The organism is Bowmanella dokdonensis, assembly GCF_017254865.1.
GTDB classification, from domain to species: domain Bacteria; phylum Pseudomonadota; class Gammaproteobacteria; order Enterobacterales; family Alteromonadaceae; genus Bowmanella; species Bowmanella dokdonensis.
Genome location: NZ_JAFKCV010000002.1, coordinates 511,897 through 561,831, shown reverse-complemented (window position 1 = coordinate 561,831; position 49,935 = coordinate 511,897). Strand labels below are relative to the sequence as shown.

Sequence of the window (49,935 nt, the reverse complement as noted above, 5' to 3'; positions counted from 1 at the left end):
AGCCAAGTGGTATATCGAAGAGTATTACAATACAGTAAGACGTCATGGGACACTCGGTGGAGTCAGCCCCATGGCATTTGAAAAACAATAGTTTGCAACCCGTGTCTACTTTATTGGGGGCAGATCAGTCACTCGTTACCTGTCACTTGTTACTTTAATGGCTACATCTGCGATTGCAGGTAATTCGGCAGGCCTACCATCTTAATCAGGCGTAGCTGCTGCTCCAGCCAGTAGGCATGGTCGTCCTCGGTGTCCTTGAGCAGGCTGGTGAGCATATCGCGGCTGACATAATCCTGTTCCTGCTCACAGAGTTTGATGGTCTCCTTAAGCAGCTTCTGTACCTTATATTCCACGTTTAAATCGTTCTGCAACATGTCCGGCACGTCCTTGCCCACTGCCAGTGCATCACGGGTGGTCATATCAGGGGTACCTTCCAGAAACAGGATGCGCTCGATGAGCGCGGCCGCATGACCCTTCTCATCGTCAAACTCATGGTCGATTCGTTCGTAGAGCTTGTTCAGCCCCCAGTCCTGATACATGCGGGAGTGAATAAAATATTGATCCATGGCGGCCAGCTCATTGGCGAGCAGCCGGTTCAGGCCGTCAATGACCTTTTTATTGCCTTTCATCTGTCAGACCTTGTTCACTGAAATTATCCAACAAGTGTAGAACAATTCGGCTCAATAATGAAATTATTCATTCAAATCAATATATTAGCTAATGATATCGATTCTTGTTGCCACTTCGTTTTGGCTATTCGAAACCTCTACAGCGTAAAAAGGGAGAAAACCTGCCCTCCTGCTGTCTACTATAATTGTAACAGGAGCAAATTAGCCGAAATCGCCGTTTGTTTAGGCGTTGTGCTGGTTAATTAGGCAACCAGACAAGGCTTTAATGAATATTTCATAGAATGGCTTGCGTGCTTACTTTGCCTATGTATAATACGCACCATCTTGAGGCGGCGCACTAGCGGAAACCTCCAAGAGAAGACTTCAGACGCGGGATGGAGCAGCCTGGTAGCTCGTTGGGCTCATAACCCAAAGGTCGTCGGTTCAAATCCGGCTCCCGCAACCAATTTCGCTGACATTGAAATGTCAGCAGGAAATTGCAGGATGAAAGTCCTGATAACAAAAAGCCCCGCTAGACCGGGGCTTTTTGTTGGGTTCGTTCAGGGATTTCCATGCCTCAACAGAGGCAGGTTGAAAATCAGTCTGGCTTGCCCATATCGTCCCGGCACTCGCAAATCGAGACAAGCATCTGGCATCTGTAATTAATGTTGGGTAAGCTTAGTCACGGTGCTGTTGCGGCTTACATAGATGTAAGGGGGTTATCCCCCACCGAGTGTCTGGGCTTTATGCCCTTTTTTTGTTTTTGGAGCCTGGTTTTGTCAAAACTGGAACAAACACTGACAGAAATGCTTACTCCGGCCGTCGAAGCTCTGGGCTTTGAGTTGCTGGGAATAGAATTTGTGCGGGCCGGCAAGCATTCGACCCTGCGCCTGTTTATCGATCATCCCGAGGGGATCACGGTGGACAATTGTGCCGATGTGAGTCACCAGGTCAGTGCGGTGCTGGATGTAGAAGATCCCATCAACAGCGAATACAACCTGGAAGTCTCGTCCCCAGGTATGGATCGTCCCCTGTTCAGGGAGGCGCATTACCAGGCTGTAGTCGGCGAAACCGTATCGGTGCGGCTTCGCATGCCGATGGACAACAGACGCAATTTCAAAGGCAAGGTGCTGAGCGTTGAAAATGGCACCCTGGATATAGAGGTGGACGGACAGAATTTTAAGCTGGCCATCGCAAATATAGAAAAAGGCAATCTGGTACCAAATTTTGATTAACCAGGTCTTAAGGACTAACACACTTCGGATAGGAAGTATGAGTGAGGCAAAGGGGCAATGAATAAAGAAATTCTATTAGTGGCTGAAGCCGTATCCAACGAAAAACAGGTTCCACGCGAAAAAATCTTCGAAGCGTTGGAATTTGCCATCGCCAGTGCGACCAAGAAAAAGAATGAAGGTGAGATTGAAGTCCGTGTCAGTATTAACCGCGAGACTGGTGATTTCGATACGTTCCGCCGCTGGAGGGTGATCCCCGATGATCAACCCCAGGAGAACCCCTTTGCAGAAATGACCCTGTCCGCCGCGCAAATCGACGAACCCGAAATAGAGGTGGATGATTATGTGGAAGAGCAGATCGAATCCATTGTTTTCGACCGCATCACCACCCAGACAGCCAAACAGGTCATAGTACAGAAAGTCCGCGAGGCGGAACGGGCCCAGGTGTTGGCCGAGTATGAAGACAGGGTGGGTGAGTTGGTTACCGGCACAGTCAAAAAGGTTAACCGCGACAATATTATCGTTGATTTGGGCAATAATGCCGAGGGCGTTATTTACCGTGAAGACATGCTGCCCCGCGAAACGTTTCGCCCGGGTGATCGGGTTCGCGGCCTGCTGTACGTGATTAAGCCGGAAGCACGTGGTGCCCAGTTGTTTATCAGCCGTACCCACCCCGATATGCTGGTGGAACTGTTCCGTATCGAAGTGCCGGAAATTGCCGAGGAAGTGCTGGAAATCAAGGCCGCAGCCCGAGATCCGGGTTCCCGCGCCAAGATTGCCGTCAAGACCAATGACAAACGTCTGGATCCTGTAGGTGCCTGCGTGGGTATGCGCGGCTCGCGGGTGCAGGCCGTATCCGGTGAACTGGGCGGTGAGCGGGTCGATATTATCCTGTGGGACGAGAACCCGGCGCAATTTGTTATCAACGCCATGGCTCCTGCAGAAGTGGCATCCATCGTGGTTGACGAAGACAACAAAACCATGGATGTGGCGGTAGAAGCGGACAATCTGGCCCAGGCCATCGGCCGTAGCGGTCAGAACGTACGTCTGGCCAGCCAGCTTTCCGGCTGGGAGCTGAATGTGATGACGGTGGAAGACCTCAATGCCAAGCACGAAGAAGAAAACGCCAAGGTATTGCAGCGTTTTGTTACTGGTCTGGATATTGATGAAGACTTCGCCATCGTGCTGGTGGAAGAAGGCTTTACCACCCTGGAAGAAATAGCCTATGTGCCGGCCTCCGAGCTGCTGGCCATTGAAGGGCTGGACGAAAACATGGTCGAAGAGCTGCGTGAGCGGGCCCGTGCTTTCCTGACGACGCAGGCTCTGGCTAACGAGGAGTCGCTGGAAAATGCCGAACCCAAGGAAGAACTGCTGAATCTGCCCGGCATGGAAAGGCATGTGGCCTTCCTGCTGGCCAGTCGTGGAGTTACCGACCTGGAAAGCCTGGCTGAACAGGGTGTCGACGATATCAGTGATATAGAGGAACTGGGTGAAGCGAAAGCGGGAGAGCTGATCATGGCCGCCCGCAACATCGTCTGGTTCAGTGAAGAATAAGGTCAACGGGAGGAACAAACACACATGGCAGATGTATCCATAGAAAAGCTTGCCGGTGATATTGGCACATCGGTTGACCGTCTGGTTCAGCAGTTTGCTGATGCGGGCATCAAGAAAAGTGCCGGCGATCAGGTGTCGGAAGACGAGAAACGCAACCTGCTCGACCATCTGAGCAAGCAACATGGCGGTGCCGGCTCCACTGAGCCCACCCGGATGACGCTGAAACGCCGTACCACCAGTACCCTGAGTATTAATGCCCAGGGCAAGTCCAAATCGGTCAAGGTGGAAGTGCGCAAGAAGCGCACCTATGTCAAGCGCAGCGAAGTCGAGGAAGCCCGCCTGGCCGAAGAAGAAGCCAAGCGTCGCGCTGAGGAAGAACAGGCCCGCGAGGAAGCAAGACGTCTGGCTGAAGAGCAAGCCAGAAAAGTTGAGGAAGAACGGCTGCGCAAAGAGGCGGAAGCCAAGGTCAGAGCCGAGGCGGAAAAAGCCGAGCGTGAGCGTCGCGAGGCCGAGGCCCGCGAGAAGGAAGCACACCTGACTGACGAAGAGAAGGCCGAGCGAGAACAGGCCCGTCAGGAAGCAGAGCGTATCCGCCTGCAACAGGAAGAAGAGAATCAGCGCCGGCTGGAAAAAGAAGCCAAGAAGGCGGCCGAAAAGGCCCGCAAGCTGGCTGAGGAAAATGAGCGTCGCTGGAAAGAAGAAGATGATCGCCGTCGTCGCCGGGAAGCGGAAGAAGTGCATCTGCACTCCAACCGTTATGCCCAGGAGGCAGAGGACGAGGAAGACATCCAGTTTGAACGTGGCGGCCGTCGTCGTAAATCCAAGAAGAAGAAAAATGCAGGTGCAGACTTAATGCATGGCTTTAACAAACCTGCGCAACCGGTGGAGAGAGTGGTTAAATTAGGTGAGACAATAACGGTTGGCGAATTGGCCAACAAGCTGGCCATCAAGGCTACCGAAGTGATCAAGACCATGATGAAAATGGGCGAAATGGTCACTATCAATCAGGTTCTGGATCGTGATACCGCTGTTTTGGTGGTGGAAGAGATGGGCCACAAATATGAACTGGTCAACGACAATGCCCTGGAAGAGGAACTGTTGGCCGAGGACGCCAGTGCCGCGAAGTCATCCCGTGCGCCGGTCGTGACTATCATGGGCCACGTTGACCATGGGAAGACATCGCTGCTCGACTATATCCGCCGCGCCAAGGTGGCAGCCGGTGAAGCAGGGGGTATTACCCAGCATATCGGCGCCTACAGCGTGGAAACGGATTTGGGCAAGATTACCTTCCTGGATACCCCGGGACACGCGGCCTTCACCGCTATGCGTGCTCGTGGTGCCACGGCCACCGATATTGTTATTCTGGTGGTGGCGGCCGATGACGGCGTGATGCCGCAGACCAAGGAAGCAGTGCAGCATGCCCGTGCTGCGGGCGTGCCGCTGATTGTGGCCATCAACAAGATGGACAAAGAGGCAGCCGACCCGGATCGGGTCAAGACCGAACTGTCTCAGTTGGAAGTGATTTCAGAAGAGTGGGGCGGTGAACACCAGTTTGTGCCCGTGTCAGCCAAGACAGGTATGGGCGTGGACAGTCTGCTGGAAGCTATCTCCCTGCAGGCCGAAGTACTGGAGCTGAAAGCCGTACCTAAAGGACCGGCCAAGGGCATAGTGATCGAGTCCCGCCTTGACAAGGGCCGTGGCCCGGTGGCCACTGTGCTGGTGCAACAGGGTGAACTGAAAACCGGTGATATCCTGCTGTGCGGATTTGAGTATGGCCGGGTTCGCGCCATGCGTGATGAGCTGGGTCAGGACGTCAAATCGGCCGGCCCCTCCACCCCCGTTGAGATCCTGGGCCTGTCCGGCGTACCGGCGGCCGGGGATGACGCCCGGGTGGTCCAGGACGAGCGTAAGGCCCGAGAGGTTGCCGCCACACGCCGTACCAAACAACGTGAACTGAAGCTGGCCAAGCAACAAAAGGCCAAGCTGGAGAACATGTTTGCCGATATGGAAGCCGGTGATGTGAGCGAACTGAATATCGTCCTGAAGGCTGACGTACAAGGCTCGGTGGAAGCCATCAGTGATTCCTTGCTGAAGTTGTCTACCGATGAAGTGAAGATCAATATCGTCGGCAGTGGAGTAGGCGGAATTACCGAAACGGACGCCAGCCTGGCGGCTGCATCGGGCGCCATTATTCTTGGCTTTAACGTGCGGGCCGATGCCTCTGCCCGTAAGGTCATTGAGGGCGAAGAGATCGACCTGCGTTATTACAGCGTGATCTACGATCTGATCGATGAAGTCAAAGCTGCCATGAGCGGCATGTTGGCACCGGAATTCAAGCAGCAGATCATCGGTCTGGCCGAGGTGCGGGATGTGTTCCGTTCACCCAAGCTGGGAGCCATCGCCGGTTGTATGGTTACCGAGGGTATCGTCAAGCGCAGCGCGCCTATCCGGGTGTTGCGTGACAACGTGGTCATCTACGAAGGAGAGCTGGAGTCCCTGCGTCGCTTCAAGGACGATGTCAGCGAAGTGCGTAACGGCATGGAGTGTGGTATCGGCGTGAAGAACTATAATGACGTCAAAGTGGGTGACCAGATCGAGGTCTTCGAAACCATTGAAGTGAAGCGGGAACTTTAACCGCTCGCAACCTGCACCTGAGTGCGGGAGAGAAAGATGAAATAGCGGAGGCGTTGATGCCTCCGTTATTGTCTTTGGGGTTCGTGCTCAAGCAAATCGAGAGTGTCAAATGGCAAGAGAATTTTCCCGGACCGACCGAGTCGGCCAACAAATCCATAAAGAAGTGGCCAGTATCCTGCAAAACGAATTCAAGAACCGTGATCCGCGCCTGGGGATGGTCACTGTCTCAGGTGCCGAGGTCTCCCGTGATTTGGCCCACGCCAAGGTGTTCGTCACCTTTTTCGAAAGCGACGAAGCCAAGATCAAGGAGCAGATGGCCATACTGGATGACAACAAGGGCTTTGTCCGATCATTGCTTTCCAAGCGCATGAGCATGCGGACGGTCCCGGCAATCCGGTTTGTACAGGACCTGTCCATTACTGAGGGCATGCGTCTGTCCAACCTGCTCAGCGAAACCATCAGCAAAGACAAGGAGCGGGCCAGACAAGCAGGTCGCGATCCTGAAGGTGAAGACAAGGAATAACGCCGGTGGCAAAACAGCGCAAGGGCCGTTCGGTCGATGGCATCTTTTTGCTCAACAAGGCCATCGGAGGGTCATCCAACCAGGTGATGCAGCAGGTCAGGCGGTTGTTTAATGCGGCTAAGGCCGGCCATACCGGTGCCCTGGATCCGCTTGCGTCCGGTATGCTGCCTGTCTGCCTGGGGGAAGCCACCAAGTTTTCCCAGTTTCTGCTTGATGCGGATAAGACCTACAGTGTTACTGCGAGGTTAGGTATCCGCACCACCACCTCGGATGCCGACGGGGAGGTGGTTGAAACCCGTTCAGTCAATGTATCTGAATCACAGCTGCTGGTGGCGGTGGACAGTTTCCGTGGCAGGAGCAAACAAATCCCTTCCATGTTCTCCGCCCTGAAGTATCAGGGCAAGCCTCTTTACCACTATGCCCGTAAGGGCATTGAGGTGCCCCGCGAAGCCCGGGATATTGAGATATTCGATATCAGAGTCAACCGCTTCGAAGGGGATGAGGTGGATATGCAGGTGCACTGTAGCAAGGGCACCTATATCCGCTCCCTGGTGGATGATCTGGGCCAACTGCTGGGGTGCGGTGCCTATGTGACCATGCTGGACAGAACAGCGGTGGCGGGCTACCCAACAGCGCAGATGATGAGCCTGGAACAGCTGGAACAACGGGCCGCCCAATGCACTGTGGACGGACAGGTGAATTACGACGAGCTGGATAAACTGTTGCTGCCTATGGATACTGCAGTGTTGAATCTGCCGGCGGTCACAGTCCCCACCGCTAAAATGCCCTATTTCAGTAATGGCAATCCCGTGCAAGCCGACACGGGCGATCTGACCGGTCAGGTCAGGACCTATGCCGAAGCAGACGGGCGTTTCCTTGGCGTGGCCGAAGTGGAACAGCCGGGGCGGGTGGCGCCGAAACGCTTGGTTGTCTGTTAAGTTCTCAGTGAGGGGTTATCAGGAAAACAGGCCATCCTGACTAAGGCCAGGACCCCAGTAGGTCAGCTGTGAACGGGCAATTTCAAACCTTGCTATTCTTAAAGGCGCCGCTATAATAGCGCCTCTTTTCGACCCGCTGAATTAGTGATCGGCCGGTCTAACTTAGGAGAAACATATGTCACTAACGAAAGAAGAAACCGCACAACTCATCGCCGACTACGGTGTGAAAGAGGGCGACACAGGATCACCTGAAGTTCAGGTAGCGCTGCTGACAGCCAATATCAACAAGCTGCAGGGCCACTTTGCTGATCACAAGAAAGATCACCACTCACGTCGTGGTCTGCTGCGTATGGTCAGCCAGCGTCGTAGCATGCTGGATTACCTGAAAAAGAAAAATCAGGACCGTTACCTGGAACTGATCAAGCGCCTGGGCCTGCGTCGCTAAGCGCAACCCACGCAAAGAAAAGGCACCCTAGGGTGCCTTTTTCGTTAGGGCAATCTGAGCGGTTAGTTAGGTTTACGGGTCATCTTGTCGAGAATGCCCATGGCAAAGGCCGACAGGACAAAGGTGATATGGATAATCACATACCACAGCAGCTTGTCACTGTCTGTCTTCTCCACATTCATAAAGATCTTCAGCAGATGTATGGATGAGATAGCCACGATGGACGCCGCCACCTTGTTCTTCAGCGAGCCCGAGTCCAGTTTACCCAGCCAGTCGAGTTTTTCGCTTTCTCCTCCTATATCCAGCCTGGATACGAAATTCTCATAGCCGGAAAACATCACCATCACTATCAGTCCGCCGACCAGCACCAGATCGATCAATGACAGTACCACCAGCACCAGATCCGCCTCTTTCATCTCCAGGATAATAGGCAGAATATGCAGCACTTCCTGAAAAAATTTGATGCCCAGCGCCAGCAGTGCCAGGCTCAGTCCAAGATAAATGGGCGCCATTATCCAGCGGGAAGAGTAAATCAGGGTTTCGACCAGTTTTTCCAACAGTAGCCTCGCAGAGTCAACTCGAATCAATTAAAACTGCGACTCATTATGGGCAAGCCGTTTTCCTTTGCAATGTCTGCCGATAAAATTCTTAAGGGCCGGATCGCGTGCCGACAGGGGAGGACAGTAGAAGTATCCCTGTCCTACCTGACAGCCGGCACTGAGCAAGTAATCATACTGAGCAGTGTTTTCAATGCCTTCGGCGACCACTTCAAGGTTGAGCGCTTTGGCCATGGCGATGACCGCCGAAGCGATCTGGCCGGCTTCCCTGTTGTCAGGCAATTCATCGATAAAACTCCGGTCAATCTTCAGGGTGTCGATAGGCAGACGCCGCAGATAGGACAGGGAGGAATAGCCGGTACCGAAATCGTCAATGGACAACTTAAAACCTACTTGGCGTAGACGGGTTAAAAGCACCAGTGTCTCTTCTGCGTGTTCCGGGATCAGGCAACTTTCGGTCAGTTCCAGTTCTATACGCTGTGCAGATACGCCATGCTGATTCAGGATGTGGCAGGTTCGGTGGAAGAAATCACTCTCACTGAGCTGCGAGGTGGAGATATTGACGGAAACCGGCACCTCGGCCAGCCCTCCCTGACGAATGTCCATACAGACCAGCTCGAGGACCTGAGCACCCAACTGGCTGATCAACCCTAGTTTTTCAGCCAGCGGGATAAAGTTTACCGGTGATATCTGACCGAGTTGCGGATCATGCCAGCGGACCAGCGCTTCGAACCCCACCAGTCTGTCCTCAGCCAATGCAACTTTGGGTTGGTAGGCCACCTGCAACTGTCGTTGCTGAAGGGCGGTGCGCAAGGCCTGCTCCAGTCGCAGCTCCTGGTCGCTTTGCTGCCCTGAGCTGGATTGATAGAAGCAGTACTGGTTACGTCCGGCGGATTTGGCCTGGTACATGGCCAGATCCGCATGTTTGATCAGCTGCTCGGCATTACAGCTGTCTTTGGGATACAGGCTGATGCCGATGCTGGTGGTGAGGAAAAAATCCTGCTCCTTGATGCGTATGGGCCGCGCGAATTGCGCCACCAGACGCTTGGCCAGGGCGCTCAGGGCATTTGTATCCCCCACCTCGGGCAGCAGAATAGTAAATTCATCTCCTCCCAACCTGGCCACGGATTCGCCGTCCCGGACGGTCCGTTGCAGGCGTCTGGCCACTTCCCGCAAGGCCTCATCGCCGGCCTGGTGCCCCAGACTGTCATTGATACGCTTAAACAGATCCAGGTCGAGGAACAGCACCGCCATCTCATGATGATGTCGATGGGCGTTGGCCAGGGCCAGATGCAGGCGATCCATAAACATGCGCCGATTGGCCAGCCCCGTCAGTTCATCAATGTAGGCCAGCTGATGAATTTTCTTTTCCTGCTGCTTCCGTTCACTGATATCTGAAAAAATGCCGGCAAACTGGCAGATGTTACCTTCTTCAGAGCGTATGGCAGTAATGGACAGCCATTGAGGATAGATTTGGCCGTTCTTGCGCTTATTCCATATTTCTCCCTGCCATTGACCCTGGTCCAGCAGGGTTTTCCAGAGATTCTGATAGAAGGTCTGGTTATGCAGACCGGAACTGAGCAGATCCGGTTTTCTGCCGATTGCCTCCCGGGCGCTGTATCCCGTCAACTGAGTAAAACTGGGATTGACTGATTCGATAACCCCGTCGATATTGGTGATCATGATGCCGTCCAGGGAGGCGTCAATCACTTTTTGTGCCAGTCGCAGATAGTCCGTTGAGGTGCGAAGGGCGACATCCCGGTCATGCAGGGCTTGCTTGAGTTGTTCCACATAGACCTGTTCGACATTGGCCAGGATATCGCTGAAAGACAACAACCCAACAATCTGCTCCAGTTCGTCACACACCGCCAGATGGCGGAAATTACGCTCCTTGAGCAGGTCCACTGCCTGTAGCAGGGTACAGCTTCGATTGACGGTAAGCAGGGGTTTGAGGGCCAGATCGCCGACGGCCAACTCTGATGCCCCTTCGCCCCGGGCAATAACGCGAACCAGGTCGCGTTCGGTAATAATGCCCGGGATTCTATCTTTATAGCTCACGATAGCCGCATCAACCTGATGGGCACGCATCACGCTGACGCCACTGGCAAGGGACTGATCTGCCTCCAGGATCAGCGGCTTTCTGCCGATACTGGAGCCCACATCCCGCAGTTTCAGATAGAACTCAATGCGTTGCTGACGCAGGATATCAGTCTGGGTCAGGATGCCTAAAGGGCGTTTTTCATCATCTACCACCAACAGCCGACGAATACGCTTTTGCAACATCATAGCCGCGGCGTCATTGAGCAGGGTATGGCCGGGGACCTCAATCACGGTCTGGGTCATGAACTCCTGCACCGGTCTCTGGTAACAGTGACCATCGTTAAAGCTCAGTTTCTTGGCGTCGCCTTCTGTCCATATACCCAGTATCCGTCCCTTTTCTACGACCAGAATACAACTGACCTGGTGCTGCTGCATCAGGACGGCCACCTGCTGCAAGGGGGTACTGGCAGCACAGGTGATCAGATCCCGGCTGGCCAGCTCCGCAACACTGGGCTCTTGAAAGTGAGTGCAACTTGACGCCAATGAAACAACAGACATCTCTCATCCTTTAAATTCCCGCGAGCCGGAAGTGTAGGTGAGTGGCAAAGATACCTTATTGATCTGTGACAACTATACCTGAATTACCTGCTCCCTGGCTGAAGGGACTCCCAGCCCCTTGAGCTGGGTTGGCAGAAACGGCATTATCAGAGATCAGATTCTCTGTCAGTGAAAACAATGACCTCCCAGTCTGGCCCGATAGGGGTATTTCTCATTTTCCTGCGCCTGGGACTGGTGAGCTTTGGGGGCCCTGTTGCCCATCTGGGTTACTTCAGAGAAGCCTTTGTCACCCGCCGCAAGTGGCTCAGTGATACGGCTTATGCGCAACTGGTTGCCCTGTGCCAGGTGCTGCCCGGCCCCGCGAGTAGTCAGGTGGGTTTTGCCCTGGGCCTGCACCGTGCCGGGATGGGAGGGGCATTAGCTGCCTGGCTCGGGTTTACCCTGCCGTCTGCATTGGTGATGATGCTGTTCGCCCTGTATTACCAGCAGTTGAATCACTGGTTGGGCAGCGACTGGCTGCATGGACTGAAAGTGGCAGCGGTGGCCGTGGTGGCCCAGGCGGTGTGGGGTATGGGGCGGGCTTTGTGTCCGGACAGACGCACCCGCACCCTGGCAGTGCTGGCGATGTGTGGTGTCTTGTTGCTTCCGGGACCAGGCTGGCAGGTGCTGATTATTCTCACGGCCGGGGGGCTGGGTAGCCGGTTATTGCCAGTTGAGCCGGCAGAGCTTGACGGACCCGAACTGAGATTGCCTTATTCGAGGCGCTGGGCCTGGGCTTTCCTCCTGGTATCACTTGCCCTGCTGATTGCCTTGCCGTTGTCGGTATTATTACTGCCTGGCTCAGATCTTAGACTCCTGGACAGCTTCTATCGGGCAGGGGCGCTGGTGTTTGGCGGTGGGCATGTGGTGCTGCCGTTGCTGCAGGCTGAGATGGTGCCGAGCGGTCTGGTGGGCCAGGATAGTTTTATGGCCGGATACGGGATGGCTCAGGCGGTGCCCGGCCCACTTTTCACTTTTGCGGCTTACCTGGGGATGCAGGCAACCGGAACGGGTGGAGCCCTGGTGGCTCTGTTGGGAATTTTTCTGCCAGGTTTTCTGTTGTTGCTTGGCGTACTGCCTTTCTATCATGGATTGTATGATAAGCCTTTGATGCAATCGGCATTAAGGGGAATCAATGCCGCCGTGGTGGGGATCCTGCTGGCAGCCCTGTATCAGCCGGTTTGGTTGACCGCTATCCTTAGTATCCGGGATTTTGTTCTGCTGGGATTGTCCATGCTGTTGCTGATGAGCTGGCAACGTCCTGTCTACCAGGTGGTCGGGTTTTGTGCCTTGGCCGCGGGTTTGGGCTGGCACTGAATTCGTCCAGTCTCCGATATTATTCGTTAGTTAGTCTGCCCCTGCCGGGGAAATATTGCATAATCATCGCCATAAGGTGTCAACTACCCGGTGACTCTGTGGCCCGCTGAGCCGAGGCAGGTGATATAGATTATCAGCCAGAACTGGCCCCTGACCGGGACAACAAGCAGAGAAACATCATGCCGGAAAAACCCTCATCGAGTCGGCCATTTGCCGATATTCTTGCCGCCCGACTGTCAAGGCGCCAGGCACTTAAAGGGTTGGGGGCCGGTAGCGCGTCACTGTTAATGGCTGGCTATGGGTTGACTCCACAAGCAGGGGCGGGTACCCAAAAGGGGGCCGGTGAATTTTCCCTGACTTTTAAAGAACTGCCACACGGCCTGGATGAACATCTGGCTGTGGCGGAGGGATATCAAAGCCAGATTCTGGTGCGCTGGGGGGATGCCTTGTTCGCCGATGCCGCCGCTTTTGATCCCCAGAAACCAAGTGAAGCCGCCCAGCTCAGGCAGTTCGGCTATAACAATGATTTCATCGGCTTTGTCTCCCTGCCTCTCGGTTCCGACAGCTCAGACCATGGCCTGCTGACAGTGAACCACGAGTACACCCGCCCTGCCATGATGTATCCCGGCGCACCGGACAGCGATAAGCTGAGTGAGGAATTGACCCGGGCCAATATTGTTGCCCATGGCCTGTCCGTGGTGGAAGTGAAAAAACAGAAGAACGGCCAGTGGAAACTGGTGTTGGACTCCCCATACAACCGCCGTATTACTCCCTGGACGCCCATGCAAATCACGGGGCCGGCGGCCGGCAGCAAACGCCTGCAAACGCCAGACTCGCCTGACGGTGTTCAGACACGGGGAACCTATGGGAACTGCGCCGGGGGGGTGACGCCCTGGGGCACTATTCTGACCGGTGAGGAAAATGTCGATTACTTCTTTGGCGGCGATTACAGCAACAGTGGCGAGACGGACAATTATCAGGAGTTTGGCATGCAGTCGCGCCACCGGGGCAGTTGGTCGAAACATTTTGCCCGCTGGGATATGAGTCAAACCCCGGCCGAGCCCCTGCATATGGGCTGGATTGTGGAGATTGACCCTTATGATCCCACCTCCGTGCCGAAGAAGCGTACGGTCCTGGGGCGCTACAAACATGAAGGCGCCAATGTGCATATCAACCCGGATGGGCGGGTAGTGGCCTACAGCGGCGATGACCAGCAATTTCAGTTTCTGTATAAATTTGTCAGCCTTAATCGCTACCAGCCGGATAACCGGGCTGCCAATCTACGCCTGTTGGATGAAGGACAACTGTTTTGCGCCCGGTTTAGCGACGATGGGACCCTGAATTGGCTTCCCCTGAAGGTTGGCCACGGCCCCCTGACTTCAGCCAACGGCTTTAATCATCAGGGCGATGTGATGCTGGATTGCCGTAAGGCGGCGAAACTGCTTGGTGCCACGCCTATGGACAGACCCGAGGATGTAGAGGTCAACCCGGTTAACGGCCAGGTCTATGTGATGCTGACCAATAACAGCCGGCGCAAACCTGACAACACGGATGCGGCCAATCCGCGCGGACCGAACCGGGCGGGTCAGATAGTGGAGTTGATTGCCCCAAAAGGAGATCATGCCAGCGAGACCTTCAACTGGGAGATGCTTATTGTTGCGGGACCCAAAGATGAGCCGGGCACAAAGTATCATCCTCAAATCAGTGCCAATGGTTGGCTGGCCTGTCCGGATAACTGCGCGTTCGATAAGCTGGGTAACCTATGGATCGCCACCGATGGAGCGGAGCAATACGATGTGGCTGATGGCATCTGGGCCTGTGAATTGAGCGGTGCTTATCGCGCCCTGACCAAACGTTTCCTTCGTACTCCCCTAGGTGCAGAACTGTGCGGCCCTTTCTTTACCCCGGACTCGGAGAATCTGTTCTGTGCGGTGCAGCATCCGGGGCAGGGCAGTACTTTCGACAAACCCAGTACCCGCTGGCCCGATTTTGACGACAGTCTGCCGCCCAGGCCCTCTGTGGTAGTGATCACCAAACAAGGTGGGGGGCGAATAGGCAGCTGATGAAAGGATGGCAAAAACCAGTCAGTACCAACATAATTACCGGCTTTTTGGGGGTGGGTAAATCCACCGCTATTCTGCATCTGCTTGGGCAAAAACCAGCGCAGGAAAGCTGGGCCATTCTGGTGAATGAATTCGGCGAGATAGGCGTAGACGGCGGCTTGCTTGCCCAATCCGGCCAACAGGATGTGGTAATCAAGGAAATTCCGGGTGGCTGCATGTGCTGTGCCTCCGGCCTGCCCATGCAGATCTCCCTCAATCTGCTTTTGGCCCGTAAACGCCCGGACCGTCTGTTGATTGAACCGACAGGACTGGGTCACCCCGCCGAGGTGCTGGCCACCTTAAGCGGTGAGCAATACCGCGGCGTACTGACCCTGGAGCAGACGTTGACGCTGGTGGATGCCAGAAAAGTCCACGACGAGCGTTATCGGAAGCATGAGATTTTCAATCAGCAACTTGAGGTGGCCGACCAGATTATTGCCAACAAGACAGATCTTTATGCATCTGGTGATGTACAGGCCCTGGATGATTTTTTAGCCCAGCAGCATATAACGGCGCCGCGCCATAGGGTCAGCCACGGACAAATACCTCTGGACTGGTTGAAGGGGAAGGCCGGTTACAGTCATCTGGCCCTGACCAACGCTGTGGGCGGGGTCGGGGAGGAACTGGCCGGCCTGGTGGCACCTGAGTCTGGCCTGATTCGCCGCCAGGGACAAGGGGAGGGTTTTGCCAGCTGTGGCTGGATCTTTGCCAGGCACAGCCGTTTCGAATTCAACGGCCTGATGTCGCTGCTGCTGGGACTGGACATGGAACGTCTGAAAGGAATTCTGCATACCGATCAGGGCTGGTTTGTCTTTAATCTGGCCGATGGAGTAATGAGCACAGGCAGTATCGAAGATGCCCCGGACAGCCGCCTCGAATGCATCAGTATTGCTCTCCCCCTTCCGGAATGGGACGTCCTGGAGCAGGCCCTGGTGCGGCTACTCGTAGACTAGCGGATCCACAACGCCGTTAGCGGCGAACGCCTCTAACCGCTCATTGCAGGCGCCGCATTTACCACAGGCTTTCTCGCGGCCGTTATAACAGGTCCAGGTTTTTCCGTAGTCCAGCCCCATGGCCAGGCCGTCTGCCAGGATCTCGATTTTACTCTCATGCAGATAGGGGCTGACGATTTCCACCGGCTCATAATTGGCAATGGCGCAGACATCATTCATGCGTTCGACGAATTCCGGCCGGCAATCCGGATAGATATTGTGATCGCCCGAGTGGGCGCCGTAATAGACCCTGCAGGCATTAAGGGAGACCGCGTAGCCCACGGCCAGGGACAACAGGATCATGTTGCGGTTGGGGACCACGGTGTTCTTCATGTTCTCGGCTGCGTAATGCCCTTCAGCCACGTCGATATCGCTGGTCAGCGATGAGCCGCCGACCAGGCTGTTAATGGCGCGGATATCCACCACCTTGTGTGAGACACCCAGTTCCTCACAGACCCGCGCTGCACAGATCAACTCCTTGCTGTGACGCTGTCCGTAATCGAAAGACAGAGCATAAATCTCCAGCCCCTGTTGGTGGGCCTTGTGCAGAACCGTAAAGGAGTCCATACCCCCGGAAAATATTACCACTACCTTTTGTGCCATCAGGCTGCCTTCTCTATAATCGCTGCTTTGGTGCGAATCATACCAGTTTTGTCCTGCCCGGCTCCACGTCTGGTAAAGGGGATTGACAGGACCATATTGCTTTTAGTGAGAACTCAGCTTGAATCAGCGGCTCAAGATTAACGAGATGTTTGAAACCATCCAGGGGGAGGGGGCCTTTACCGGCGTACCGGCCATTTTTATTCGTTTGCAGGGCTGCCCTGTGGGTTGTCCCTGGTGCGATACCAAACACACCTGGACGCTGGATCCCGAACAGCAGGTCAGTGCCAATCAGGTGCTGGCCAAGGAGGAGGCCAGTGAAGCCTGGTTCGACACTGACGTCCAGGAGATGGTTGAGTTGATCCAACGGCAGGGCTACCGGGCCCGGCACGTGGTGATCACCGGCGGTGAGCCGGCTATGTATGATCTGGTTGCTCTTACCCGGGAATTGCTGGACAAGGGGCTTACCGTGCAAATAGAAACCAGCGGTACCTTCGAAATAAAGGTGGATGCGAGAACCTGGGTAACCCTGTCGCCCAAGGTGGATATGAAAGGGGGCTACCAGATCCTGGATCAGGCCCTGGCCAGGGCGGATGAGATAAAACACCCCGTGGCCATGGACAAACATATAGAAGAACTGGACAGCCTGCTGGCTCGTTCTGCCACCAATCACAATGCCCTGGTCTACCTGCAACCCATCAGTCAGCAACAGCGCGCCACTGAGCTGGCCGTCAGGACCTGTATCGAACGAAACTGGCGATTGTCCTTGCAAACCCACAAGTATATCGGCATAGAATAGGTCCTGGGGAAACGCCAAGGGATCTTCACATGTTGGGAAAACTGAATCGAAAACTGCTGTTCCTGGCCCTGTTGCTGGGCAGTGCAAGTGTACAGGCCGCCACCTGGAATATCATCTACCCCCGTCCCATGTCTGAACTGGATGACAGGACCCGTTATCCCAGGCAGTTACTGGATCTGGCCCTGCAACATACCGGGGTCAATTATAAGCTGGTGCCCAGTGATCGCATCATGCTGCAAAGCAAGGCCCTGGCGCAGTTGGAATCCAATCGTGAAGTCAACGTGGTCTGGAGTATGACCGACAATCAGCGTGAGGAAGATCTGCTGCCCATCCGCATTCCCATCTATAAGGGGCTGGTCGGTTTGCGGCTGGCGCTGGTTAAACCCAAGAACCGGGATCTGCTGGGTCAGGTCAACAGCCTGGACGCCCTGTTGGCCTTCGAGCCTATTTCCGGTCATGACTGGCCCGATACCAAAATATTACAGGCCAACGGTTTCGAAGTGATAACGGTCAGTGATTACGATGAACTGTTTGAAGCGCTGGAAAGCGAAAAGGGGAAACTCCTGCCCCGGTCAGTGGTGGAGATCTGGTATGAGTATGAAACCCATATGGACAGCCAGGCCCTGGCCATCGAACCCGGCGTGGCCCTTTACTACCCGACGGCGACATACTTCTTTGTCAATAAGAAGAACCAGGTGCTGGCGAACCTGATCGAAAACGGGCTGGAAAAAATCATCGCCAACGGCAAATTCGAGGAACTGTTCCTGTACGAGCACCAGGTCATGCTGGAAAATGCCCACCTGGACCAGCGACGCATCTTTCGCCTGAGCAATCCTATTCTGCCCGCCAACACGCCACTGGCCCGCAAGGAACTCTGGTATCCGCTGCCCTCGGTCAGCGGACAGTAAAAAGGCGGTTAAACCGCCTTTTTTATTTTTCGGTGGTGGGTTATGGCCGGCCTATCAGCCCTCGAAGCCCATGCTGAGCATGGCCCAGTCCATCAGACGTTTAAACAGACCGCCTTCCTGCACTTCCTGCAGCGTCACCAACGGATAGCTGGCCACATCTTCACCTTCCAGTTGCAGATACAGGGTGCCCACCACTTCGCCTTTAGCCAGTGGGGCTTCCAGTTTTCTATTCAGCTCAAAATTGGCTTCCAGATTTTTGCGCTGGCCACGTGGGATGGTAATGGGGGTGTCATTGATGATGCCCAGGTCCACCTGGTCCTTGTCGCCCATGTAAATCTTGTGTGAAACAAAGCTTTCACCAGCCTTGTAGGGGACAATGGTTTCAAAGAAGCGGAAACCGTACTTGAGCAGCTTGCGGTTCTCTTCCTTACGGGCTCTTTCGCTTTCTGTACCCATGACCACAGACACCAGGCGCATATCGTCCTGGGTGGCGGAGGTGATCAGGCTGTAGCCGGCTTCGGTGGTATGGCCCGTCTTGATACCATCCACATTCAGACTTCTGTCCCACAGCAGGCTGTTGCGGTTGTACTGCTTGATGCCGTTGAAGGTAAACTCTTTTTCAGAGTAGATGCCATAGACCTGCGGCACATCGCGGATCAGAGCGGCGGACAGCAAGGCCATATCGCGGGGCGAAGTATAATGCTCCGGGTCATCCAGACCATGGCTGTTGACGAAATGGCTTTCTGTCATACCCAGCTTCTGGGCATACCCGTTCATCATGCTGGCGAACGCTTCTTCACTGCCGGCAATGTGCTCGGCCATGGCCACGCAGGCGTCATTGCCTGACTGCACTATGATACCGCGAAGCAGATCTGCGACAGATATCTGCTTGCCCACTTCAATAAACATCTTGGACGATTCTGGAAAGTTCTTAGCCCATGCATTTTCCGAGACGGTCACTTTGTCCTGCAGGGAAATATTGCCCAGTTTCAGCTCCTGCCCGATGACATAGGCCGTCATGATTTTCGTCAGACTGGCAGGCGCCAGGCGAATATCGGCATTGATATCGGCGATCACCTTGCCGGTATGGAAATCCATCAGCACATAGCCCTTGGCATCCACCTCGGGGGGGCTGGGGATAACCACTGCTGCCAGGGCGTTGTAGCTGAAAAGAAGAAAAAGGATGCTGGAGAAAAATCTGGTTAAGGAGAGTTTGAAGCGTTGCATTACCCGTCCACTGTCGTTGTTATCGTTAGACTCTATCAGGCGCCTGTTGCCATTTCGGTGGGTGCCAGGACCGTCAATTGGGCGACAATATATCATCATTTGACGCTCATGTGCCGTCAATCTGGCAACTTTTGGTGCCAGGATTAGAGTGTTGGTAAGCGAAAAAGTGCCCTGATTCAGTAAATTATATCTGGGGCCGGGGTGACGGCGGTCAGTGGGGAGCGTACAGGGAGTAGGCTTTCTCATAGCCGCTGCGCTTGAGTTCACTGAGTAACTCCTGGGCGTGAGCTTCGTCATTCAGGGGACCCAGGCGCAGTCGATAGATGCCGTTTTCCGCCGGCACATGGGTGGGCACCTGGTACAGGGACTCGAGTCCCTTTGCAAGCTGCTGTACCCGGCTGGCGTCGCTCAACGCCGCTACCTGGATAAACAGCGCCTTTGGCAACTCGGTGGAGGACTTCAGGGGCGGCCGTTGCGGTTCGCCGGCGATCATCAGGGTGCCATCCTGCTCAACATGAATGGCGTCCAGCCTGACCCTGGCGGTACCTGTCTTGAGCATGTCGAGCTTCATGGCGGCGGCATAGGACAGATCAATAATGCGACTACCGTGGAAGGGCCCCCGGTCATTGACCCTCACGATGACCTGCTTGTCGTTGGCCAGGTTGGTCACTCGCACAAATGAGGGCAGGGGCAGGGTCTTGTGGGCCGCTGTCATGGCATACATATCGTAGATTTCACCATTGGACGTCAGATGACCGTGAAACTTTTGTCCATACCAGGACGCCTCACCGGTTTCCGAGTGATCACGCACAGATTGCAGGGGCGTATAGCTTTTGCCAAATACCTGATAGGGCATATTGCCCCTTTTATTGAAGGGAACGTATTCGGGCTGCGCATCCTCCAGCAGGATCTGGCCGGGCAGCCTTTTGGGCGCGGAGTCATGGCGTTGGCTGTAACGCCCGGACTGTTGCACGGCGCAGGCGTTCAGCAGCATGACAAAGAGTATTAGCGCTAAGGTTTTCATTAATCCTAATACTATTATTGTTCTGTTCCGGTTTATTGCCTCGACAACAGGCGTCGCTGGGTACCGATAGACATCAGCATGCCAAATCCGGCCAGCAAAGTCACCATGGATGTGCCTCCATAGCTTACCAGCGGCAGGGGGACGCCAACCACAGGCAGGATCCCCGACACCATGCCCATATTGACGAATACATACACGAAGAAGGTCAGGGTGATACTGCCGGCCAGTAGTTTACTGTAGGCTTCCTGGGCACGCATCGCAATCGTCATGCCCCGAATCAGGATAAAGCCATACAACACAAGCAGGGCCAGGATGCCGACAAAGCCGAACTCCTCACTGAAGACGGCAAAGATAAAGTCCGTGTGTCGTTCTGGCAGGAATTCCAGTTGTGACTGGGTACCGTGCAGCCAGCCCTTGCCGGAATAGCCGCCGGAGCCGATGGCTATCTTGGACTGGATAATGTGATAGCCGGAGCCAAGCGGATCGGACTCCGGGTTCAAAAAGGTCAGCACCCGCTGTTTCTGATAATCCTGCATCAGAAAGAACCACATTATGGGGGTAAAGCCAGACAGCAGTACCGCCACCGACCCTATCAACTTCCAGCTGACCCCGGCCAGAAAGAGCACAAAAAGACCAGAACTGGCGATCAGTAATGAGGTGCCCAGATCCGGTTGTTTGGCAATCAACAGCGTGGGGACCATCACCAGGACGAAGCCGGCCAGTATATGCATAAAGCGCGGGGGCAGGTTGTAGCGGCTGATATACCAGGCCATCATCATGGGCACGGCCAGTTTCATGATCTCCGAAGGCTGAAAGCGCATAAAACCCAGGTCGAGCCATCGTTGGGCGCCTTTGCCTATATCGCCGAATGCCAACACCGCCACCAGCAGCAGCAGGCCGGCAATATAAAAATGTATCGACAGACTGCGATAGACCAGAGGGGGGATCTGTGCGACCAGAATCATCACTGCCAGGGCAATGGCCAGCCTGACGAGCTGGCGGTTGATCAGATCCCAGTCCTGTCCACCGGCGCTGAAGATAACGAACAGGCCCACCCCCATCAACACCAGTAACCCCAACAGCAGGGGCAAATCGATATGCAGCCTCTGCCAGAGGCTGACTCTGTTGGGATCAATCCTGCTGCGTTTCATTTTTGTTCAGTACCAGGTTGAGTTTGTCTTTATCGAAGTAATAATCCATTACGGCCCGTGCGATCGGCGCTGCCTGGGAACTGCCGCCACCGGCATTCTCCATCGCCACAGTGACCACAATCTGTGGGTTGTCGTAAGGGGCGTAGCCGATATACATGGCGTTGTCCCGGTGTCGCTCGGCAATTTTCTCCGCATCGTATTCCTCATCCTCGGCGATACTGATGACCTGAGCCGTCCCTGTCTTGCCGGCCGACACATAAGGGGTGTCGATAAATGCTTTGCGCGCGGTGCCGTGTTCGCGATTGACCGTACCGTACATGGCGTCCAGCACCACTTCCCAGTTCAAGGGATCCTTGAGCTGCATCGGCGCCAGTTCCTTGGGCGGAGTGGCCACTATCTGACCTTCCTGGTAACGGCCTCTGAGTAATTGCGGCACGTAACGGGTGCCCTTGTTGACCAGCACGGTGACCGACTTGGCCAACTGCAGCGGGGTGGTGGTCCATAGCCCCTGGCCGATCCCCACATTGATGGTGTCGCCTATGTACCAGGGCTGGTTGTGCCTGGCCCGTTTCCACCCCCGGCTGGGCAGATTGGCGTCGGATTCCTCGTAAAGGTCGATGCCGGTGTAATCGCCAAAACCGAACTCGCTCATCAGGGTACTGATACTGTCTATACCCAGGCGATAGGCAAGATCATAGAAAAAGGTGTCACAGGAGACCTCGATGGCCTTGGTCACATCCACCCAGCCATGCCCCCATTTTTTCCAGTCCCGCCAGGGGCGCTGCACATTCTTGAGCTGATAAGTGCCGCGATCAAACAATCGGGTCTGGGGGGTGATCACCCCTTCCTCCAGTCCCAGCAGGGCCAGGTGCGGCTTGACCGTCGAGGCCGGGGGATATTGGCCCTGGGTGGCGCGGTTAAGTAAGGGGCTGTCATTGGACTGCAACTTGGCGTATGCCTTCGAACTGATCCCATGGACAAAGAGGTTGGGGTCGTAACTGGGGTTACTGTACAAGGCCAGTACGCCGCCGTCGCGGGGATCGATAGCGACCACCGAACCCCGGTAGTTCTCCATCAGATTGCGGATTACCTGTTGCAGACGGACATCCACATTCAACACCAGATCCTCCCCCGGCACCGGCGGCTGGAATTCCAGTGTCCGTATGATGCGGCCCTGGTTGTTGACCTCCACTTCCTGATAACCCACCACTCCGTGCAGACTGTCCTCGTGGAATTTCTCCACCCCCAGCTTGCCGATATTGTAGGTGGCGGCGTAGTTGTCCTCCTGACCAGCCTCGGTGAGCTTCTGCAGATCCCGCTTGTTGATCTTGGACACATAGCCGAGCATATGGGTCAGGGTTTCGCCATAGGGGTAGTGGCGGGTCAGACGGGCCTCCACCGATACGCCGGGGTACTTGTGCTGGTTAGCCGCAAACAATGCCACTTCCTGCTCTGTCAGTCGGTTTCTCAGAGCCACCGGCTTGAAGCGTCGCTGGCTTTTCAGTTCCTGGCGGAAATCCTCCATCTCTTCAACGGAGATGGACAGTAAATCACTGAGCGCGGCCAGGGTGGCGTCCAGGTCTTCCACTTCCTCTGGGATCACTTCAAGACTGAAGGAAGGCCTGTTTTCCGCCAGCAGCACCCCGTTGCGGTCGTAAATCAGGCCACGGTTGGGTGCCACAGGCAAAATCTTGATCCTGTTGCCGTTGGATCGGGTCTGGTAGTCCTGAAAGCGGGTAACCTGCAGATAGTAAAGATTGCTGACCAGCACAAACAGCAGGGCGCCGATGCCGAGCAGCGCAATCAGGCTGCGCCGGGCAAACAGATTGGCCTCGGCGCTGTGGTCGCGGATGGTAATGCGTTTTACCGGCATGGTCAGTCAGAATCTCTATACAACAACAGCTTATTCCCGGTGATAGGGGTGATTGGTATTTAATGACCAGGCCCGGTACAGGCTCTCGGCCAACAATACCCTGACCAATGGATGGGGCAAGGTCAGGGGCGACAGGGACCACTTCTGTTCCGCCGCCGCGATACAGTCAGGCGCCAGGCCTTCGGGGCCTCCCACCAGCAGGCTCACATCCCGGCCGTCCATCTGCCATCTTGAAAGTTGCCCGGCCAATTGATGGGTATCCCAGGGCCTGCCGGCTACCTCCAGGGTCACAATGCGGTTGCCTTTTGGCACCGCCGCCAGCATTTGCTCTCCTTCCCTTTGCAGAATACGGACGATGTCGGCATTTTTGCCGCGCTTGCCGGCCGGTATCTCGGTCAATTGCAATGGCATATCGGGAGGAAAGCGCCGGGCATATTCGCTAAAACCCTGTTCCACCCAGGACGGCATCTTGCTACCGACCGCAATCAATTGGATACGCATCGCGGATCAGTCTCCCGCCTGCACACTCAGCCCCAGAGCTTTTCAAGTTGGTAGAAATCCCGGGCTTCATCCTGCATCACGTGCAATATCAGCTCTCCAAAATCCACCAGTACCCATTCTCCGGTATCCTGACCTTCCACGCTCAGGGGCTTGAGACCCACCTGTTTGGCTTCCGTCACTACCTTGTCTGCGATTGACACCACATGGCGCTTGGAGTTCCCGGAACAGACCAGCATGGTGTCAGTAATGCTGGATTTTTCCTTCACGTCCAGGTCGACAATGTGGCGACCTTTCAAATCTTCAATCTTGTCGATAACAAACTGTTTGAGTTGCTGATGTTCCAAAGGGTCTCCTGATTAAAAGTTTTCAGTTTTCAGTTTTCAGTTTTCAGTTTTCAGTTTTCAGTTTTCAGTTTTCAGTTTTCAGATGCCCGGTTGGCAGTAAAAGGCAAAGGCCGTAAGTTGACTCCTCACTCCTCACTCCTCACTCCTCACACCATAAAGCCCATGTAGTTGAATATAGGCCAACACCTCCTCCGGCAACAGATCTGTTGCCTCGCCCCGCGCTAAGGACCCGCGCAGTTCAGTGGAGGAAATAGCCAGTTCACGGGTGTCGGCCAGATAGATAAGGCCTGCCGGCTTTTCCTTCAGGTGGCGGGCGTCCCGGGTCCGGTGTTGTTCCAGCAGGCGGCTGACATCCGGATTGAAGCTGGCCAGGCAGTCGCCCCGTCGGCAAACCACCAAATGACAGAGGGTCAGGATTTCCTGCCATCTGTGCCAGGAGTTGAGATTTTTTAGCGAATCCAGGCCGATAAAAAACACCAGAGGCCTGTTGCCTTCTTCACGCCGGTATTCATTCAGGGTATCGACGCTGTAGGAAGGGCTATCACGTCGCAATTCCCTGTCATCCAGTTCAAACAGGGGCCACTTTGCGCAAACCAGTCTGACCATGGCCAGACGCTGTGCCGCACTGACCGTGGGGGTGGCCTTATGAGCCGGAATATGGCAGGGCAGCAGTTTCACCCTGTGCAGGCCGATTTCTCGCGCTGCGTCGGTAACGGGCAGCAAGTGACCAAGATGAACGGGATCGAAGGTGCCGCCGAAGATCCCCAGTGGCGTCTGCACCTGGCCTCCTTCAGTCCGGCTCATCCGTAGTCCAGCTCCAGTGCGTCCAGCGGCATGGGCACGAACAACAGACACAGATGGCAGAGCTCCACATAGGGACGAGCCAGTGAAGATTGCTTCAGTGCCTTGTCCAGTCTGGCCAGTCTGGTTTGCAGGACTTCAAGATGGTGGCTGTTCAGCCGTTGCAGGGCACTGTGGTAAAGACCCTGGCGGTTGCTCCAGATACGCTGCGCATTGAAAAGCTGATTCAGGCTCTGACCCTGCCCGCTGGCAAAGCGCAGGGTGGACAGGGTCTGCCATTCCCTTACCAGTGCCCAGAGCACGATAGTGGGTTCCACCCCTTCGCTTTCCAGCCGGTACAGCATTTTAACCGCCCGCTGGGCGTCGCCGGCCAGCAGTACATCCACCAGTTGGAAGACATTGAAACGGGACTGGTCGACCAGCGCCTGTTCGGCCTGTTCCAGGCTTATTATGCCTTTGGGGTAGAGCAGGGTAAGCTTTTCAATTTCCTGCCTGGCGGCCAGCAGGTTACCCTCGCAGTAGTCACACAACAGGCCGATGAGCTCCGGTGTTGGTTGCAGGCCATGACGACGCATCCTGTCGTTTATCCAGCCACTTAATTGCTTTCCCTCCAGAGGATAACAGGGCACATAGAGTCCGTTTTTTTCCAGGCTCTTGAACCACTTGGTATTCTGCACGTCCTTGCCGATGCGTCCCCCGTGAATCAGCAGCAACACATCCGGATTCGGTTTGTCGGCCAGGGACTGCAGTACTTTGGCGCCCTCGGCGCCCGGCTTGCCGGTGGGGAGCTCCAGCTCGATGAGTTGCCGGGAAGTAAACAGCGACAGAGTAAGGGTCGCCTCAATCAAATGATTCCAGTTAAAGCCGGCATCGGCCACCAGACTCTGACGCTCGTCAAAACCCTGCTGACGCGCCGTTTGCCGGATGACCTCGATAGATTCCAGCTTTTGCTGGGGCTCGTCGCCAAAGATCAGGTAACAGGACATCAGGCCTTTGCCAAGCACCTCCGAAAGCCGGTTAGGGTAGCTTTGCATCAGTTGCTGGCGCCGCTCAGGCGACTGAGCTGACGGATAATACGATCCGACGCCCGTTCCCGCAGTTCATCCAGAATCAGGTTCAACTCACGGGACTTGGCCAGTACCGCATTGGGATCGTCCTGATATTCCCGGCTCAGATCAAATTCGAACAACTGGGCGTCCCGGCCGGGCTGTTTGACTTCGAAGCGAATATGGTAGTTGAGCTCGTATTCGGCCACCTGACCGGTGGCAAAGAGTGACAACAGACTTCGATCCAGACGCTCAGGGTAGAGGTAGACGGTTGGGACCTGTTCGTCTGCCGTCGCCAGTATTTCCACCGAATAGCGTTGCAGTCTGTCCTTAAAGGCCCTTACCAGCGGCGCATGGGGATTGTCACTTGCCACATGCAGGCGGCTGAAATGTTCATCCAGCAGGTCCTTGCCACGCAAATGAAAACCGCAGGCACTGATTAACAGGCCGGCCAGCAATACCCCTCCCCAGCGCCACAGGTTCATCAGTTGGCCACAATGTTAAGCAGTTTGCCCGGCACATAGATGACCTTGCGCAGGACTTTGCCGTCGGTATGCTGACGGATGTTTTCCTGCGCCATGGCCAGGCTTTGTACCTGCTCCTGAGTAGCGTCGGCCGGCACGGTCAGCTTGGCGCGTACCTTGCCATTCACCTGCACTACCACCAGTTTTTCATCTTCAACCAAGGCCGACTCATCGGCTACCGGCCAGGGACTTTGCTCGATGTCCTGCGTCTTGCCCAATTGCTTCCACAGGGTATGACAGATGTGCGGGGTGATGGGATTGAGCAGGGCGACCATCACTTCAATGGCTTCACGCATGACTGCCCTGTCCTGATCCTCGGCCTGTGATGCCTTCTGTAAATGATTGAGCAGCTCCATCACCGCTGCGATTGCTGTGTTGAAGGTTTGCCGGCGGCCCAGATCGTCGCTGACCTTAACGATGGTCTTGTGCACTTCCCGGCGCAGTGCTTTTTGTTCATTGTTCAGGGCCTGGCGGTCAAGGGCAGGTGCGTCGCCCAGGGCAAGGTGCTCCTGGACCAGTTTCCACAGGCGCTTGAGGAAGCGGTTGGCTCCTTCCACCCCAGAGTCCAGCCATTCCAGAGTCTGCTCGGGCGGGGCGGCGAACATAGTGAAGAGGCGGATGGTGTCGGCGCCGTACTGGTCTATCACTTCCTGGGGGTTGATGCCGTTGTTCTTGGATTTGGACATCTTGGTCATGCCACCATGAATGACCTCCTGGCCGTCCTTGCGCAACACCGCCCTCACAATACGACCTTTTTCGTCCTTCTCCACATCCACATCGGCAGGGGAATACCAGGTCTTGGCGCCTTTGGCGTCTTCGCGGTAGAAAGAGTCAGCCAGCACCATGCCCTGGCAGAGCAGACGCTTAAAGGGTTCATCCGAGTCCACCAGACCTTCGTCACGCAACAGTTTATGGAAAAAACGGGAATACAGCAGGTGCAAAATAGCGTGCTCTATGCCGCCAATATACTGATCCACCGGCAGCCAGTAGTTGGCTTCGGTGCTGTCCAGCATGCCGTCCTGGTACTGGGCGCTGCAGTAGCGGGCATAATACCAGGAGGACTCCATAAAGGTGTCGAAGGTATCGGTTTCCCGCTCGGCGGCCTGTCCCTGGTATTGGGTCTTGCGCCAGGTGGGATCAGCCTTGATGGGGGAGGTCACCCCATCCATCACCACATCTTCGGGCAGTCTGACCGGCAGATCACCGACCGGTACGGGCACGGACTGACCATTATCCAGGTTCAGCATGGGAATGGGCGCGCCCCAATAACGCTGGCGCGATACACCCCAGTCACGCAGCCGGTAATTGACCTTGCGGCTGCCTTTTCCCTGTTCAATCAGGGTCTCGGCTATGGCATCGAAGGCCTGCTCTGAGTCCAGCCCGTCAAACTTGCCGGAATTCACCAGGGTGCCTTTTTCTGTGTAGGCGCCCTGACCGAGATCCACCTTGCTGTGGTCTAGGGGCTGGATAACCTGTCTTATTTCCAGGCCATATTTGCTGGCAAACTCCCAGTCCCGCTGATCGTGACCGGGGACTGCCATCACGGCGCCTGAACCGTAATCCATCAGCACGAAATTGGCCACCCAAACCGGTACTGCCTCGCCGGTCAGCGGATGCACAGCATACAAGCCGGTGGCACAGCCTTTTTTCTCCATAGTGGCCAGTTCCGCCTCGGCGACCTTGGTGTTCTTGCACTCTTCGATAAAGGCGGCCAGTTTGGGATTCGTCCTGGCCGCTTCCAGCGCCAGCGGGTGCTGGGCCGCCAGGGCCACATAGGTGACGCCCATCAGGGTATCGGGGCGGGTGGTATAGATATCGAAGTGATTCTCGCTGCCTTCCACCTGGAAGGTCATTTCGATACCTTCTGAGCGGCCAATCCAGTTGCGCTGCATGGCGCGCACCTGATCGGGCCAGTCATCCAGCTTGTCCAGATCGGCCAGCAATTGCTCTGCGTAGTCGGTGATCTTGATAAACCACTGAGGAATCTCCTTCTGTTCCACCAGGGCACCGGAGCGCCAGCCGCGGCCGTCAATCACCTGTTCGTTGGCCAGCACGGTCTGATCGACGGGATCCCAGTTGACCGTGGCATTTTTACGATACACCAGGCCCTTCTCGTACAAACGGGTGAAGAACCATTGCTCCCAGCGGTAATACTCCGGTTTGCAGGTCGCCACTTCACGGCTCCAGTCGTAACCGAATCCCAGTGACTTTAGCTGATTCTTCATATAGTCGATGTTGGCATAGGTCCATTTGGCCGGCGCCGTCTTATTGTCGATGGCGGCGTTTTCCGCCGGCAGGCCAAACGCATCCCAGCCCATGGGCTGCAACACATTCTTGCCCTGCATGCGCTGGAAACGGGCCACCACATCGCCGATGGTATAGTTGCGTACATGGCCCATATGCAACCGGCCGCTGGGATAGGGAAACATGGAGAGGCAGTAGAACTTTTCTTTGCTGTTATCGGGTTTGGCCCTGAACAGGCCGCTCTCTTCCCAGTATCGCTGTGCTGCTTGTTCGATCTGTTGGGGATGGTACTGTCTTTCCATTAATTTCCGGTTCCGGTTAACTGTGTTTTTTATCCGCCAATCCGCGCCGGCAGGCGTTGCGGATACCGCTTTGAAGCTTTTTCCAGGGCCAGTTGTCAGGGCCCTGCGGGTATTCCCCCAAAAAGGAGAGCCGTCTTTTGGCCGGCCGGTGGCCGCCAAGCCCCATAGAATACCCGACAGCGGCACCAGGGAACAATAGCAAGGGGGGATTTGCCCTTGCCGGAGACCGATTCCTTTGACCTATACTGAATTCACAGGCCGGTATCTACCAATCGGAGTAAGGAGTCCTGATGAATAACCCCAAGTCCCGCTATGATGAGTTGCTCGAAGAAATGTCCGACTGGGTCAGACAATCGGTCCGCCAGGATGTGCTGACGCTGATGGAAATCAAGCGCCGGGCTCGTCAGTATCTGCAGGCGGCAGAAGATCTGAGCAAGGAAGAGATGGAGGCGCTGGAAAATACGCTGACCCGTGACCTGGATACCTTTGTTGCCCACTGGCAACGTGATGCGGATCGCTCGCCCTGGTGGCAGGCCACCAAGGACAAGTTGTGGTCGCTGCTGGCCGATGCGTCAGATAAGTCCCAACTGGCCATGAGCGAATCCATGCGGGATGTGCAGCATCAGGGTATTTATAAGGCAGGAGAACAGGTGGCTCTGGGTGAGCTGGAATGCACCCGCTGCCATAACCGGCACCAGGTCCTGCATGTGGAGACTATCCAGCCCTGCCTGGAATGCGGCCATAACCGTTTTTCCCGGGTATTGTGACGGATGCCGAAGGAGCCCGGTGGTCAGTCCTGACCGTCGGGCACAGAAAGTGGCAGAATCCTTGCTTTAGTGTTTATCCGGGCAAAAACAGTGCAATTGGATAACCGCAGGAGCGCAACATGCAAAGCAGGGACTTATGGGTGGATTATGCCAAGGCCATCGGCATTATTCTGGTGGTCTATGGGCACGTGGCCCGGGGGTTGCAAAAAGCCGGCATCGGCATGCCTGAGTCCACCTTCCTGTTGCTTGACAGCCTGGTTTACAGTTTTCACATGCCGCTGTTTTTCTTCCTCTCCGGATTGTTCTTCCAGGCCTCCTTTGCCCGGCGCGGGGCAGGCCCCCTGGTCTGGAGTAAGGTCGACACCCTGGTCTATCCCTACCTTTTGTGGTCGTTGATCCAGGGCAGTGTAGAGGTGTCTCTGTCAGCTTATACCAACGGCAACCTGGGTTTTGGCGCGGTTTTCCAACTCTGGTGGCCCAGGGCCCAGTTCTGGTTTCTGTATGCGTTATTTGCGATTTTTCTGGTGGCCACCCTTATCCAGGCCATGGCGGGGCGCATGGCCCTGTCGCTGATGCTGATACTGAGCCTGGTGTTGTACAGCATCGCCCTGGTGATCCCGGTCAATTTCCTGCTCGGTAGTCTGTTTACCCATATGGTCTTCTTCGTTGGCGGCATGTCGTTTTCCCTCTATGCCAATCAGGACTGGTTCGCAAAGGGCAAGACCTGTGCGTTGCTGCTTGGATTGTTTGTGCTGGGCCAGGCCGGGTTTCACCTGTTGCTTGACCTGCACTACAGCAATAAGGGCGGCGCTGCACTGCTGCTGGCCATGCTGTCCATTGCCACCGTGGTCAGCATATCCATGCAACTGGCCCGGACGTCGCGTAAATGGCTGCTATTGCTCGGAACCGGCTCCATGGCTATTTACCTGATGCATATTCTTGCTGGCAGCGGCGTGAGGGTATTATTGCAGAAGGTGCTCGGCATAGAGTCCCTGCCGGTACATTTGCTGATGGGCTGTTTGGCCGGATTGTGGCTGCCGGTACTGGTGCTGAAGCTGGCCGATTGGCTGGGCATTCCCTATCTGCTGTCGGCTCCCGTCAGCCGCTGGCTGCGCCGGCCGCAGCAGAAACTGCGGCAGGCGGACTAGGGCGTGTTTATCTTTCATATTGACGCTCTGCTGGAGGCCATTTTTTTGCCCAGCAAGGAAGAAGAAGTGCGGTTTAGTGGGCCTAAATAAGCGACTGATGACGCTGCTGGACGGAAAAATGGCCCCAGCCCGAAGGGTTGAGGCTAAAAATCCCTCACTCAGCGTTGCTCCCAACTTGTTTAGATGGCTAAACGGCGTTACTCGCGCCTTGATTGAGTGGTTTTTAGCTCTCAACAGAGACCAATATGAAAGATAAACACGCCCTAGTAAGCATTGCGGTCCGTAAACCCCTTGAACAGGGTCATCAGGATAATGCGTATATCCAGCCAAACGGACCAGCTGTGGATATAGTCCAGGTCGTATTCCACCCGTTTCATCATCTTGTTGACTGTCTCGGTCTCGCCGCGAAAGCCGTTGATCTGCGCCCAGCCGGTGATGCCGGGCAGCACTTTGTGCCTGAGCATGTAACCTTCGATTAACTTCCGGTATTCCTCGTTGTGGGCCACGGCGTGGGGCCTGGGACCGACAATCGACATGCGTCCCTGCAGAACATTGATGAACTGTGGCAGTTCGTCCAGGGAAGTGCGCCGCAAAAAGGCACCCAATGGAGTAATGCGGGCGTCATTCCTGGTGGCCTGCCTGACCTGATTACCATTGTCCTGGGTGGTCATAGAGCGGAACTTGTAAACGATAATGGGTCTGCCCCCCAGGCCGTAACGGGTTTGTTTAAAGATCACCGGTCCGGGTGAGGTGAGCTTGACCGCTGCGGCAATCACCAGCATGGGCAGGGCGATCAGGGTCAGTATCAGGGAGGACAACAGGATATCCTCCATGCGTTTGAGTATATGGTTTGGGCCCTCAAACGGGGTATCGAAGATACTCAGGATTTGCAGTGAACCTATGGTTTGCCAGCGCGAATTGAGCAGGTTGTAGATAAAGAAATTAGGAATGATATACACATTTGCTGTGGTATCGCTGCATTGCTGGAGAATATCAGTAATGCGTTGTTCCGCGCTCATGGGCATGGCGATATAGATATAGTCCACTTCGTTGGCCCTGGCTTTTTCAATGGCCTCCTCAATGCTGCCCAGGGTCTGTTCACGCAGCTCATAGGGCAGCCGTTGCTCGTCCCTGTCATCGAAGAAGCCGGCAAAGCGGATACCCAGGTGCTCGTTGTCCTCCAGTTGCCTGGCCAGACTGTAGGCCAGCTTGTTCGAGCCGATGACGATAGCGGTACGGGTATTGTGGCCATTCTTACGGTAGGCCCGCAGCAAACGGCGAAACAGCAGACGCCAGCCGGTCAGCACCGGAAACAAGCCCAGCAGCCAGGTCAGAATAAAGCGGTTGGGGTAGGGGATGAGGTGGGCAAAAAAGTAGGCGCAGGACAGGGTGACCAGACCGGTCAGAAGCCAGGCCACGGCTGTCATCCTGATCATCAGGATAGTTGAGGAGGTTCGCCAGGAGCGATACAGATCCAATGCCTCGGCGCTGACCATATACCCCACTATGCAGACGAATAAGGGAATCAGACTGCGGCTGTTGATGTCCAACTGCTGTAAGTACAGCAGGCTGAAATACAGCAGGGAAATCAATACCAGGTCGACCAGCCGGTAGGCAGTGGAAAATCCACTCTGGTACGACTGAATAATGCCCTTGGACTTATTGGTTCTGATGGATAGTAACGACATGCTTTCACCTCCCTGGGAATGCGCTTCCACTGACGATTCCTTTAACTGTCAGTTGGACTGGCAAGGCCAATAATCGAATCGAAAGGAGCAAAGCCGCACCTGTCTGTCGCCGTCTGGCAACAGGTTGGGTGATTTCGGTCTTTGGCTGCATGAAGGCATGTGCTCGCCGGTGATCCGCTGACACAATCGGCTGAAAATGGTAGATCGTCGTTCTAACGCGACACCTGCCTGTTCCAGCCCTGATCTGGTGACCAGCCGAACGTCGTCCGTTGCACCTTTTTCCCGCTTTTCAAGGATCTTCGTCCGGGTATCGGGTCGGATGCCTCTGTACGCCAGTGTCGGTGGGTCAGGTACCCCTGTCCCTGACAGGCAACAAAAATACTGCGTGTTAACCCGACTCTGTTACCCGTTCTGCCCTTTTAAAGGCGGAGAAAATGCCGTCAGGCCCCGTCATCCTGGCCCTCGACTCACGTTGCAACAGAAAACTCAGCAATTGCTGTACCAGCCTGGCCAGCGAGGCCGGGCAAGTCAGCGGCAGCCGAAGATCATTAACTGGCATACAAATGGCATAACACTTAAAGCACCAGGGCATCTTTGGATGAGATGGATGGCCGCTTAACACGCCACTAGAAAGGACAAGCAAATGGAACATGGCAAATGGCTGCTGATCGCTGCCGTTTCAGGACTCAGCGCTAATCTGCAGGCTCAACAACAGGAAATCACCGGACTGGAAGTGGGGGGCTTCGAACTGTTGCCCAGTTTTGAATACCAGAGTCTTTACGATGACAACCTGACACGCAGCGACACGGCTCAGACAGACAGTTGGGCGTCGGTATACCGGCCTGGCCTGTTATTGAGAAATCAGTCCGAGGTGAATCCGTTCAGGATCAACTATCTGCTCAGTCACGCTGATTATTATTCCAGCAGCGAAGACAACTACACGGATCACTATTTTTCTGCCCTGTTGGGCACGGAAATCAACCGCCGGCACCGTCTTCGCCTGCAGGCCGATTTTACCGACGGTCATGATGATCGCGGCACGGCCTACTCAATCGGCCGGGGGGACGAATTGAGCGAACCTGACACCTATACCCGCGCCGGAGCCGATGTCATCTATTCTTATGGCTTGGAATCTGCCACCGGGCGGCTGGAACTAAATGCTGGGGTCAGCGAACTGGATTACGACGGTGACGCTCTGAATTATCAGGCCAGAGATCGACAGACCTCCCGTTACGGCGGCGCCTTCTATTATCGGGTGGGCCCGTCCACCGACCTGCTGCTGGACGCCAGCCAGGCTCATATTCGCTACGATCTGGCCCTGGATCCGCAAGTACCCTTGGACAGTGACGAGCGCAGTCTGCTATTGGGAGCCCGCTGGGAAGGGGGAGCCAATACCCGCGGTTTTGCCAAGGTCGGCTATCAGGAGAAGGACTTTGCCGCCGCACAGCGGCAGACATTCCACGGCCTGGACTGGGAAGTAGGCGTTACCTGGCAACCCCTGAGCTATTCGCAACTGGAACTGTCCACTGAGCTGGACAGCCGTGAGACCAATGGTGCCGGCGATTTCATCAAGAGTCGCGATTATCAGATACGCTGGCAGCATGACTGGGTGGAACGCCTGGGCACCAGCCTGACCCTGCGCCATCGAGACAATGAATATGTGGGGTCGCCGACTCTGCGGGAAGACGACAACCGCTTACTGCAACTGTCCACCGTCTATCAGTTTCGTCGCTGGCTGAGTTTTGAGCTGGCCTATCGTCATGATGAGCGGGACAGCACGGTTAAGGCGATCGAGTATGACCGCAACCAATACCGGCTGGCGGTCAGTATCAGCATGTAATTTGCGAAATGTGTAAGCAAGGAGAGTGAAACGTGTACAAAGCGCTGATGGTTTTTCTGTTAATCAGTCTGTTGCCCCTGTCAGGACAGGCAGCCGCCACCCAGTCGCTCAGCCAATACCAGTTGGGCTCTGGTGATGTGATTCAGATTACCGTGTTCGGTCAGCCGGATCTGTCGGTCAGGCGCCGGCTGCCCGATACGGGGGCCATCAACTACCCCTTTCTGGGTGAAGTTAAAGTGGTGGGGATGACAGCGCCCGAGTTAGAGGAATTCATCTATCAGGGGCTCAAAGGGGATTATCTGGTCAATCCGTCGGTGTCCGTCTCCATCGAAGATTACAGGCCATTTTTTATCGATGGCGAAGTGAAAAAGCCAGGAGGATATCCCTACCAGCCCGGTCTGACAGTGGATAAGGCCGCCGCCATCGCCGGGGGATATACGGAACGGGCGGCAAGGGACGAGATAAAAATTGTCCGCAGTCAGGGCAGTCAGACCCGCACCCTTGAAGCCACACGTACCGACCAGGTTCAGCCTGGTGACATTATCACAGTCGAGCAGCGGTTCTTCTGATGCCCATCGACCTTAATTTGAACCAATACAGGCAAGGAAGTGCAAATATGTGCAGATTCAACGTTGCCGGGCAGCCACAAGGAGTGCGGTCAGATGGCACGAGATAACCCCGAACAGCTTAAAGCATCGCTGTTTGAAACCGAGCAGATAGACTTGGCCCAGTACTGGCAGACCATCAGGCGCTTCCAGTGGCGAATCCTTACCCTGGCAGTGCTGGTCACCATGCTGGTGGCGGTGCTGCTGCTCTTCGTTACCCCCAAGTACCGGGCCGGCGCCTCTTTGTTGATTGAGGCGGATCAGGCCAAGGTGCTGTCCATCGAGGAAGTCTACGGCCTGGATACCAGCCGTAAGGAGTATTTTCAGACCCAGTATGAAGTCTTGCGCTCAAGGCAGATAGCCCAGGGCGTGGTGGAAAAGCTTAACCTCACCGAGCATCCCTATTTTGATCCGGCGCAGCAGCCGCCTTCACTGCTGCCGTTTGACGAGTGGAAAAATCAGGCCAGGCAATGGCTGAAGGAACATTTGACGTTCTTGCAAAGGGAACAGACCCAGGTGGCCACACCGGATCAGGAGCAGGCCGGGAAACTGCGCAAGGTGGTGGACAGGTTTCGCGCCAATCTGTCGGTGGTGCCGGTGAAGAACACCCAGGTCGTAAATATCTATTATCAGAGCGAATCCCCGGCCTTGTCGGCACTGATCACCAATACGGTGGCAGAGGTGTATATAGAAAATTATCTGGAAGCCAAATTTGCCATGACCAGTAAGGCCACGTCCTGGATGAATGAGAGCCTGGCGAGTCTGCGCAGCAAGCTGGATAAGGCAGAGAAGGAATTGGCGGAGTTTTACGAGCGGGAAAAGCTGGTCGACATGGAAGGAGGCGTGGTGGGCCTGACGGGTGACGAACTACAAGGACTGAGCCAGCAGCTATTGCAGGCGCAAAACAGGCTGGAGCAAAGCCGGGCGTTGTACGAACAGGTCAACCTGGGTAGCAATGACATCAGCAGTTTGGCCAGGCTGCCAGAGGTCCTCAACCATAACGCCATCCAGAATGTGCGCCGTGCTGAGGTGGAAGCGGAAAGCAAGGTGTCTGAGCTGGCCAGGGTGTACGGACCCAAACATCCCACCATGATTTCGGCCCGCGCCGAACTGGAGTCCATCAGGGAAAACTTCCGCAACCAGGTCCGTGAACTGATTTCCGGGATCAGTATGGAATACCGCTCCACCCAGGAGCGCGTGGCGACGCTGAAGAAAGCGGTGGAGGAAGCCAAGAATCAGTACCGGCGTATCAGTTCCCTGGAGTCAGAGCATCAGAAGCTGCAAAGGGAAGTGGATATTAACCGTCAGTTGTACAATTCCTTTCTGACCCGACTCAAGGAAACCAATGAAATAGAGGGGTTTGAAAAATCCAACGCCAGGGTGCTGGATCCCGCCGTGGTACCTACCAGCCCCTACAAGCCGGACAAGGTCATGGTGGTGGTGGTGACCTTTGCCGCCAGTCTGGCCGTTGGAGCGATGCTGGCCCTGCTGGCCGACGCCATGTACAGCGGTATCCGTTCGGTGGAAGACGTGGAACGCAAGCTCGGCCAGCGGGTCCTTGGCGTACTGCCCAGGCAAAAGCGCTGGCGGCGTAAATCCCTGCCCCTTCGTCACTACTTCGACAACAAACAGCATGCCTTCAGCGAGTCGGTGCGCAGTCTGCGGACCAGTCTTCTGCTGCTGAATATCGACAAGTCCAAGCGGGTGATTATGGTGACCTCCAGTATGCCCGAGGAAGGCAAAACCACCACGTCCATCAATCTGGCCTTTGCCATGGGACAATTGGGCAAGACCTTGTTGATAGACGGAGACCTGCGTCGTTCCGCTATCGCCAGACAATTTGGTTTCCCGGGGTTCCAGGCGGGACTGGCCAATATTATCGCCGGTACCCATACCATGCGGGAGTGTGTCGTCAATGATGCGACCTCCGGCATTGATATCATCGGCGCCGGCACCTCTCCCTCCAATCCCCAGGAAATGCTGGCGTCGGAACGTTTCGGCTACCTGCTCAAGCAACTGCGGGAAAGATACGAACACATCATCCTGGATACGGCGCCGACCATGGCGGTGAGTGATGCCATGGTGGTAGCCAACCACTGTGACTCACTGATTTATGTGGTCAAGGCCGATGCGACCCGGGAGAAGACCATCAACAAGGGCTTGATGAAGTTCATGCAGGTGGGACACAGGGTGGATGGAATCGTCCTCAACCAGTTGGACATTAAAGAAGCCATTAAGACAGGCGACTATTCGGCTGCCTATGAGCAGTACGCCTATGGCAAGGAAGGGAAGCGGGCGTGATTGATTTGCACTGTCACCTGTTGCCGAAACTGGATGACGGAGCCAGAAGTGACGAGGAGGCGATCGCCCTGGCCCGTTATGCAGTGGAAAACGGCATTACCCATTCAGTACTGACCCCCCATATCAATCCGGGACATTATGACAATGATCTGGCCGGTATCGAAACGGCACACCGACGTTTCAGGCAACTGTTGCAGCAACATGACTGCCCGCTCAATACCACTTACGCGGCGGAGGTCAGAATCTGTCCTGAACTGATCAATATGCAGGCCAGCCACTGCTTGCCGTTTCTGGGCAGATGGCAGGGGCAGCAGGTATTGTTGCTGGAACTTCCGCACAGCCATATCCCGGCAGGGACCGAGCAGGTGATTCACTGGCTTCTTTCGCAACAGATACTGCCTCTGGTCGCTCACCCGGAACGTAACCGGGACATCCTGGCTGATTACCGAAAAGCCACCTGGCTGAAATCGCAGGGGTGTCTGTTTCAGGTGACAGCCGGGGCCTTCTGTGGCCGGTTCCGGAGCCAGGTAAAACAAGTGGCGGAACAATTACTGGCGGACGGGCTGATCCATTTGGTGGCTTCTGACGCCCATAACCTGGAGCGGCGCCCGCCGGACCTCAGGGAAGGTTATGCCGCGGTGGAGCGTCTGGCAGGGGTGCAAACGGCAGACAACCTGTTCAAGCGCCATCCCTGGCAGATAATCAGCCACAGGTTTGACGAGTGACCTCAGCCATCCTGGCCATGGAATACCTTGCTGCATAACCCGCTTTTGGCTTGTCTGGCACAGATCCTGAATTACCCCTTTTGCATAGCGCATCCGCAGGGTGCCTGCGACTCACAGGATGAATCCCTGAGCTGCCGCCACTCCGGCAGTTTTCGGGCTGCCGGACCGGGTCATAAAACCGACCCAGGGCTATCAGGTCCAGTGTGGCAGGCCCTGCAGGCAAATCGGAGAGGAAGCGATGAAATTAAAGGATGTTAATTTTGCCAGGGTGGGAGGCCTGAAAACCGCCTGCCTGACGCGCCCACAGCTGGTGGAAGTGATCGCCGCCACTGTCGCAGATTACCGACAGCAAGTCGAGGCGGGCGAACGCCCATTGCCGGTGCTGGTTTTCGATTCCAATGGACAGGGTATTTCCCTGGCCAATTCGGATCCCGGCTTTATGCAGCTGTTGGCTCAGGCCGACATTATCCACGCCGACGGCCAGAGCGTAGTGAAGATGTCGCGGCGCTTCGCCGAGCGGCCCATTCCCGAGCGCTCGGCCACTACCGATCTGATTCACGATATTCCCCGGCTGCACAACCGGCCCCTAAGGCACTTTCTGCTGGGCGGTAAAGAACAGGTGGTCAACGAATGCGCCTGGCGCATGCAGCAGAGCTATGAAAATTTCGCCATTGCCGGCACCCAGCACGGTTACTTTCTTGAAGAGGACGAGCAACGGGTTATCGACCATATTAACCGGCTAAAACCCGATGTGTTGTGGATAGGGCTGGGCAAGCCCAAGGAACAGGCTTTTTGTATCCGCCATAAATGGAATCTGCAGGTGCCGGTGATAATCACCTGTGGCGGCTGTTACAACTACGTCACCGGTGACTATCGGCGGGCGCCGCAGTTTATGCAGGAGTGGGGCCTGGAATGGCTGCACAGGGCATTGTCTGAGCCGCGTAAGTTTCTCTGGCGTTATCTCACCACCAATCCCCATGCTCTGTATTGCATGTACAAACACAGAGTGACCCGTCAACAGCCCCATGGAGGGACCAATGGCTATTAATCGTGTGCTGTTTCTGCATAAGTTTTTCACTCCTGACGGCGGCATCGAGCGGGTGCATCAGAATCTCGCCACCGCGCTGGCCCGCCATCAGGTCCAAAGTTTCTTCTATGTGTATGACACCCAGGGAGAGAGCCGGGACGGATTCAAGCGACTGGCCGAGCGCTATCAGGCTTTTTCTCCCACTCAGGACAAAGGCTTTGTGGGCAAACTGCGGGAGCTGTTCGCCTGTATCGAAGCCATGCAGGTGGAGGTGCTGATCTCCGCCACCGAGACGGCCAATATGCTGGCCTGTCTGTGCGCCCTGCGTTACCCAAGACTCAGCGTCATCTATACCCGGCATTGTGCGCTGGATGTAAGCGGGCAGAAGCTGCCCCCCTGGGCCATCAAACTGCTGTACAACTGCTATGCCCTGACCAACCGCAAGATAGTGGCGGTGTCCCAAAGCCTGAGCGAACAGTTGCGCAGCGCCATACGTATTGGCAGGAGGCAGGTGGATTTCATCCCCAACGCGGTGGTGGACGGGCGCATCTTCGCCCTGGCCAAGACCAATACGCAGAAACTGCAGTTGGGCGACTACTATTGTGCGGTGGGTCGCCTGGTCAGACAGAAAGGCTTCGATATGCTTATCGACGCCTATGCCATGGCCAAGTGGCGCAACCCGGCTCTGCCGCAACTGGTGATAGTCGGCAGCGGCGAACTCCAGTCGCAACTGATGGAACAGGCTGAGCGGCGCGGTGTGGCCGACAGCGTGGTCTTTACCGGCTTTGTGGACAATCCCTATTACATCATTAAGCACGCCAAAGCCTTTATTCTTTCCTCCCGCCATGAAGGCATGCCCACCGTGTTGGTAGAGGCCATGGCACTGGATACGCCGGTGATTGCCTTTGACTGTCCCACCGGCCCCCGCGAACTGCTCGGTGACAATCAGTTTGGCGTGCTGGTGGCACCACAGGACGTGCCGGCGCTTTCCCAGGCGTTGCTGGAACATCAACAGCGCAACCATCGCCCCACCACGGACAAGGTGCTGAAGTTCCATTTCGATCAGGTCGCGCGGGCCTATATGCAACATTTCTAGGGGGTAGGATGGCAAACATCATGATCATTCTGCATGACCTGCGAGGCGGGGGTGCCGAAAAGATGATGGTTCGTCTGGCCAATCAGTTGGCCCTGGGCGAGGACCAGGTGGAGTTGGTGCTGCTCAGCAGCGGCGGCGACAACCTGGGTTTTGTCAGTGAGCGGGTGCAGGTCAGCGAGCTGGGTATCCCGCGAACCCTGAAAGCCTTTATGCCCCTGCGCCGGCACCTCAAGCACCGCGCCCCGGATGCCATCCTCTCGGTGCTGACCCATGTCAATGTCGTTGCGGCCCTGGCCTGTGCCAGTCTGGGGTGGCTGAGCAGGCTGTCGGTCAGTGAACGCAATACCTTTTCGCTGGATCGACAGGTTAACCGCAGCCTGCTGATGAAGGCGACCTATGGCCTCGCGCCGCTGCTTTACCGGCTGCTGCCCAGACCGGTGATCGCTGTCTCTCGTGGCGTGGCGCAGGATCTGATCGCCCATACATTGGTGCGGGCCGACAACGTGACCTGTGCGCCGAACCCTGTGATTGCCGAGGAAACCCGAGAGGCCGCCAGTGCCTCTGCGACCCATCCCTGGCTGCGGGAAAAGCCCGGCAAGGTACTGGTGGCGGTGGGGCGCCTGAGCCATCAGAAAGGCTTTGATCTGCTGATTGAGGCTTTTGCCAGGGTCTGTCAATCCCTCGATTGCTATCTGATCATCTTCGGCGAAGGGGAGCTTCGCGCCAAACTGACCAAGCAGGCAGCGATTCTGGAGGTGGCGGAGCGACTGGATATGCCCGGTTACACGGCCAATCCTATTGCCGAAGTCCAACAGGCCGATCTGTTTGTCCTGTCTTCGCGTTTCGAGGGCAGCCCCAACGGTCTGGTGGAAGCCATGTCAGTGGGTACCCCGGTGGTGGCGTTTGACTGTCCCCATGGACCGAGGGAGATCCTGCGTGACGGCACTGTTGCGCCCCTGGTCCGTGACGGCGACGTCAAGGCACTGGCCGAGGCCATCGTGCTGCGTCTTAGCCATGATCCTGACCGCCAGACCCGGCTGCGTCTTACGGAGGCGGTTCAACCCTACCGGGCCGACAATGCCGCCCTGTGTTACCGCCAACTGCTGCTTGGGAAGCCGGCCTGATGGTGTTGAGTCTGGACAGTCTGAAGCGGGGCTATCTGCTGCTGGCGCTGATCTATTACTGCGCCTTTCTCAATTTCGCCAGCAATCTGTTCGGGCCGGGCCAGGCAGAAGATATGTTGAACTATAACGCCGGCGGAAACCTGCCCAGGCAACTGATGGGTGTGATGCTATTTGGTCTGGGGGGCTATCTGTTCTGGCGAATGCGACACCTGGAAGGGCCTTTCCGGTTTACGGGGGGTATCTGGTGGCTGTTGCTGATTGGGTATTTCTGCCTGTCCATATCATGGTCCTACGAGCCGGATATCAGCTTTCGCCGGGTGATTGCCTTTTCCACCCTGGTGCTGGCGGCCTATGTACTGGTACAAAGCTTTGAGCCGGTCTCCCTGATGCGTTTTTTCGCCAATGCCGTCGGCGTGGCCGCGCTGATTGGATTGTTGCTGCTTCTGGTCAGTCCCTCCCTGGTTTCAGTGGGCGGCGGATTACGGGAGCATGCCTTCGTCGGCATTTTCGCCGACAAGAATGCCGGTGCCAGGGCATATGCCTATGCCGTCCTCATCCTGGTGGGCCTGGGTCACTTCCGTACCGGGACAGAGCGGACTTTGCTGGCTGTCCTGCTGCTGGCCTTAGTCCTGTCCCGCTCGGCCACGGCGGCAGTGATCCTGCTGGCCGGCCTGATGATGGTGGCGTTGCTGGCCTATCTACGCACCTATCGCCCACAGGTCAATTTCCACCGGCTGGTGATGATCAGCGCTCTGCTACTCCTGGGCGGTCTGGTCTGCTTCTACCTGTACGACGTGTTACTCGGCCTGCTTGGTCGCGATCCCACCCTGACCAACAGGGTGGTCATCTGGGAACTGATGGATGACTATGTGGCCGAGGAGCCGACATTCGGCTACGGCTTTGGCGCCTTCTGGGCCAGCAGTGCGGTGGCCGATTTTGTCGATCGCTGGGGCTATATAGGCAATGCCCACAGCGGTTACTACGAAGCGCTACTGCACGGCGGAATAGCCGGCCTGGGCTTGGTTGTCGCCCTGGTCGGCACCAGTTTGTTCAACGCCGCCAGAGCCTATATCTACCATCCGCAGGGGCTGCTGTTCGCGCCGCTGATCAGCATCCTGATATTGCAACTTATGGTGAACTATGTGGCTTTTGTGATCATCAATCACAACAGCTTCGACATGTTCCTGTTTGCGTTGATTTCTTTTACTGCTGTCCGCTACGTGGGCGAGCTTCGCCAATACAGATTCAAGGAGGTACTGTGAGATATACAACAGAAGACATTGCGGTGGTGATCCCCGCCTATAACTGCGCAGGGTTTATTCAGGACACCCTGGAATCCCTGTTCCGGCAAAGGGAGTTGCCCGGCGAGGTGATAGTGGTCAATGACGGTTCCACCGACAACACCGATGAGGTGATACGAGGGTCCCGTTATTTTCCGCTGATTCGCTACTGCCAGGTGGAAAACGGTGGCCCGGCGGCGGCACGCAACCACGGTGTGGCCCAGACGGCCAGACCCTGGGTGGCTTTTCTCGATGCGGACGACAACTGGGTCCACTGGCATAAACTGGAAATGCAGATTGAGCTGGCCAACCTGCATCCCCAGGCGGTGCTGATCGACACCTTTGCCGAAGTGCATTGGGGAGAGGACCGGGTGCTGACCATTGACAGGCACAAGGACGGCTGGGTATTTGAGCAGTTTCTGACCCGTAATGTCATCAACGCCACCTCCTCGGTGCTGGCCAGCACCGAGGCGATTCGTAAGGTAGGCGGCTTCGATGAGGATATACGCTTTGGTGAGGACCGGCTGCTTTGGGCCAGTCTGGCTTGTCGCGGCCAGGTGCATACTGTGCCACAGGTGACAGTGCGCAAGGTCAATCACGAAGGCAACCTGACCGCCTGCAGCGACAGGAATTACCAGTATCGTATCCAGTGTGTGGAACGCCTGATCCGCATGGCTAAAGTCAAGGGCAGGCAGGTCGACCATATCTGGTATGAAAACCTGGAAGAGTTTTTCCGCGACGCCCTGCGGGCCAATAATGTGCCCCAGTACCGGAATCTGTTCGAGAAGGCCAGGAAACTGTCCGGTGGACGGGTCTATTGGAGCCGTCATGCACTGATTAATGCCTATGGCAGCCTGGTGGGAAATTTCAACCTGCTTAACCAGTTACGCTGATCATGCGACACAGAGTCATCAACCTCAGCTGGATCTTTTTCGAGAAGTTCGGCCTGATCGGGATCTCGGTCTGCTCCTTCCTTCTCTATGCTTTACTGCTGGGGCCCAGCCAGTTTGGTCTGGGGGTGCTGGCCCTGACTCTGGCGGAGACATTCGGGGTGGTCTATTGCAGCCTGCTCGAAGATCCCCTGGTGCGTCGCAGGGACGATATGTCAAAAAGCGCCGCATCGGTATTCTGGCTGGGCGGCGCCCTTAGTCTGGTCACCAGTGTGGTGTTGGTAGGTGCCATCTGGCTGGCCAGCGACGACGGACTGTTTGTGGCCCTGGTGGCCTTTGCCTGTCTCAAACTGCTGGCCAGTGTCATGGCCAGGCCACTGGTCGCCATGCTCAGGCGCGAACGTAATTTCAAGGCCCTGGCCAACCGCACCCTGGCCGGAAAAGTGCTCGGCGCGCTGGCCGGGATTGGCGCGGCACTGGGCGGCGCGGGGGCCTGGGCCATCGTTTTGCAGGCGGTGGTCATGGATTGCTTTGCCCTGCTCTGGCTGCTCAGAGGGCGCTGGCAGCACGTATGGGGCCCGGTAAGTTGGCCGGTGTTTTTGTCTATCGCCAAAGAAGGCAGCTCCATTGCCCTGAAAATGCTCAGCCGCGGCATGCTGGTCAGGGGCATGACTTTACTGCTCGGTGCGACCACCAGCACCACTGTGGTGGGGTACTTCAGTTTCGCCAACCGCCTGATCGATCTGCCCCGCCAGGCGCTCAGCGAAGGACTGCTCAGTTATGCCCTGCCGGCCATTGCCAGGCGGGCCAACGAAGGGCATCAGGTGGGGCGATTCGTGTCGGATCTCAGCGTATACACGGCGTTGTTGATGGTGCCGCTGTTTGTCGGCGCCCTGGCGGTGGGGCCGGATATCATCCGTTATGCCTTCGATGAGAAGTGGCATGCCGCCATCGTATTGTTTCAGATCCTGGCCCTGCTGGCGGCCCTGCGCAGCCTGGTGTTGTATGTGCCCGCCACGCTGGCGGCCATGGGCCAGGCCAGAATCGGGGTGGGCGCGGATATCTGCCTCTCGCTGCTGAGTCTGGGGCTGGTCTGGTGGTTGTCACCCGCCCTGGGGGCCATGGCTGCCGTGCTGGCCCTGACGGTTCATACCACTTTGGATTTGGGTTTTAAGTGTTACCAGATAAGCCGGGTGACGCAGTTGGATTATCAGCGCCTGGCATATGATTACGGACGCATCCTGCTGGCATCGACTTTAATGCTGGGGGTGGTGTGGATGCTTTCCCGCCAGTTTGCCATGGATTTTGCCATGATACTGATCGCCGTGCTCACCGGCCTGCTGGTTTACCTGATCAGCTTTTCGCTGCTTAAACCCAATTGGTACAAAGGATTGATGCTGGTCATGAGGACCAGGACATGAGGGAGAAGGGAATGCATGTTCATTACTGGCAATCGCCAGAGGGCAAGGAGGGGAATTTTGGTGATGACCTCAATGCCTGGTTGTGGCGGGCGCTACTGCCGGGTGACTGGGACGACAATACCGATGTGATGCTCGCCGGTGCCGGCACAGTGCTGACCCACCAGCTCCCGGCAGCGAACAGGCTGGTGGTGCTGGGCTCGGGGGCCGGCTACGGCAGTCTGCCAGACTTTATCCATCAGCCCCATTGTCGTTGTTACGGCTTTCGCGGACCGCTGACCGCCCGTCTGCTGGGGTATGGTGAGGACTATGTGTTAGCCGACCCTGCCATTCTGATCCCTGATGTACTGGAAGTCCCCCCTCTGCCGCCCAACGACCGGCAGGTGGTGTTTGTACCCCATCTTGACAGCATGCGCCGCAGCGACTGGGGCAAAGTCTGCCGGATGGCGGGGATCGCCCTGGTCGATCCGAGAGACGAGTCCAAGCAGGTGATTCGCCAGTTGGCTCGGGCCAGGTTGGTGCTGGCGGAGTCCATGCATGCGGCTATTCTTGCCGATGCCTACCGGGTACCCTGGATCCCGGTCTGGAGCAGTCGCGAGATCAGTCGTTTCAAATGGAATGACTGGGCATTGGCGGTGGGCGCCAGGGTACGTCCCGTGTTTGTCCATCCGCCGTCCCGTATCGGTTGGCTCGATGATAAGATGGCGGCGGTGGCCCTCAATGACAATGCCAATCTGGCCAGTCTTTCCACCGAACAACCGGATCTGTCTGCCGCGGTCAGAGAACTGGCTGCCCAACAGGCCCGGCGAAGGGATCGCAGTATCATGGCCAGGCGCAGGCGTTACCTGAAAATTCGTCGCAAGCTCTTGCTGCCGCTGCTCAATGCTATAGGCAATCACCCAACCGGCCGGATATCGCGCACTGCGACCCAGTTGCAGGGGCTGGCCAGCCAACAGGGCTACCTGAGTGATGAACAGCAGTTTCAGGCCGCCAGACAACGTCTGTACCAGGCACTGCAGAGGCTGGCCGCCGACCGGCAGGACGGTTTCAACGATCTGCCCAAGCGGGCTGCCTGAATAATGTAATCGCGAAGCTGGGACCCCATCATTTCGCGCCCAGAGTAGGAGTTGCAAAAGCGGCTCCTTGTCTTTGCGTTTTCGCGTTCCTGCGCAAAAAAGCAAAGACAGGCAGGTTTCATATGGCTGCCTTATCGGTAATCAGTGACCCTCAGATTTGCTCCACTATCCGGCGGTGCGGCTGAACAAAAAGGCCGGCAACCGCGGCAGATTCCTGGCCAGGGTGCGCAGCAGCTCACGATTCCAGGTCACATTGAAAAAGCTCCCCAGCCCCAGCCGGCGGGGTTGGGCTGGACATAGCTCCTGCTCTGCGGGTGTCCCACAATCGGCAAGACGCTGAATCTGGTACTTGAGTATACGTGCCCGTAGGTGCTGGACTGACGGCTTGTCATTGGCCAGTCGCATCTCATGCTTGCGTAACACCTGCAGGGTGTCGGCGTAGAAACGGTCAACCTTATGCCGGGTAAGATTGTCCTGATGGCAGCAATAGGTAAAGCCGACGCCGGCGCACTGGGCAACTGGGGTCAGGTTGCAGAGGGTCAGCCAGGTGTCGGTGTCCTCGGCAAACTTCAGCCTGTCGTCGAAGCCGCCGGCGTGCAGGAATAACGCTTTTTCCACCAGGATCCCCTGGGTCATCAGAAAACCTGTCCTGCACAGGGCCCGTTGAAACAGCAGGGGGTCGAACCGCCGGCCAAATCGATTCTTCTCACTGGTGGCCAGCTCAAGCTCCTCCTGCAGATGCAACTGGCGGATAAAGCTGTCGTACACCGGTCTGCCGTCCAGGGTCTTGCGATTGTCGCTGAAAACCAGTTTGACCTTCTGGCTGGCAAAGCTGCGCAGGGTGCTGACCTGGGCATACAGGTAATCCGTCTGCCACTGGTCATCCGAGTCAAGAAACGCCAGCCAGTCGTAGCTGGCTAACATGGCGCCACGATTACGGGCGATAGAGGGTCGCCCGCTGTTGGGCTGGTAATGGTAGTGAAACCGCACGTCGCTGAGGAAGGGTTTGATCGCCTCGGCGCTGCCATCGGTGGAGCCGTCATCCACTATCACTACCTCAAAATAGGGATAGGTCTGTTGCTGAATACTGGCCAGGGTCTGTGCCACCGTATGAGCCCGGTTGTAGACGGGCACAATGATCGAAACGATATAGTCTGGTTCCTGCAGCATGTCAGCCTCCGCGCATTCTTCTGAAAACTTTATCCAGCAGACCGTCCTGACGGGTGAGAGAGTCTGATGATGCCCGGTGTTGTTGCAGGAATCTTTCATACCATTGCTGGTTCAGCTCATCGCCCTGTCTGTGCGTGACGGGACGGGCGGTCCTGGACGGGGCCTCTATGCCCAGCTTGCCGGCCAGCAGCGCCGCGGTGCCATCCAGATCGGCGCTGGCCTGCTCGAAGCTCATTTCCAGATGGCGGCAACCGTGAGAGGCCAGCAGGTAACGCCAGCTTGCGGTATCCATCAGTACCCGCTTGAGACTCTGGTTAATGTCCTGATAGCTGTATTGGGGAGGGTGGGTGCTGGCCTGCTGCCCGGCAATCCAGACACCGGTCTGTTTGGCACGGGACAGGGAAACCGCTTGCCTGAGCGCATCCCGGCGGGTCAGCAAAAGGTAAAAAGCGTTGGGGAAATGACGCATCAGAGGCGGGAAGCCGCCAAAGGTGGCAATATGCTCATAATGGATCTTGATAGCAAAGACGCCGTTACTTGAGGTGCGCCGGCGCATCAGTTCATCCAGCACTTCAGGGAAGCCCTGCCTTTGCAATTGTTTTTCCCATTCGGGCAAGTTGACCGGGTTGGCGTATTCAAGGGGGAAACCGAAGCAGCCAATCTGGTGCAGGGCATGGCCTAGCATATGGCTTCCGCACCTCGGGGTTGAGGCGATGACCAGGAATTTTCCCGCCCTGGCATCCGTGGCAAAGTCATGTTCCCGGCTGAACTGGTTTTCGTACAGATACATGGGTTCTCCCTTACTCAAACTGGTAACCAAAAAGTTGGATTTCTTCCTGATAATGCCGGGCGACCAGTTCGATGGTCCGATCGCAGTACGCCTGACGGTAATCGCTGTTTTCGCCCCGGATGCGGTGTGGCAGGATGGATGGGGGCAGACCGAGCTTGCCGGCAATGACCATAAAGTCGTCCTGAAGGGTTTCGAACCTGCCCACATAGTCCATCGGGATATTGCCGCTGAAATCCTTCAGCCAGTAAGTTTGCGGGCGCAGAAAGCCCCGGCCGGCAAAACGGTGCAAAAATGCACTGAAGGCCAGGTCCGGGTCAATGCCGTAGCTGCGCTGGTGAATAGGATCACGCATGGCATTTTTATACCAGGAATAGGCCCTGGCCCAGGGATTCCTGACCAGGGTGAACTTGAAATACTCCTGATACTGGTTGGGATCGACGGTCAGTGCATTGTTGGGATTGGCCGGGTTGCGGTATCTGTCCCGTACCCGGCGCAATACATCCTTGAGGTTCTCCATATTGCGAACAGCCTTGCTCAGGGGTAGCGGCTGCTGCAGCATACGAATACTGCGATGATCCTGACCTTCCCGGCCCTTATGGCCGTTAAAATGGCCCAGCGCCGTTTCGATGCTGGTGCCGGCACATTTGGGAATATGAATAAAAATACACTGGTGCCGATGGGATATCACCTGGTCCCTCCCTGTGATTCGGTTGAAGAAAGATCCGCCGCCACGCCGATAATCAGCTCACCCTGTTCAGTGGTGCGTGAGAAGTTAGGCAGATGCAACGATTCGGGTACGTCCAGGGTGATCTGGCGCCAGGATTCGGCAAGGTCCAGGGCAAATTGCTGATTAAGCTGTCCGGTGTCGTGGAAGCCCACGTCCAGGTTCGCCTCGAATTCACTCTGCCCCGTATACAGATTGAAAATGTAATTGTTCAGGTAACGTGAAGCCGGAGTGGGCTTTTTGTCATAGATGCCATAACCCATGACCTGCCAGTACCTGTCGTGGACCAGCACGTTGTTCTGTGCATGCACCCAGTAACTGCTGTCGCCCTTGAAGGCGGCTGCCGCGATGCCGTTGCTGCGACTGATAATCAGGTTGCCGAAAATATGGGTCAGGCCGGCAGGGGCGCTTTGCAGGCCGCCCAGTTTGATGGCCGCCCAGGCCTTTTGGCGCTCGTCGCCCAGATTATGGATGAAGTTATTAAAGATATAGCTGGGCCCGAGCATATTGGGCACTGCACTGATGCCCGTATAGCCCTGTTCGAGTACGTTGTCGTACACCAGTACGTTGTGCTGGCCCCCATCCAGTTCAATCAGATCGTCATTGGCATAGGCCAGGTAGTTGTCATGTATCGCCGAGTCACGCAGGAAACCGCCCCAGGGCTGGCCATTTGACCGGCTCTCTATCACATCGTTGAATCTGTGCTCATTAGTGCCGAAAAAGCGGTTGTGGCGCAGCACATATTGTCCCTGGTAGTCGGGATTTGGGTGGTTGGCCAGCACCAGAAAAGCCGTGGCGCCCTGCGGGTGGCCATCGCCCCAGTGATTGGCCGCGGGCACCGGAGAATGGACCTGGCAATCCTCCACGACCACCACGCCGGTACTGCGAAGATGAAAGCCCGCATCGTAGTTGATAGGTTCGGTGGCCTGTTCATTCTCATAGGCCAGGCCGTCCTTTTCAATGCCCGCTTCCCGGCCCCAGCCGGAAATCTCGCAGTCGCTGAACCACAGATGATGGGCGTTAAGGCTGGTCACAGCATGGCGGCCGCCGCCATCCACCTGGATGTTTTCAAAGTGGATGTAGCTGTTGTCGCCAATATTAATGGCAAATTTCTCCCCCTGTTCTGTTCGTATCCAGGTGTCTTTGTCGCCGACGATCTTGGCCCAGCCTCCGGGCCGTCCTTCGATACCCAGGGCTTCCAGATCCAGCGTGCCGCCCTGATAGATATCGGCCAGACGATAGACGCGCTCCGGATCCACTGGGGGATGATTGGCGCGGGTACGGAACTGGTATTGTTGCTCTCCGGTAAAGTCCCCATTAGCGTACAATGCCAGCCGAACTTGGTATGGGGTGTCCGGCTTTAGCCGCACCAGACTGCCGGAC

The 49,935-nt window shown here is 56.1% G+C and carries 44 protein-coding genes and 1 tRNA gene (1 of these 45 only partly in view); 25 read left to right on the top strand and 20 right to left on the bottom strand.

The window, feature by feature from the left end; translation table 11 throughout:
* Window positions 1–161 precede the first annotated feature (161 nt).
* Complete coding sequence (gene bfr / locus J0A66_RS05765; protein ID WP_206572823.1) at window positions 162–629, bottom strand: bacterioferritin; 468 nt, start codon at window positions 627–629, stop codon at window positions 162–164.
* A gap of 368 nt (window positions 630–997) precedes the next feature.
* Here bfr and J0A66_RS05760 point away from each other — a divergent pair.
* From J0A66_RS05760 to rpsO, 7 genes are all read left to right on the top strand, one after another.
* Window positions 998–1,074 (top strand) — tRNA-Met (locus J0A66_RS05760).
* A gap of 310 nt (window positions 1,075–1,384) precedes the next feature.
* Window positions 1,385–1,843, top strand: a complete 459-nt coding sequence (gene rimP, locus J0A66_RS05755) for a ribosome maturation factor RimP (RefSeq protein ID WP_206572822.1) — start codon at window positions 1,385–1,387, stop codon at window positions 1,841–1,843.
* A 57-nt stretch (window positions 1,844–1,900) separates the two neighbouring features.
* Window positions 1,901–3,394: a transcription termination factor NusA gene (gene nusA / locus J0A66_RS05750; RefSeq protein WP_206572821.1), complete on the top strand. Its 1,494-nt coding sequence runs from the start codon at window positions 1,901–1,903 to the stop codon at window positions 3,392–3,394.
* Between the two features lie 24 nt (window positions 3,395–3,418).
* Entirely contained in the window at window positions 3,419–6,028 is a 2,610-nt protein-coding gene (gene infB, locus J0A66_RS05745; protein WP_206572820.1) for a translation initiation factor IF-2, read from the top strand.
* A gap of 109 nt (window positions 6,029–6,137) precedes the next feature.
* Complete coding sequence (gene rbfA / locus J0A66_RS05740; protein WP_206572819.1) at window positions 6,138–6,551, top strand: 30S ribosome-binding factor RbfA; 414 nt, start codon at window positions 6,138–6,140, stop codon at window positions 6,549–6,551.
* A 5-nt stretch (window positions 6,552–6,556) separates the two neighbouring features.
* On the top strand, window positions 6,557–7,489 hold the full coding sequence (truB, locus tag J0A66_RS05735; RefSeq protein WP_206572818.1) for a tRNA pseudouridine(55) synthase TruB: 933 nt from the start codon (window positions 6,557–6,559) through the stop codon (window positions 7,487–7,489).
* A gap of 175 nt (window positions 7,490–7,664) precedes the next feature.
* Entirely contained in the window at window positions 7,665–7,934 is a 270-nt protein-coding gene (gene rpsO / locus J0A66_RS05730; RefSeq protein ID WP_206572817.1) for a 30S ribosomal protein S15, read from the top strand.
* A gap of 62 nt (window positions 7,935–7,996) precedes the next feature.
* Here the strand turns inward: rpsO and J0A66_RS05725 are convergent, their stop codons facing one another.
* A complete protein-coding gene (locus J0A66_RS05725) occupies window positions 7,997–8,491 on the bottom strand; it encodes a TIGR00645 family protein (RefSeq protein ID WP_206572816.1) in 495 nt (164 codons plus the stop codon).
* Between the two features lie 30 nt (window positions 8,492–8,521).
* Window positions 8,522–11,089: an EAL domain-containing protein gene (locus J0A66_RS05720; RefSeq protein ID WP_206572815.1), complete on the bottom strand. Its 2,568-nt coding sequence runs from the start codon at window positions 11,087–11,089 to the stop codon at window positions 8,522–8,524.
* Between the two features lie 177 nt (window positions 11,090–11,266).
* On the opposite strand from J0A66_RS05720, the gene chrA reads away from it, so the two are divergent.
* The 3 genes from chrA (at window position 11,267) to J0A66_RS05705 (ending at window position 15,500) form a co-directional block, all read left to right on the top strand.
* Window positions 11,267–12,445, top strand: coding sequence for a chromate efflux transporter (chrA, locus tag J0A66_RS05715; protein ID WP_206572814.1), 1,179 nt, complete (start codon window positions 11,267–11,269; stop codon window positions 12,443–12,445).
* Window positions 12,446–12,624: 179 nt separating this feature from the next.
* Entirely contained in the window at window positions 12,625–14,508 is a 1,884-nt protein-coding gene (locus tag J0A66_RS05710; RefSeq protein ID WP_206572813.1) for a PhoX family protein, read from the top strand.
* Entirely contained in the window at window positions 14,508–15,500 is a 993-nt protein-coding gene (locus J0A66_RS05705) for a CobW family GTP-binding protein (protein WP_206572812.1), read from the top strand. The genes J0A66_RS05710 and J0A66_RS05705 overlap by 1 nt, the downstream gene beginning before the upstream one ends.
* Here the strand turns inward: J0A66_RS05705 and queC are convergent.
* On the bottom strand, window positions 15,486–16,142 hold the full coding sequence (gene queC, locus J0A66_RS05700; RefSeq protein WP_206572811.1) for a 7-cyano-7-deazaguanine synthase QueC: 657 nt from the start codon (window positions 16,140–16,142) through the stop codon (window positions 15,486–15,488). The genes J0A66_RS05705 and queC overlap by 15 nt on opposite strands.
* A 145-nt stretch (window positions 16,143–16,287) precedes the next feature.
* On the opposite strand from queC, the gene queE reads away from it, so the two are divergent.
* Together queE and J0A66_RS05690 are read left to right on the top strand one after the other, a co-directional pair.
* Window positions 16,288–16,938, top strand: coding sequence for a 7-carboxy-7-deazaguanine synthase QueE (gene queE / locus J0A66_RS05695; protein ID WP_206572810.1), 651 nt, complete (start codon window positions 16,288–16,290; stop codon window positions 16,936–16,938).
* Between the two features lie 29 nt (window positions 16,939–16,967).
* Complete coding sequence (locus J0A66_RS05690) at window positions 16,968–17,846, top strand: transporter substrate-binding domain-containing protein (protein ID WP_206572809.1); 879 nt, start codon at window positions 16,968–16,970, stop codon at window positions 17,844–17,846.
* 54 nt (window positions 17,847–17,900) lie between these two features.
* Here J0A66_RS05690 and J0A66_RS05685 read toward each other — a convergent pair whose 3' ends face one another.
* The 10 genes from J0A66_RS05685 to leuS all read right to left on the bottom strand — a co-directional run bounded on the left by J0A66_RS05685 (window position 17,901) and on the right by leuS (window position 28,883).
* Window positions 17,901–19,073, bottom strand: coding sequence for a serine hydrolase (locus tag J0A66_RS05685; RefSeq protein ID WP_206572808.1), 1,173 nt, complete (start codon window positions 19,071–19,073; stop codon window positions 17,901–17,903).
* 211 nt (window positions 19,074–19,284) lie between these two features.
* Window positions 19,285–20,097, bottom strand: coding sequence for a septal ring lytic transglycosylase RlpA family protein (locus J0A66_RS05680; protein ID WP_206572807.1), 813 nt, complete (start codon window positions 20,095–20,097; stop codon window positions 19,285–19,287).
* Between the two features lie 32 nt (window positions 20,098–20,129).
* Complete coding sequence (rodA, locus tag J0A66_RS05675) at window positions 20,130–21,248, bottom strand: rod shape-determining protein RodA (RefSeq protein ID WP_206572806.1); 1,119 nt, start codon at window positions 21,246–21,248, stop codon at window positions 20,130–20,132.
* The gene (mrdA, locus tag J0A66_RS05670) at window positions 21,229–23,121 is read right to left on the bottom strand and encodes a penicillin-binding protein 2 (RefSeq protein ID WP_206572805.1); all 1,893 of its coding nucleotides are present in this window, start codon (window positions 23,119–23,121) and stop codon (window positions 21,229–21,231) included. Before mrdA ends, rodA begins: the two co-directional genes overlap by 20 nt.
* Before the next feature lie 30 nt (window positions 23,122–23,151).
* Complete coding sequence (rlmH, locus tag J0A66_RS05665) at window positions 23,152–23,622, bottom strand: 23S rRNA (pseudouridine(1915)-N(3))-methyltransferase RlmH (RefSeq protein ID WP_206572804.1); 471 nt, start codon at window positions 23,620–23,622, stop codon at window positions 23,152–23,154.
* A gap of 26 nt (window positions 23,623–23,648) precedes the next feature.
* Entirely contained in the window at window positions 23,649–23,966 is a 318-nt protein-coding gene (gene rsfS / locus J0A66_RS05660; protein WP_206572803.1) for a ribosome silencing factor, read from the bottom strand.
* Window positions 23,967–24,098: 132 nt separating this feature from the next.
* Window positions 24,099–24,770, bottom strand: a complete 672-nt coding sequence (gene nadD / locus J0A66_RS05655) for a nicotinate-nucleotide adenylyltransferase (protein WP_206572802.1) — start codon at window positions 24,768–24,770, stop codon at window positions 24,099–24,101.
* Entirely contained in the window at window positions 24,767–25,801 is a 1,035-nt protein-coding gene (holA, locus tag J0A66_RS05650; protein WP_206572801.1) for a DNA polymerase III subunit delta, read from the bottom strand. The genes nadD and holA overlap by 4 nt, the downstream gene beginning before the upstream one ends.
* Complete coding sequence (locus J0A66_RS05645) at window positions 25,801–26,298, bottom strand: LPS-assembly lipoprotein LptE (RefSeq protein ID WP_206572800.1); 498 nt, start codon at window positions 26,296–26,298, stop codon at window positions 25,801–25,803. Before J0A66_RS05645 ends, holA begins: the two co-directional genes overlap by 1 nt.
* Window positions 26,298–28,883, bottom strand: coding sequence for a leucine--tRNA ligase (gene leuS, locus J0A66_RS05640; RefSeq protein ID WP_206572799.1), 2,586 nt, complete (start codon window positions 28,881–28,883; stop codon window positions 26,298–26,300). Before leuS ends, J0A66_RS05645 begins: the two co-directional genes overlap by 1 nt.
* Before the next feature lie 290 nt (window positions 28,884–29,173).
* Between leuS and J0A66_RS05635 the strand changes: the two genes are divergently transcribed.
* Both J0A66_RS05635 and J0A66_RS05630 read left to right on the top strand, forming a co-directional pair.
* On the top strand, window positions 29,174–29,650 hold the full coding sequence (locus tag J0A66_RS05635) for a zinc ribbon-containing protein (protein ID WP_206572798.1): 477 nt from the start codon (window positions 29,174–29,176) through the stop codon (window positions 29,648–29,650).
* 119 nt (window positions 29,651–29,769) lie between these two features.
* The gene (locus J0A66_RS05630) at window positions 29,770–30,798 is read left to right on the top strand and encodes an acyltransferase family protein (RefSeq protein WP_206572797.1); all 1,029 of its coding nucleotides are present in this window, start codon (window positions 29,770–29,772) and stop codon (window positions 30,796–30,798) included.
* A gap of 263 nt (window positions 30,799–31,061) precedes the next feature.
* Here J0A66_RS05630 and J0A66_RS05625 read toward each other — a convergent pair whose 3' ends face one another.
* Entirely contained in the window at window positions 31,062–32,486 is a 1,425-nt protein-coding gene (locus J0A66_RS05625; RefSeq protein WP_206572796.1) for an undecaprenyl-phosphate glucose phosphotransferase, read from the bottom strand.
* 388 nt (window positions 32,487–32,874) lie between these two features.
* Window positions 32,875–33,045 carry a hypothetical protein gene (locus J0A66_RS05620; RefSeq protein WP_206572795.1) on the bottom strand — a complete coding sequence of 57 codons (171 nt, stop codon included), beginning with the start codon at window positions 33,043–33,045 and terminating at the stop codon, window positions 32,875–32,877.
* A gap of 84 nt (window positions 33,046–33,129) precedes the next feature.
* Here J0A66_RS05620 and J0A66_RS05615 point away from each other — a divergent pair, with 84 nt between their 5' ends.
* The 11 genes from J0A66_RS05615 to J0A66_RS05565 all read left to right on the top strand — a co-directional run bounded on the left by J0A66_RS05615 (window position 33,130) and on the right by J0A66_RS05565 (window position 45,868).
* The gene (locus J0A66_RS05615; protein WP_206572794.1) at window positions 33,130–34,326 is read left to right on the top strand and encodes an outer membrane beta-barrel protein; all 1,197 of its coding nucleotides are present in this window, start codon (window positions 33,130–33,132) and stop codon (window positions 34,324–34,326) included.
* 47 nt (window positions 34,327–34,373) lie between these two features.
* On the top strand, window positions 34,374–34,895 hold the full coding sequence (locus J0A66_RS05610) for a polysaccharide biosynthesis/export family protein (protein WP_206572853.1): 522 nt from the start codon (window positions 34,374–34,376) through the stop codon (window positions 34,893–34,895).
* Window positions 34,896–34,988: 93 nt separating this feature from the next.
* A complete protein-coding gene (locus J0A66_RS05605) occupies window positions 34,989–37,232 on the top strand; it encodes a GumC family protein (protein WP_206572793.1) in 2,244 nt (747 codons plus the stop codon).
* On the top strand, window positions 37,229–37,957 hold the full coding sequence (locus J0A66_RS05600) for a CpsB/CapC family capsule biosynthesis tyrosine phosphatase (protein ID WP_206572792.1): 729 nt from the start codon (window positions 37,229–37,231) through the stop codon (window positions 37,955–37,957). The genes J0A66_RS05605 and J0A66_RS05600 overlap by 4 nt, the downstream gene beginning before the upstream one ends.
* Before the next feature lie 238 nt (window positions 37,958–38,195).
* Window positions 38,196–39,005: a WecB/TagA/CpsF family glycosyltransferase gene (locus J0A66_RS05595; protein WP_206572791.1), complete on the top strand. Its 810-nt coding sequence runs from the start codon at window positions 38,196–38,198 to the stop codon at window positions 39,003–39,005.
* On the top strand, window positions 38,995–40,080 hold the full coding sequence (locus tag J0A66_RS05590; protein WP_206572790.1) for a glycosyltransferase: 1,086 nt from the start codon (window positions 38,995–38,997) through the stop codon (window positions 40,078–40,080). Before J0A66_RS05595 ends, J0A66_RS05590 begins: the two co-directional genes overlap by 11 nt.
* Window positions 40,081–40,088: 8 nt before the next feature.
* Window positions 40,089–41,204: a glycosyltransferase gene (locus J0A66_RS05585; protein WP_206572789.1), complete on the top strand. Its 1,116-nt coding sequence runs from the start codon at window positions 40,089–40,091 to the stop codon at window positions 41,202–41,204.
* The gene (locus tag J0A66_RS05580; RefSeq protein ID WP_206572788.1) at window positions 41,204–42,466 is read left to right on the top strand and encodes an O-antigen ligase family protein; all 1,263 of its coding nucleotides are present in this window, start codon (window positions 41,204–41,206) and stop codon (window positions 42,464–42,466) included. Before J0A66_RS05585 ends, J0A66_RS05580 begins: the two co-directional genes overlap by 1 nt.
* Window positions 42,463–43,377 carry a glycosyltransferase gene (locus tag J0A66_RS05575; RefSeq protein WP_206572787.1) on the top strand — a complete coding sequence of 305 codons (915 nt, stop codon included), beginning with the start codon at window positions 42,463–42,465 and terminating at the stop codon, window positions 43,375–43,377. The genes J0A66_RS05580 and J0A66_RS05575 overlap by 4 nt, the downstream gene beginning before the upstream one ends.
* A gap of 2 nt (window positions 43,378–43,379) precedes the next feature.
* Window positions 43,380–44,795, top strand: coding sequence for an oligosaccharide flippase family protein (locus J0A66_RS05570; protein ID WP_206572786.1), 1,416 nt, complete (start codon window positions 43,380–43,382; stop codon window positions 44,793–44,795).
* Window positions 44,796–44,806: 11 nt separating this feature from the next.
* Complete coding sequence (locus J0A66_RS05565; RefSeq protein ID WP_206572785.1) at window positions 44,807–45,868, top strand: polysaccharide pyruvyl transferase family protein; 1,062 nt, start codon at window positions 44,807–44,809, stop codon at window positions 45,866–45,868.
* A 165-nt stretch (window positions 45,869–46,033) separates the two neighbouring features.
* On the opposite strand, the gene J0A66_RS05560 is transcribed toward J0A66_RS05565, so the two are convergent.
* The 4 genes in view from J0A66_RS05560 to J0A66_RS05545 are tightly spaced (at most 10 nt apart) and all read right to left on the bottom strand, a layout consistent with a single transcriptional unit that may run on beyond the window.
* Window positions 46,034–47,038, bottom strand: a complete 1,005-nt coding sequence (locus J0A66_RS05560) for a glycosyltransferase family A protein (RefSeq protein WP_206572784.1) — start codon at window positions 47,036–47,038, stop codon at window positions 46,034–46,036.
* A gap of 1 nt (window position 47,039) precedes the next feature.
* Window positions 47,040–47,828, bottom strand: coding sequence for a Stf0 family sulfotransferase (locus J0A66_RS05555; protein ID WP_206572783.1), 789 nt, complete (start codon window positions 47,826–47,828; stop codon window positions 47,040–47,042).
* A gap of 10 nt (window positions 47,829–47,838) precedes the next feature.
* Entirely contained in the window at window positions 47,839–48,516 is a 678-nt protein-coding gene (locus J0A66_RS05550; RefSeq protein ID WP_206572782.1) for a sulfotransferase family 2 domain-containing protein, read from the bottom strand.
* Window positions 48,513–49,935 carry the 3' portion of a hypothetical protein gene (locus tag J0A66_RS05545; RefSeq protein WP_206572781.1) on the bottom strand. The gene runs 203 nt beyond the window's last position, so only the last 1,423 of its 1,626 coding nucleotides appear in the window; its start codon lies off the right edge, out of view; it ends in the stop codon at window positions 48,513–48,515. The genes J0A66_RS05550 and J0A66_RS05545 overlap by 4 nt, the downstream gene beginning before the upstream one ends.

Bases quoted from the DNA above. Each gene is read 5' to 3' on its own strand.
- bfr (WP_206572823.1), bottom strand. From the start codon at position 629: ATGAAAGGCAATAAAAAGGTCATTGACGGCCTGAACCGGCTGCTCGCC.
- nusA (WP_206572821.1), top strand. From the start codon at position 1,901: ATGAATAAAGAAATTCTATTAGTGGCTGAAGCCGTATCCAACGAAAAA.
- infB (WP_206572820.1), top strand. From the start codon at position 3,419: ATGGCAGATGTATCCATAGAAAAGCTTGCCGGTGATATTGGCACATCG.
- rbfA (WP_206572819.1), top strand. From the start codon at position 6,138: ATGGCAAGAGAATTTTCCCGGACCGACCGAGTCGGCCAACAAATCCAT.
- rpsO (WP_206572817.1), top strand. From the start codon at position 7,665: ATGTCACTAACGAAAGAAGAAACCGCACAACTCATCGCCGACTACGGT.
- J0A66_RS05720 (WP_206572815.1), bottom strand. From the start codon at position 11,089: ATGTCTGTTGTTTCATTGGCGTCAAGTTGCACTCACTTTCAAGAGCCC.
- chrA (WP_206572814.1), top strand. From the start codon at position 11,267: ATGACCTCCCAGTCTGGCCCGATAGGGGTATTTCTCATTTTCCTGCGC.
- J0A66_RS05710 (WP_206572813.1), top strand. From the start codon at position 12,625: ATGCCGGAAAAACCCTCATCGAGTCGGCCATTTGCCGATATTCTTGCC.
- J0A66_RS05705 (WP_206572812.1), top strand. From the start codon at position 14,508: ATGAAAGGATGGCAAAAACCAGTCAGTACCAACATAATTACCGGCTTT.
- queC (WP_206572811.1), bottom strand. From the start codon at position 16,142: ATGGCACAAAAGGTAGTGGTAATATTTTCCGGGGGTATGGACTCCTTT.
- queE (WP_206572810.1), top strand. From the start codon at position 16,288: ATGTTTGAAACCATCCAGGGGGAGGGGGCCTTTACCGGCGTACCGGCC.
- J0A66_RS05690 (WP_206572809.1), top strand. From the start codon at position 16,968: ATGTTGGGAAAACTGAATCGAAAACTGCTGTTCCTGGCCCTGTTGCTG.
- J0A66_RS05685 (WP_206572808.1), bottom strand. From the start codon at position 19,073: ATGCAACGCTTCAAACTCTCCTTAACCAGATTTTTCTCCAGCATCCTT.
- J0A66_RS05680 (WP_206572807.1), bottom strand. From the start codon at position 20,097: ATGAAAACCTTAGCGCTAATACTCTTTGTCATGCTGCTGAACGCCTGC.
- rodA (WP_206572806.1), bottom strand. From the start codon at position 21,248: ATGAAACGCAGCAGGATTGATCCCAACAGAGTCAGCCTCTGGCAGAGG.
- mrdA (WP_206572805.1), bottom strand. From the start codon at position 23,121: ATGCCGGTAAAACGCATTACCATCCGCGACCACAGCGCCGAGGCCAAT.
- rlmH (WP_206572804.1), bottom strand. From the start codon at position 23,622: ATGCGTATCCAATTGATTGCGGTCGGTAGCAAGATGCCGTCCTGGGTG.
- nadD (WP_206572802.1), bottom strand. From the start codon at position 24,770: ATGAGCCGGACTGAAGGAGGCCAGGTGCAGACGCCACTGGGGATCTTC.
- holA (WP_206572801.1), bottom strand. From the start codon at position 25,801: ATGCAAAGCTACCCTAACCGGCTTTCGGAGGTGCTTGGCAAAGGCCTG.
- J0A66_RS05645 (WP_206572800.1), bottom strand. From the start codon at position 26,298: ATGAACCTGTGGCGCTGGGGAGGGGTATTGCTGGCCGGCCTGTTAATC.
- leuS (WP_206572799.1), bottom strand. From the start codon at position 28,883: ATGGAAAGACAGTACCATCCCCAACAGATCGAACAAGCAGCACAGCGA.
- J0A66_RS05635 (WP_206572798.1), top strand. From the start codon at position 29,174: ATGAATAACCCCAAGTCCCGCTATGATGAGTTGCTCGAAGAAATGTCC.
- J0A66_RS05630 (WP_206572797.1), top strand. From the start codon at position 29,770: ATGCAAAGCAGGGACTTATGGGTGGATTATGCCAAGGCCATCGGCATT.
- J0A66_RS05625 (WP_206572796.1), bottom strand. From the start codon at position 32,486: ATGTCGTTACTATCCATCAGAACCAATAAGTCCAAGGGCATTATTCAG.
- J0A66_RS05620 (WP_206572795.1), bottom strand. From the start codon at position 33,045: ATGCCAGTTAATGATCTTCGGCTGCCGCTGACTTGCCCGGCCTCGCTG.
- J0A66_RS05615 (WP_206572794.1), top strand. From the start codon at position 33,130: ATGGAACATGGCAAATGGCTGCTGATCGCTGCCGTTTCAGGACTCAGC.
- J0A66_RS05610 (WP_206572853.1), top strand. From the start codon at position 34,374: ATGGTTTTTCTGTTAATCAGTCTGTTGCCCCTGTCAGGACAGGCAGCC.
- J0A66_RS05605 (WP_206572793.1), top strand. From the start codon at position 34,989: ATGGCACGAGATAACCCCGAACAGCTTAAAGCATCGCTGTTTGAAACC.
- J0A66_RS05595 (WP_206572791.1), top strand. From the start codon at position 38,196: ATGAAATTAAAGGATGTTAATTTTGCCAGGGTGGGAGGCCTGAAAACC.
- J0A66_RS05590 (WP_206572790.1), top strand. From the start codon at position 38,995: ATGGCTATTAATCGTGTGCTGTTTCTGCATAAGTTTTTCACTCCTGAC.
- J0A66_RS05585 (WP_206572789.1), top strand. From the start codon at position 40,089: ATGGCAAACATCATGATCATTCTGCATGACCTGCGAGGCGGGGGTGCC.
- J0A66_RS05580 (WP_206572788.1), top strand. From the start codon at position 41,204: ATGGTGTTGAGTCTGGACAGTCTGAAGCGGGGCTATCTGCTGCTGGCG.
- J0A66_RS05570 (WP_206572786.1), top strand. From the start codon at position 43,380: ATGCGACACAGAGTCATCAACCTCAGCTGGATCTTTTTCGAGAAGTTC.
- J0A66_RS05565 (WP_206572785.1), top strand. From the start codon at position 44,807: ATGCATGTTCATTACTGGCAATCGCCAGAGGGCAAGGAGGGGAATTTT.
- J0A66_RS05560 (WP_206572784.1), bottom strand. From the start codon at position 47,038: ATGCTGCAGGAACCAGACTATATCGTTTCGATCATTGTGCCCGTCTAC.
- J0A66_RS05555 (WP_206572783.1), bottom strand. From the start codon at position 47,828: ATGTATCTGTACGAAAACCAGTTCAGCCGGGAACATGACTTTGCCACG.